58 protein-coding genes and 1 tRNA gene (2 of these 59 running past the window's edge) are annotated in these 55,092 nt (G+C 68.4%); 26 read left to right on the top strand and 33 right to left on the bottom strand.

What is annotated here, in order from left to right; translation table 11 throughout:
• The 3 genes in view from GZ67_RS0112195 to GZ67_RS0112185 are tightly spaced (each overlapping or abutting the next) and all read left to right on the top strand, a layout consistent with a single transcriptional unit that may run on beyond the window.
• Positions 1 to 313 carry the 3' portion of a DUF3099 domain-containing protein gene (locus GZ67_RS0112195; protein WP_029261771.1) on the top strand. Its footprint begins 35 nt before the window's first position, so only the last 313 of its 348 coding nucleotides appear in the window; the start codon falls outside the window, past its left edge; it ends in the stop codon at positions 311 to 313.
• Positions 310 to 504 carry a hypothetical protein gene (locus GZ67_RS0112190; RefSeq protein WP_029261770.1) on the top strand — a complete coding sequence of 65 codons (195 nt, stop codon included), beginning with the start codon at positions 310 to 312 and terminating at the stop codon, positions 502 to 504. The genes GZ67_RS0112195 and GZ67_RS0112190 overlap by 4 nt, the downstream gene beginning before the upstream one ends.
• Positions 501 to 1,313 carry an SURF1 family cytochrome oxidase biogenesis protein gene (locus GZ67_RS0112185; protein WP_029261769.1) on the top strand — a complete coding sequence of 271 codons (813 nt, stop codon included), beginning with the start codon at positions 501 to 503 and terminating at the stop codon, positions 1,311 to 1,313. The genes GZ67_RS0112190 and GZ67_RS0112185 overlap by 4 nt, the downstream gene beginning before the upstream one ends.
• Positions 1,314 to 1,328: 15 nt before the next feature.
• Here GZ67_RS0112185 and GZ67_RS21225 read toward each other — a convergent pair whose 3' ends face one another.
• From GZ67_RS21225 to abc-f, 3 genes are all read right to left on the bottom strand, one after another.
• A complete protein-coding gene (locus GZ67_RS21225; protein ID WP_231481787.1) occupies positions 1,329 to 1,544 on the bottom strand; it encodes a pyridoxine 5'-phosphate oxidase C-terminal domain-containing protein in 216 nt (71 codons plus the stop codon).
• A 203-nt stretch (positions 1,545 to 1,747) separates the two neighbouring features.
• Entirely contained in the window at positions 1,748 to 2,416 is a 669-nt protein-coding gene (locus GZ67_RS0112175; RefSeq protein WP_081859984.1) for an HAD family hydrolase, read from the bottom strand.
• 40 nt (positions 2,417 to 2,456) lie between these two features.
• Entirely contained in the window at positions 2,457 to 4,055 is a 1,599-nt protein-coding gene (abc-f, locus tag GZ67_RS0112170) for a ribosomal protection-like ABC-F family protein (protein WP_029261766.1), read from the bottom strand.
• A gap of 163 nt (positions 4,056 to 4,218) precedes the next feature.
• Here abc-f and GZ67_RS0112165 point away from each other — a divergent pair, with 163 nt between their 5' ends.
• The 4 genes from GZ67_RS0112165 to GZ67_RS0112150 all read left to right on the top strand — a co-directional run bounded on the left by GZ67_RS0112165 (position 4,219) and on the right by GZ67_RS0112150 (position 8,184).
• Entirely contained in the window at positions 4,219 to 4,836 is a 618-nt protein-coding gene (locus GZ67_RS0112165) for a DedA family protein (RefSeq protein WP_029261765.1), read from the top strand.
• Between the two features lie 5 nt (positions 4,837 to 4,841).
• Positions 4,842 to 6,107 carry a sensor histidine kinase gene (locus GZ67_RS0112160; protein WP_029261764.1) on the top strand — a complete coding sequence of 422 codons (1,266 nt, stop codon included), beginning with the start codon at positions 4,842 to 4,844 and terminating at the stop codon, positions 6,105 to 6,107.
• Positions 6,104 to 6,775, top strand: a complete 672-nt coding sequence (locus GZ67_RS0112155; protein WP_029261763.1) for a response regulator — start codon at positions 6,104 to 6,106, stop codon at positions 6,773 to 6,775. Before GZ67_RS0112160 ends, GZ67_RS0112155 begins: the two co-directional genes overlap by 4 nt.
• A 98-nt stretch (positions 6,776 to 6,873) precedes the next feature.
• Positions 6,874 to 8,184, top strand: a complete 1,311-nt coding sequence (locus tag GZ67_RS0112150) for an acyltransferase family protein (RefSeq protein ID WP_029261762.1) — start codon at positions 6,874 to 6,876, stop codon at positions 8,182 to 8,184.
• Positions 8,185 to 8,186: 2 nt separating this feature from the next.
• Here GZ67_RS0112150 and GZ67_RS0112145 read toward each other — a convergent pair whose 3' ends face one another.
• Positions 8,187 to 8,780 (bottom strand): energy-coupling factor transporter transmembrane component T family protein, encoded by a 594-nt coding sequence (locus tag GZ67_RS0112145; protein ID WP_029261761.1) that lies wholly within the window; start codon positions 8,778 to 8,780, stop codon positions 8,187 to 8,189.
• Entirely contained in the window at positions 8,777 to 9,475 is a 699-nt protein-coding gene (locus GZ67_RS0112140; protein ID WP_029261760.1) for an energy-coupling factor ABC transporter ATP-binding protein, read from the bottom strand. The genes GZ67_RS0112145 and GZ67_RS0112140 overlap by 4 nt, the downstream gene beginning before the upstream one ends.
• Positions 9,476 to 9,541: 66 nt before the next feature.
• On the opposite strand from GZ67_RS0112140, the gene GZ67_RS0112135 reads away from it, so the two are divergent.
• Positions 9,542 to 10,126, top strand: a complete 585-nt coding sequence (locus GZ67_RS0112135) for a TetR family transcriptional regulator (protein ID WP_029261759.1) — start codon at positions 9,542 to 9,544, stop codon at positions 10,124 to 10,126.
• Here GZ67_RS0112135 and GZ67_RS0112130 read toward each other — a convergent pair.
• The 7 genes from GZ67_RS0112130 to sufB all read right to left on the bottom strand — a co-directional run bounded on the left by GZ67_RS0112130 (position 10,089) and on the right by sufB (position 16,764).
• Complete coding sequence (locus GZ67_RS0112130) at positions 10,089 to 11,459, bottom strand: MFS transporter (RefSeq protein WP_029261758.1); 1,371 nt, start codon at positions 11,457 to 11,459, stop codon at positions 10,089 to 10,091. The two genes, GZ67_RS0112135 and GZ67_RS0112130, sit on opposite strands and share 38 nt — an antisense overlap.
• Positions 11,456 to 12,610 carry a MalY/PatB family protein gene (locus tag GZ67_RS0112125; RefSeq protein WP_029261757.1) on the bottom strand — a complete coding sequence of 385 codons (1,155 nt, stop codon included), beginning with the start codon at positions 12,608 to 12,610 and terminating at the stop codon, positions 11,456 to 11,458. The genes GZ67_RS0112130 and GZ67_RS0112125 overlap by 4 nt, the downstream gene beginning before the upstream one ends.
• A gap of 94 nt (positions 12,611 to 12,704) precedes the next feature.
• Positions 12,705 to 13,034, bottom strand: a complete 330-nt coding sequence (locus GZ67_RS0112120) for a metal-sulfur cluster assembly factor (protein ID WP_021200756.1) — start codon at positions 13,032 to 13,034, stop codon at positions 12,705 to 12,707.
• Positions 13,035 to 13,043: 9 nt separating this feature from the next.
• Positions 13,044 to 13,814: a Fe-S cluster assembly ATPase SufC gene (gene sufC, locus GZ67_RS0112115; protein ID WP_029261756.1), complete on the bottom strand. Its 771-nt coding sequence runs from the start codon at positions 13,812 to 13,814 to the stop codon at positions 13,044 to 13,046.
• Positions 13,815 to 13,817: 3 nt separating this feature from the next.
• Positions 13,818 to 14,144, bottom strand: coding sequence for a non-heme iron oxygenase ferredoxin subunit (locus GZ67_RS0112110; RefSeq protein ID WP_017830403.1), 327 nt, complete (start codon positions 14,142 to 14,144; stop codon positions 13,818 to 13,820).
• Positions 14,141 to 15,346 (bottom strand): Fe-S cluster assembly protein SufD, encoded by a 1,206-nt coding sequence (sufD, locus tag GZ67_RS0112105; RefSeq protein ID WP_029261755.1) that lies wholly within the window; start codon positions 15,344 to 15,346, stop codon positions 14,141 to 14,143. Before sufD ends, GZ67_RS0112110 begins: the two co-directional genes overlap by 4 nt.
• A complete protein-coding gene (gene sufB / locus GZ67_RS0112100) occupies positions 15,346 to 16,764 on the bottom strand; it encodes a Fe-S cluster assembly protein SufB (RefSeq protein ID WP_029261754.1) in 1,419 nt (472 codons plus the stop codon). Before sufB ends, sufD begins: the two co-directional genes overlap by 1 nt.
• Before the next feature lie 233 nt (positions 16,765 to 16,997).
• Between sufB and GZ67_RS0112095 the strand changes: the two genes are divergently transcribed.
• Together GZ67_RS0112095 and GZ67_RS0112090 are read left to right on the top strand one after the other, a co-directional pair.
• Positions 16,998 to 18,104 (top strand): COX15/CtaA family protein, encoded by a 1,107-nt coding sequence (locus GZ67_RS0112095; RefSeq protein ID WP_029261753.1) that lies wholly within the window; start codon positions 16,998 to 17,000, stop codon positions 18,102 to 18,104.
• Positions 18,105 to 18,170: 66 nt separating this feature from the next.
• Entirely contained in the window at positions 18,171 to 18,653 is a 483-nt protein-coding gene (locus GZ67_RS0112090; RefSeq protein ID WP_029261752.1) for a hypothetical protein, read from the top strand.
• Between the two features lie 72 nt (positions 18,654 to 18,725).
• Here the strand turns inward: GZ67_RS0112090 and GZ67_RS0112085 are convergent, their stop codons facing one another.
• Positions 18,726 to 19,631 carry a heme o synthase gene (locus tag GZ67_RS0112085; protein ID WP_029261751.1) on the bottom strand — a complete coding sequence of 302 codons (906 nt, stop codon included), beginning with the start codon at positions 19,629 to 19,631 and terminating at the stop codon, positions 18,726 to 18,728.
• Between the two features lie 251 nt (positions 19,632 to 19,882).
• On the opposite strand from GZ67_RS0112085, the gene tkt reads away from it, so the two are divergent.
• From tkt to pgl, 6 genes are read left to right on the top strand one after another with little or no spacing between them, the layout of a single operon-like run.
• A complete protein-coding gene (gene tkt, locus GZ67_RS0112080; protein WP_029261750.1) occupies positions 19,883 to 21,994 on the top strand; it encodes a transketolase in 2,112 nt (703 codons plus the stop codon).
• Positions 21,991 to 23,103, top strand: a complete 1,113-nt coding sequence (gene tal / locus GZ67_RS0112075; RefSeq protein ID WP_029261749.1) for a transaldolase — start codon at positions 21,991 to 21,993, stop codon at positions 23,101 to 23,103. The genes tkt and tal overlap by 4 nt, the downstream gene beginning before the upstream one ends.
• On the top strand, positions 23,100 to 24,707 hold the full coding sequence (locus GZ67_RS0112070) for a glucose-6-phosphate isomerase (RefSeq protein ID WP_029261748.1): 1,608 nt from the start codon (positions 23,100 to 23,102) through the stop codon (positions 24,705 to 24,707). The genes tal and GZ67_RS0112070 overlap by 4 nt, the downstream gene beginning before the upstream one ends.
• Positions 24,708 to 24,728: 21 nt before the next feature.
• Positions 24,729 to 26,279: a glucose-6-phosphate dehydrogenase gene (gene zwf / locus GZ67_RS0112065; RefSeq protein ID WP_029261747.1), complete on the top strand. Its 1,551-nt coding sequence runs from the start codon at positions 24,729 to 24,731 to the stop codon at positions 26,277 to 26,279.
• Positions 26,276 to 27,211 (top strand): glucose-6-phosphate dehydrogenase assembly protein OpcA, encoded by a 936-nt coding sequence (locus tag GZ67_RS0112060; protein WP_029261746.1) that lies wholly within the window; start codon positions 26,276 to 26,278, stop codon positions 27,209 to 27,211. Before zwf ends, GZ67_RS0112060 begins: the two co-directional genes overlap by 4 nt.
• 5 nt (positions 27,212 to 27,216) lie before the next feature.
• Positions 27,217 to 27,996: a 6-phosphogluconolactonase gene (gene pgl, locus GZ67_RS0112055; RefSeq protein WP_029261745.1), complete on the top strand. Its 780-nt coding sequence runs from the start codon at positions 27,217 to 27,219 to the stop codon at positions 27,994 to 27,996.
• 33 nt (positions 27,997 to 28,029) lie between these two features.
• Here the strand turns inward: pgl and GZ67_RS0112045 are convergent, their stop codons facing one another.
• Positions 28,030 to 29,133, bottom strand: coding sequence for a DMT family transporter (locus GZ67_RS0112045; protein ID WP_231481795.1), 1,104 nt, complete (start codon positions 29,131 to 29,133; stop codon positions 28,030 to 28,032).
• A gap of 61 nt (positions 29,134 to 29,194) precedes the next feature.
• Between GZ67_RS0112045 and def the strand changes: the two genes are divergently transcribed.
• Together def and GZ67_RS0112035 are read left to right on the top strand one after the other, a co-directional pair.
• A complete protein-coding gene (gene def / locus GZ67_RS0112040) occupies positions 29,195 to 29,761 on the top strand; it encodes a peptide deformylase (protein WP_081859982.1) in 567 nt (188 codons plus the stop codon).
• A 51-nt stretch (positions 29,762 to 29,812) separates the two neighbouring features.
• On the top strand, positions 29,813 to 30,301 hold the full coding sequence (locus tag GZ67_RS0112035) for a hypothetical protein (RefSeq protein ID WP_029261742.1): 489 nt from the start codon (positions 29,813 to 29,815) through the stop codon (positions 30,299 to 30,301).
• 19 nt (positions 30,302 to 30,320) lie between these two features.
• On the opposite strand, the gene GZ67_RS0112030 is transcribed toward GZ67_RS0112035, so the two are convergent.
• Positions 30,321 to 31,739 (bottom strand): PucR family transcriptional regulator, encoded by a 1,419-nt coding sequence (locus GZ67_RS0112030; RefSeq protein ID WP_029261741.1) that lies wholly within the window; start codon positions 31,737 to 31,739, stop codon positions 30,321 to 30,323.
• A 116-nt stretch (positions 31,740 to 31,855) separates the two neighbouring features.
• On the opposite strand from GZ67_RS0112030, the gene GZ67_RS0112025 reads away from it, so the two are divergent.
• Together GZ67_RS0112025 and GZ67_RS0112020 are read left to right on the top strand one after the other, a co-directional pair.
• A complete protein-coding gene (locus GZ67_RS0112025; RefSeq protein WP_029261740.1) occupies positions 31,856 to 32,953 on the top strand; it encodes an alcohol dehydrogenase catalytic domain-containing protein in 1,098 nt (365 codons plus the stop codon).
• Between the two features lie 48 nt (positions 32,954 to 33,001).
• Positions 33,002 to 34,438, top strand: a complete 1,437-nt coding sequence (locus tag GZ67_RS0112020; protein ID WP_029261739.1) for an APC family permease — start codon at positions 33,002 to 33,004, stop codon at positions 34,436 to 34,438.
• 122 nt (positions 34,439 to 34,560) lie between these two features.
• On the opposite strand, the gene GZ67_RS0112015 is transcribed toward GZ67_RS0112020, so the two are convergent.
• The 5 genes from GZ67_RS0112015 to dusB form a co-directional block, all read right to left on the bottom strand.
• Positions 34,561 to 34,636, bottom strand: a tRNA-Asn gene (locus GZ67_RS0112015).
• 96 nt (positions 34,637 to 34,732) lie between these two features.
• Positions 34,733 to 35,506, bottom strand: coding sequence for an ATP-binding cassette domain-containing protein (locus GZ67_RS0112010; protein ID WP_029261738.1), 774 nt, complete (start codon positions 35,504 to 35,506; stop codon positions 34,733 to 34,735).
• 36 nt (positions 35,507 to 35,542) lie between these two features.
• On the bottom strand, positions 35,543 to 37,402 hold the full coding sequence (gene dnaG, locus GZ67_RS0112005; protein WP_029261737.1) for a DNA primase: 1,860 nt from the start codon (positions 37,400 to 37,402) through the stop codon (positions 35,543 to 35,545).
• Positions 37,402 to 38,787: a deoxyguanosinetriphosphate triphosphohydrolase gene (locus tag GZ67_RS0112000; protein ID WP_029261736.1), complete on the bottom strand. Its 1,386-nt coding sequence runs from the start codon at positions 38,785 to 38,787 to the stop codon at positions 37,402 to 37,404. The genes dnaG and GZ67_RS0112000 overlap by 1 nt, the downstream gene beginning before the upstream one ends.
• Entirely contained in the window at positions 38,777 to 39,931 is a 1,155-nt protein-coding gene (gene dusB, locus GZ67_RS0111995) for a tRNA dihydrouridine synthase DusB (RefSeq protein WP_029261735.1), read from the bottom strand. The genes GZ67_RS0112000 and dusB overlap by 11 nt, the downstream gene beginning before the upstream one ends.
• Before the next feature lie 59 nt (positions 39,932 to 39,990).
• Here dusB and GZ67_RS0111990 point away from each other — a divergent pair, with 59 nt between their 5' ends.
• Positions 39,991 to 40,485, top strand: a complete 495-nt coding sequence (locus GZ67_RS0111990; protein ID WP_029261734.1) for a glutathione peroxidase — start codon at positions 39,991 to 39,993, stop codon at positions 40,483 to 40,485.
• A gap of 170 nt (positions 40,486 to 40,655) precedes the next feature.
• Complete coding sequence (locus tag GZ67_RS0111985) at positions 40,656 to 41,852, top strand: metallophosphoesterase family protein (RefSeq protein ID WP_036303294.1); 1,197 nt, start codon at positions 40,656 to 40,658, stop codon at positions 41,850 to 41,852.
• Positions 41,853 to 41,920: 68 nt separating this feature from the next.
• Here the strand turns inward: GZ67_RS0111985 and GZ67_RS0111980 are convergent, their stop codons facing one another.
• A complete protein-coding gene (locus GZ67_RS0111980) occupies positions 41,921 to 42,595 on the bottom strand; it encodes a DsbA family oxidoreductase (RefSeq protein WP_029261732.1) in 675 nt (224 codons plus the stop codon).
• Between the two features lie 70 nt (positions 42,596 to 42,665).
• Between GZ67_RS0111980 and GZ67_RS0111975 the strand changes: the two genes are divergently transcribed.
• Positions 42,666 to 43,277: an ATPase AAA gene (locus GZ67_RS0111975; protein ID WP_029261731.1), complete on the top strand. Its 612-nt coding sequence runs from the start codon at positions 42,666 to 42,668 to the stop codon at positions 43,275 to 43,277.
• Here GZ67_RS0111975 and GZ67_RS0111970 read toward each other — a convergent pair.
• Both GZ67_RS0111970 and recO read right to left on the bottom strand, forming a co-directional pair.
• Complete coding sequence (locus GZ67_RS0111970; protein WP_029261730.1) at positions 43,217 to 44,020, bottom strand: isoprenyl transferase; 804 nt, start codon at positions 44,018 to 44,020, stop codon at positions 43,217 to 43,219. The genes GZ67_RS0111975 and GZ67_RS0111970 overlap by 61 nt on opposite strands.
• Entirely contained in the window at positions 44,017 to 44,760 is a 744-nt protein-coding gene (gene recO, locus GZ67_RS0111965; RefSeq protein WP_029261729.1) for a DNA repair protein RecO, read from the bottom strand. The genes GZ67_RS0111970 and recO overlap by 4 nt, the downstream gene beginning before the upstream one ends.
• 34 nt (positions 44,761 to 44,794) lie before the next feature.
• Between recO and GZ67_RS0111960 the strand changes: the two genes are divergently transcribed.
• On the top strand, positions 44,795 to 45,493 hold the full coding sequence (locus tag GZ67_RS0111960; RefSeq protein ID WP_029261728.1) for a trimeric intracellular cation channel family protein: 699 nt from the start codon (positions 44,795 to 44,797) through the stop codon (positions 45,491 to 45,493).
• Positions 45,494 to 45,502: 9 nt separating this feature from the next.
• On the opposite strand, the gene GZ67_RS0111955 is transcribed toward GZ67_RS0111960, so the two are convergent.
• On the bottom strand, positions 45,503 to 46,237 hold the full coding sequence (locus GZ67_RS0111955; protein ID WP_029261727.1) for a TetR/AcrR family transcriptional regulator C-terminal domain-containing protein: 735 nt from the start codon (positions 46,235 to 46,237) through the stop codon (positions 45,503 to 45,505).
• Between the two features lie 67 nt (positions 46,238 to 46,304).
• Between GZ67_RS0111955 and GZ67_RS0111950 the strand changes: the two genes are divergently transcribed.
• Positions 46,305 to 46,679 (top strand): VOC family protein, encoded by a 375-nt coding sequence (locus GZ67_RS0111950; protein WP_029261726.1) that lies wholly within the window; start codon positions 46,305 to 46,307, stop codon positions 46,677 to 46,679.
• A 58-nt stretch (positions 46,680 to 46,737) separates the two neighbouring features.
• Here the strand turns inward: GZ67_RS0111950 and leuA are convergent, their stop codons facing one another.
• Positions 46,738 to 48,492, bottom strand: a complete 1,755-nt coding sequence (gene leuA / locus GZ67_RS0111945) for a 2-isopropylmalate synthase (RefSeq protein ID WP_029261725.1) — start codon at positions 48,490 to 48,492, stop codon at positions 46,738 to 46,740.
• 193 nt (positions 48,493 to 48,685) lie between these two features.
• On the opposite strand from leuA, the gene GZ67_RS0111940 reads away from it, so the two are divergent.
• On the top strand, positions 48,686 to 49,333 hold the full coding sequence (locus tag GZ67_RS0111940; RefSeq protein ID WP_029261724.1) for a hypothetical protein: 648 nt from the start codon (positions 48,686 to 48,688) through the stop codon (positions 49,331 to 49,333).
• A 1-nt stretch (position 49,334) separates the two neighbouring features.
• Here GZ67_RS0111940 and GZ67_RS0111935 read toward each other — a convergent pair whose 3' ends face one another.
• The 8 genes in view from GZ67_RS0111935 to GZ67_RS0111900 are tightly spaced (at most 54 nt apart) and all read right to left on the bottom strand, a layout consistent with a single transcriptional unit that may run on beyond the window.
• Positions 49,335 to 50,291 carry a quinone oxidoreductase family protein gene (locus GZ67_RS0111935; protein WP_029261723.1) on the bottom strand — a complete coding sequence of 319 codons (957 nt, stop codon included), beginning with the start codon at positions 50,289 to 50,291 and terminating at the stop codon, positions 49,335 to 49,337.
• 15 nt (positions 50,292 to 50,306) lie between these two features.
• Complete coding sequence (locus GZ67_RS0111930; protein WP_029261722.1) at positions 50,307 to 50,780, bottom strand: hypothetical protein; 474 nt, start codon at positions 50,778 to 50,780, stop codon at positions 50,307 to 50,309.
• Positions 50,777 to 51,757: a hypothetical protein gene (locus GZ67_RS0111925; RefSeq protein ID WP_029261721.1), complete on the bottom strand. Its 981-nt coding sequence runs from the start codon at positions 51,755 to 51,757 to the stop codon at positions 50,777 to 50,779. The genes GZ67_RS0111930 and GZ67_RS0111925 overlap by 4 nt, the downstream gene beginning before the upstream one ends.
• The gene (locus GZ67_RS0111920) at positions 51,750 to 52,277 is read right to left on the bottom strand and encodes an RNA polymerase sigma factor (RefSeq protein WP_029261720.1); all 528 of its coding nucleotides are present in this window, start codon (positions 52,275 to 52,277) and stop codon (positions 51,750 to 51,752) included. Before GZ67_RS0111920 ends, GZ67_RS0111925 begins: the two co-directional genes overlap by 8 nt.
• A 54-nt stretch (positions 52,278 to 52,331) precedes the next feature.
• Complete coding sequence (era, locus tag GZ67_RS0111915; RefSeq protein WP_029261719.1) at positions 52,332 to 53,228, bottom strand: GTPase Era; 897 nt, start codon at positions 53,226 to 53,228, stop codon at positions 52,332 to 52,334.
• A complete protein-coding gene (locus GZ67_RS0111910) occupies positions 53,221 to 54,516 on the bottom strand; it encodes a hemolysin family protein (RefSeq protein ID WP_029261718.1) in 1,296 nt (431 codons plus the stop codon). The genes era and GZ67_RS0111910 overlap by 8 nt, the downstream gene beginning before the upstream one ends.
• On the bottom strand, positions 54,513 to 54,971 hold the full coding sequence (ybeY, locus tag GZ67_RS0111905; protein ID WP_029261717.1) for an rRNA maturation RNase YbeY: 459 nt from the start codon (positions 54,969 to 54,971) through the stop codon (positions 54,513 to 54,515). The genes GZ67_RS0111910 and ybeY overlap by 4 nt, the downstream gene beginning before the upstream one ends.
• Positions 54,968 to 55,092: the 3' end of a PhoH family protein gene (locus GZ67_RS0111900; protein WP_231481794.1), read on the bottom strand. Its footprint extends 901 nt past the window's final position; 125 of the gene's 1,026 nt are visible here — the last part of the coding sequence; the start codon falls outside the window, past its right edge — the gene reads right to left on this strand; it ends in the stop codon at positions 54,968 to 54,970. The genes ybeY and GZ67_RS0111900 overlap by 4 nt, the downstream gene beginning before the upstream one ends.

Below are 55,092 nucleotides of genomic sequence, written 5' to 3'. Positions count from 1 at the left end.
ACTGCCGCAGTCTCCGCGGGATGAGGCTGATCATCGTGTGCGCCGTTATGCCTTGACGATGACCATCCGCATCGTGTGCTTCGGGCTCATGGTGCTCGTGCAGCCGTACGGCTGGTACACGTGGGTCTTCGGGATCGCGGCCGCCGTACTGCCCTACATCGCGGTCGTCTTCGCGAACGCCGGAAGCGACAGCACTGAGGCCACAGCCGAGTCTCCGGTGCGCGAGCTCGACACCCCTCGACCTGCTCCGATCGAGACCGAAGCTCCGGCCCCGCAGGTGTTCACGATCCACGAAGGCCCGAAAGACCGATGACTGACCTCGAGTGCTCGCGCGCCGGCTGCCGGAGCGCGGCGACCAGACAAGTGGTGTGGCGCAACCCCCGCATCCACGCCGCCGATCGCGAGAAGGTGTGGCTGGCGTGTGACGAGCACGTGGACTTCCTCCGCGACTACCTGGCCGCACGGGACTTCCCGGTGACCGTCCGCGACGGTGTTCCCGCATGAGTCGCCGTCTGACCAGGTGGGCGGTGTACGTGCTCATCGCAATCGGCTTCGCCATCGCGTGCGTCTTCCTGTCGAACTGGCAGTTCGAGCGCAACGAGACTCGTGCCGCCCAGATCGAACTCGTCGAGCAGAACTACGACGCGGATCCCGTGCCCCTGGCCGACGTCATCGGCGCTGACGGTGCCCTCGACCCCTCCGACGAGTGGCGCCCGGTGACGCTGCAGGGCGAGTACCTGGCCGACCAGCAGCTGCTCGTGCGCAACCGACCGCACGGCGGTACGAGCGCCTTCGAGGTGCTGGTGCCGTTCCGCGACGCTGATGGTCGCGTGTTCATCGTCGATCGCGGCTGGGTGGCGCCGGGCGAGGGTGCGGAGCCCGACTCTGTGCCGTCCCCGCCGGAGGGCGAGGCCGAGGTCACGGTGCGCCTGCGGCCCGGGGAACAGCTGCCCGCATCAGGCCGCGGCGCACCGGAAGGTCAGGTGCCGACCATTCATCTGCCCTCCATCGCCGCGCTGACCGACGGAGATGTGATCACCAGCGCCTACGGCCGCGTCGTGACCGAAGAGCCGGCCGGCGCCGGCGCGCTGGGTGGCTTCGACTCCCCCACCGACGACCCGGGCCCGCATCTCTCCTACGCGATCCAATGGATCCTGTTCGCCCTCATGGGCTTCATCTTCATCGGCTACATCATCCGGACCGAGATCGTGAAGCACCGTGAGGACGTCGAGGGCGTCCCGACACCCGTGAAGACTCCACGGCGCAAGGATCACGACGCCGACGTCGAAGACGAGCTGCTCGGCGTCCGCTGACCGACTCGTGTGGTGTCAGCCCGTCCAGGGCGTCACCGTGCGTGCCCAGCCGGCATCCGTGCGCTCGTAGACGATCCGCGTGTGATCACGGTCCGGGGATCCCTGCCAGAATTCGACCCGATTCCGGAAGGCCCATCCGCGCTCGTCGACGCCCCTGAGGATCCGTGAGCGCGCATCCGGCATGCCGTCTTCGTCCACTGTCGCCAGGGTGGCGACGTGTGGCTCGGGCATGCCTGCGGTGGCAGCCTTCCCGATCCAGTCGAGGAAGAGTGAGACCGGATCGCCAGGAAGGTCAGCGCGTACGAGAGGAGACGCCGCACCGGTGAGCGCGGGCTGAGCACGCAGCCACCGACTGACCTCTGACGAAAGGAGACCCCGCTCTGTGGACATGCTCCCGACTATGCCATGGGCTCAACGACGGCACGTCGGAAGGCTCAGGCGAGTTCCCTCAGCTCGGGATGATCGGCGATCGGGGGCAGCACGTCGAGCAGTTCGCCGAGCGTCGCGATCCGACGCGTGTCACCGGACCAGTTCTGATGCCCGCCGTCGAAATGGACGAACTCGGTGCCGAGATCGGCCGCGATCTCCCGGTCGTGATTGGTGTCACCGATGACGAGCACAGTGCTCGGCCGGAGGCCGGATCTCGACAGCCACCGCGCGATGACGTCGTGCTTCGACGCCCGATACGGGTCGTCGATCGACAGCACATCTTCGAACGCATCGACCAGATCGTGCGGGGCCATCTGCCGCGCGAGCGCATCGGGAAGGGTCGCCGAGGCGAGCACCTGACGGAGGCCGCGTTCGCGGAGCGCCGCGAGCGTCGCACGCGCATCGGGGTGGAGCTGCGCCTCTCCGACGCGCACCGCGAGCAGGTCGAGGTAGGCCGTCGCGGCGGACACGAACCTGTCGTCACCGAGCCCGACGGAGCCGTAGAAGTCTCGGATCGGGAATCGGAAGACCGATCGATACGCGTGCTCATCGACCAGCGGATCGAGCGCGTGTTCCTCGAGCACGGCGTTCATCACCTCGCGGCAGATCTCCACGTCATCGAGCAGCGTGCCGTTCCAGTCCCAGCACACGGCACGGATATGAGCGAGATCCATGCCGTCACGCTACAACGGGCCGCCGACATGCGTGCGCGCCTCAGGCGAGCTCGATGAGGTCCTGGTACTCCTGGCTCCAGATGTCTTCGACTCCGTCGGGCAGGATGAGCACGCGCTCCGGGTTGAGCGACTGCACGGCACCGGGATCGTGGGAGACGAGGACGACAGCACCCTCGTAGTGCGCGAGGGCGCCGAGGATCTCCTCGCGCGAGGCGGGGTCGAGGTTGTTGGTCGGCTCGTCGAGCAGCAGCAGGTTCGCCGAGGAGACGACGAGAGTCGCGAGCGAAAGACGCGTCTTCTCTCCACCGGAGAGGACTCCCGCGGGCTTCAGCACGTCGTCGCCGGTGAACAGGAACGAACCCAGCACCTTGCGCGCCTCGGTCTCGGTGATGTGCGGTGCGGCCGAGACCATGTTCTCGAGCACCGAACGGTTCACGTCGAGGTTCTCGTGCTCCTGCGCGTAGTAGCCGACCTTGAGGCCGTGCCCCGGCTCGAGCTGTCCGGTGTCGGGCTGGTCCACACCCGCGAGCATCCGCAGCAGCGTGGTCTTGCCCGCACCGTTGAGGCCGAGCACCACGACCTTGGAGCCGCGGTCGATGGCGAGGTCGACATCGGTGAAGATCTCGAGCGATCCGTACGATTTCGAGAGTCCGGACGCCATCATCGGCGTCTTGCCGCAGGGCGCCGGCTTCGGGAAGCGCAGCTTCGCGACCCGGTCTTCCTGGCGGACCTCGTCGAGTCCGGCGAGCAGCTTCTCGGCGCGCGCGATCATCTGGTGCGCCGCAGCCGCCTTGGATGCCTTCGCGCCAAAGCGTGCCGCCTGCAACTGCAGGGTCGTGGCCTTCTTCTCGGCGTTGGCGCGCTCCTTCTTGCGACGCTCCTCGTCGGCCACCCGCTGGCGCAGGTAGTTCTTCCAGTTCATGTTGTACGTGTCGATGATCTGGCGGTTCGCGTCGAGGTAGAACACGCGGTTGACGGTCTCGCCGACGAGCTCGACATCGTGGCTGATGACGATCAGGCCGCCCTTGTACCCCTTGAGGAACTCGCGGAGCCACACGACGCTGTCGGCGTCGAGGTGGTTGGTGGGCTCGTCGAGGATCATCGTCTGAGCATCGGAGAAGAGGATACGGGCGAGCTCGATGCGGCGACGCTGACCACCGGAGAGCGTCGACAACGGCTGATCCAGGATCCGGTCGGGAAGCGACAGGTTGTTCGCGATCGACGCCGCCTCGGCCTCCGCGGCGTAGCCGCCCTGGGCCTCGAACTGCTCGGTCAGGCGGGCGTAGCGCTTCATCGCCTTGTCGGCGACGGCGGGGTCGTCCGAGCCCATCGCGAGTGCCGCCTCGGTCATCCCGAGGTTCAGCTGCCCGAGTCCGCGGGCATCGAGGATGCGCGTGCGCGCCAGGTCTTCGGGGTTTCCGGAACGCGGGTCCTGCGGAAGGTAGCCGAGCTCGCCGGACCGTGTCACGCTGCCGCCGGAGGGCAGGACATCACCGGCGAGCACCTTGGTGAGCGTGGTCTTCCCGGCCCCGTTGCGGCCGACGAGTCCGATCTTGTCTCCGTCGGCGACGCGGAACGAGACGTTCTCCATCAGCAGGCGCGCGCCAACGCGGATCTCGAGGTCGTGCACGGCAAGCACAGCGGACGTCCGTTCTTTCAGGGAGGGTGTTCGGCCGATCGGCCAGCCTCCCAGTATAAGCGCCATGGCCGGGAGCGGCGGTCAGCAAGATCAGCCCGGAGAGTGAGGCCCGCGATACCCCAGAGGGATGACCGCCCGCGTACGCGCTGCATAGCGTGCAGGAGTGGACATCCTCAACGAGCTCATCATGCAGGCCATCGCCTCGCCCTGGCTGTACCTGGTCCTGTTCACGGTCACCGTGATCGACGGCTTCTTCCCCCCGGTGCCGAGCGAGACGGTGCTCGTGGCGGCCGCGGCCGTCGCCGCGTCCACCGGCGACGGGAATCTGCTTCTCCTCGGTGCGGTCGCCGCGATCGGCGCGGCGATCGGCGACAACATCGCCTTCGTGATCGGCCGACGGCTCGGCACCACGCGCTTCGCCTGGATGAGACGCCCCCGTGTGGCGGCGACATTCGCCTACGCGCAGCAGGCGCTCGATCGGCGCAGCGCCACCCTCATCCTCGGCGCCCGCTACATCCCGGTCGGACGCGTCGCGGTCAACATGTCCGCCGGGGCTCTCGGGTTCCCGTGGCGGCGTTTCCTGCCCCTGAGTCTGATCGCCGGTGCCAGCTGGAGCGTCTTCAGCCTGGCGATCGGCCTGCTCGCCGGCGCCTGGATCAAGGACCAGCCGCTGCTGAGCGCCGGTCTCGGCATCGTCATCGCGCTCGTGATCGGCTTCACGATCGACCGCATCGCCGCGGCCCGGCGCCGCCGCGCTCTCGCGCCGCAACTGGCAGGATGACAGTCATGGCACGCCGCCGACAGCGCACACCGCTGCGCCAACGGATCAGCCGTCGCACCTTCGCCCTCGGGGCGCTGGGTGCGGCGGTCGTGGCGTTGTACGCGATCCTCGTCCCGCTCCAGACCGTCCTGTCCGGCACGCCGCTGCCTCTGTCGTTCATCCTCGGCGCGGCGCTGTGCGTCTCGCCTGTGCTCGCGATCAGCCGCCCGGTCTGGGCGATCGGCTTGTTCACCGTGGGAGCACTCACCCTGCCACTCACGGTCGTGCCGGAACTCGCGATCCAGTCGCCGTGGCCCTGGTCCGTCCCCGCCCTCCTGACCTTCGCCCTGTTCGTCGGGGTGGTCACATTCCTCCATGGCGCACGGCTCGGTGCCTTCGCGCTGATCCTCGGCGCGATCGCATCGCTTCTGGCGCCGGTGCTCCGCCCCGACATGGTGGCCACACCGGAGTCATCCGCCAGCGCCACGGCCGACCTCATCGTCACGACAGCGGTGGCATCCGCGGTGTACCTCATCGCGGCGCTCGTCGCCGGGAGGGTCCGGGTCGCTGCCGAGCTGACGCGCGAGAAGGAGCACAGCGCGCTCGAGGAGGCCCGGCGCGCGCTCGTCGAGGAACGCACGCGGATCGCGCGCGAGCTGCACGACGTGGTCGCACACAGCATGTCCGTGATCCAGGTGCAGGCGTCGACCGCCAAATATCGCATTCCCGCGCTCAACGACGCGGCGACAGCCGAGTTCGACGACATCGCTGCGACCGCCCGCGGCTCGCTGGCCGAGATGCGGCGGATGCTCGGGGTGCTCCGCACCGAAGACCAGACCGCCGAGCTCGCTCCCCAACAGGGCATCGACGACATCCCGGCGCTGGTCGACACCATCCGCCGCGCGGGGGTCGAGGTCGGACTCGTGCTCGAGGGCGGCGAGGCCGCAGCAGCCGCGACACCCTCGGTGCAGATCGCCGCGTTCCGCATCGTCCAGGAGGCGCTCAGCAACGCCGTGCGGCATGCGCCCGGTGCCCGCATCGCCGTGCAGCTGCGTGCCGAGGCCCGCAGCATCCGCATCCGTGTGCACAACGGCGCACCGCCCCGTACGCCCGACGGCCCCGGCGGGGGCTACGGCCTGCGCGGGATGCGCGAACGCGCCGAGATCCTGGGCGGCAGCCTTTCGGCCGGCCCCTCATCCGATGGCGGCTGGGACGTGGAGGCCGTGCTCCCCCTGGATGCGGACGGTTCCGATGCGGGCGCAGCCGCTTCTCTCGACAAGGAGACCCCGTGACGATCAGCGTCCTCATCGCCGACGATCAGGCCATGGTCCGTGCGGGTTTCGCCGCTCTCCTCGATGCCCACGAGGGCATTCGGGTGTCCGGGCAGGCGGCGAACGGCGCTGAAGCCGTCGCCCTGGCGGCGCGTCTGGATCCCGACGTGATCCTGATGGACGTGCGCATGCCCGAACTCGACGGGATCGAAGCCACCCGGCGGATTCTCGGCCCGTCGTACCCCGCCGCGCATGTCCCCCGGATCCTGATGCTCACCACCTTCGACATCGACGACTACGTGTACGACGCGCTGGAGGCCGGAGCCAGCGGGTTCCTGCTGAAGGACGCACTCCCCGAGGAGCTCGTGCACGCGGTGCGCGTCGTCGCGAACGGGGATGCGCTCCTCGCGCCGAGCGTGACCCGACGAATCATCGAGCAGTTCGCCGGCCGCAGGCCCCGTGCACCTCGCTCGGCCACTGCGCTCGCCGAGCTCACCGACCGCGAGCGGGAGGTGCTGGTGCTGATCGGGAAGGGCCGCTCGAACACCGAGATCGCGGCCGACCTCTTCATCGCGGAGCAGACCGTCAAGACCCATGTCGGCAAGGTACTCGCCAAGCTGAACCTCCGCGACCGCGTGCATGCGGTGATCCTCGCCTACGACACCGGGCTGGTCGAGCCGTCCGCCTGACTCACCCCGTCGTAGGGGGTCGTAACGGCACCCGAGGGTGATGCATCCGCGGACACGGCATCCATAGTCTCCTGGGACACCGCTCCCGAGGAGGACTCATGACCACCGTCCAGGCACCCACTGCCGGCATCATCGCGCCTCCGCAACGCGCGTCCCGTGACACCGGTATCGACTTCGTCCGGGCGCTCTGCGTCCTCGGCGTGGTCCTGCTCCACTCGATCATGGTGGGCGTCACCGTCGACGCGGCCGGCCCCGTGTTCGAGAACGCCAGCGACGGTACCGGGTGGATCGCACCGCTGAGTTGGCTCCTCCAGGTGATGCCGCTGTTCTTCGTCATCGGCGGGTTCTCCGGGCTCCTCGCCTACCGTCGGCTGCGGGAGCGCGGCGGGAGCGCCCTCGGGTTCGTGGCCGGGCGACTGCATCGTCTGCTGCGACCCGCCGTCTTCACGATCGCCATCGTCGGCGTCGGGCTCGCGCTGCTCACGGTCTTCGGTGTACCCGCCGATCTGATCGCGACCGCGGGCTTCCGCTACGGTCAGCCGCTCTGGTTCCTCGGCGTCTTCCTCCTGTGCCAGGCGCTGCTTCCCGCATTGGCCGCCGCCCACGAGCGCGCCCCCTACCGCACGATCGGTGCTCTCGTCGCGGCATCCATCGCCGTCGACGTGTTGCGCGCCGCGACCGGGCTCGAGGGCCTCGGCTTCCTGAACCTCGCCTTCGTGTGGATGACGCTGCAGCAGCTGGGGTTCTTCGTCGCCGACGGACGCATCGGGCGTCTGAGTCGACGCGTCCGGGCCACCGCGGGCCTCGGTGCCCTGCTCCTGCTCGTTGCAACGTTCCTCACCGGGGTGTACTCCCCCGACCTCATCGCCAACATCAACCCGCCGACTGCGGCCCTCCTGCTCGTCGGCGTCGCACACACCAGCCTGCTCTCCCTGCACCGCGAACGCATCGAGCGGTTCAGCCGCCGACCGCGCGTGGCGGCATTCACGGCGTTCGTGACGGTGCGCACCATGACGATCTATCTCTGGCACATGCCTGTCCTGCTGGTGATGGCCGGCGCGACCGCCGTGAACGCCCTCGTCACGGGCGTCGCGCTCCCGTCGCTCGACAGCGCGGACTGGTGGGCGGCCCGACCGCTCTGGCTCGCGACCGCACTCGCGCTGACCGCCCTCGTCGCCGTGGCCTTCACCCGGTTCGAGTCGCAGCCCGCGCCACAGGCCACCGGTTCGCTACCCCGCGTCGTCGCGGGAGCACTGAGCGGCCTGGTCGGTGTCCTGATGCTCCTGGTACTCGGCACATCCGTCGCGACCGCTCTGATCGCGGTCGCCCTGATCCTCGCGGCGCTCCGACTCGCGTCTCAGACGACGCCGCTGCCGCCGGTCGGAGTGCGCACGCTCGTCCCCGCGTAGGGTCAGCCCAGGCCCCGTGCTGCCAGCGCGTCGCCGACATCGTCCGCGTGTCGGAGGGCGAGAACGAGCAGGGGCACCACGGCGCGCACGCCCAACCGCACGTCGCGGGCTCGCGACGCATCCCGCACGCGCTCCGCGAAGCCGGCGATCACGGGGATCGTCGTGATCGTGAGCGAGATCGTGAGCGCCACCGCGTCGGGATCGACTCCCCATCGCTGGAACGGGCGCAGGATGCCCTGCAGCACCTCCACGAGATCCGCCATCCGGGTCGTGAGCGTCAACAGGCTCGCGAGCAGGAGAATCGTCACGACGCGTCCCGTGCCGACCCACGCCGCGAGAGGCGAGACGAAGACCCCGAGCGCCGCGGCGAGCACGACGATGATCCAGCGCAGACGCCAGATCTCGAGCAACGGCACCCGGATGGGCATTCCCCCGATGCCGTACAGCGCGAGGACCGCCGCGAGCGAGATGGCGATGCTCACCGCGTCGTGGGGGTACAGCGACAGAACGAGTGCTCCGATCGCCAGCGCGGCGAGCTTGAGCCCGGCAGGAGCGCGATGGAGGATGCTGCTTCCGGGACGGTAGAGCGCGATCATCCGCACGCTCGACGATAGGCCGCGATCACGGTCGACGGCTCTCCGGACGCCGTGACCCGCCCGTCTTCGAACAGCATCGCGGCCTCACAGCGCGCGGCCAGTTCGAGGTCATGTGTCACCACGACGACCTGGGCCCGCTGCGCCAGGAGCAGGTCGCCGATGCGTCGGGAGTTGCGCAGGTCGAGGAGTGTCGTCGGCTCGTCCGCGACGATGAGCTGCGGTTCGGTGGCCAGCACTGCGGCCAGGGCGAGCATCTGCTTCTGGCCCCCCGACAGGCTGGATGCGGGGACATCTGCGTGGTCTGCCAGACCATGCACGGCGAGGGTGTCTCTGACGCGATCGGCGATCTCGGCCTTCGCCCGGCCGCGCAGGGACAGCGCGATGTCTTCGGCCGGGGTGGGCATGAGGATCTGCGCATCGGGGTTCGTGAACACGAATCCGAAGCGGCGGCGGAGGGCGGCGCGGTCACGCATCGTGTCGAGGCCGTGCACCCTCACCTCGCCGGCGCTCGGAGTGACGAGTCCGTTCAACAGCCGGGCGAACGTGGACTTCCCCGACCCGTTCGCACCGATCACCGCGATCGTCGGAGCCGTCAGCGAGGCGGTGACCTCTCGCAGCACGGGGCGGCCGTCGAGCACCACCGAGACCGCGTCCACGGCGATCGTCGCGACACCCGTCTCTCGTGTGCGTGTCATGCGGATCCCTCCGACGCGTTTCTCCTGAACACCGTTCACCTGAACGTCGTTCACTATAATCGGAGGATGAGCCCGGAGACGAATCAGGCACGGCACGACCGCGACAGCGTCGCCCGGAGCGCGCTCGCCCTCCTCGACGAAGTCGGGCTCGCCGACCTCTCGATGCGGCGCATCGCCGCCCGCCTGGATGTACAGCCCAGTGCCCTCTACTGGCACTTCACCAGCAAGCAGGAGCTGCTCGCCGAACTCGCCGACCGGATCACCGCATCGATCCCCCGCGGCAGCGACGGCGTGCTGGCAACCGCCCGAGGCATCCGCGACGCCCTCTTCACCCACCGCGACGGCGCCGAACTGGTCCTCAGCACCTACGCCCTGCAACTCGGCTCCTCGCACGCGCAGTCGGTGCTGACCGCGGCACTGGAGGCCCACGGGGCATCCGACGCCGCTGACCGGGGCGCGGCGATCCTGCACTTCGTCCTCGGACACGCCACCCTCGTGCAGCAGCGCATGCACGCCGACAGCCACGGTGCGCTGCCCACCGCCGGGGAGATCGACGTCACGGCCGGCCTCGACCGTGTCTTCGACCTCGGAGTGACTGCGCTCGCGGGGGTGCTCAGCGCACCGGCGACTCCGCCGCGTGCCCGAGCCTGAGTCCGGGCACGATCGCGAGAGCGACGAGTCCGACGCAGAAGGCGAACACCGCACCGAAAGCACCCGCCTCACCTCCGAGGGATGCCACCGCGAGACCGGCCAGCGCGATCGCGACGGCCGAACCGGTGGCGTCCGAGATCGACAGGGCAGAGGAGTTGAATCCCTGATTCGTCTCGTCCGAGTACGCGAGCGTCAGGACGGTCAACCGCGGGTACAGCAGCCCCATCCCGCCACCGGCGAATGCCCAGCCGAGCACCACCACCGCCGCCGAGACGTCGAAGAGCGCGGCGACGAGGACACAGAGCAGCGCCACCAGGAGCGAGCCGAGACTGATCAGCGTGATGCGGTGATTCCCCAGACGCTCACCGTATCGCCCCTGCAGCGCCGAGGCGCCGGCCCAGGCCAATGCCGCCAGCATCAGTGCGACTCCCGCCCACGTCGCACTGAAGTCGAACTTCTTCATCAGCAGGTACGGGATGTAGGCCTCAGCGGCGAAGAACGCACCCGCCACGATGCCGCGCATCAGCACCACGCTCGGCAGCCCCTGGCCCGCGCGCAACGTGCGCCGTGGCAGCAGCGGGAGCACGGCGAGGCCGATCGCGACGACGGCGCCGAGCGCGACCGGCCAGCCGACCGACGGTGCCATGTCGGCAGAGAAGCCGACCACGACGGCGAGAACGGCCACGACCACGGCGAGTGCGAGGCGCACGACGAGGGCGCGTCGATCCTGCGGCTCACCATGCCCCAAATCGACACCGCGGAGCCGCACCGCGATCATCACGAATGCGGCGCCCGTCAGCACCGCGACGCCCAGGAACGCCCATCGCCAGTCGAGGTACTCTGCGACGGCCCCGGCCAGGAATGGTCCGACCATCGACGGCACGACCCAGGCCGCGGCGAAGGCGGCGAAGATCCTGCCGTGCAGATGAGGCGGATACAGCCGCGCCACCACCACGTAGAGCGCAACGGTCTGCCCGCCGGTGCCGAGCCCCTGGACGAGTCGTCCGATCAGGAACTGATGCATCGTCACGGCGAAGCCCGAGACGAGAAGACCGACGATGAAGAGTGTGACGGCGACATACAGGGCGCCGCGCGGTCCGCGCGCGTCCGACCACGCGCCCGTGGCGACCATGCCGATCACACTCGTCGCCAGGGTGCCGGCGAAAGCCACGGCGTAGAGGGCCTCGCCGTGGAGAGCCTCGCTGACGATCGGCATGACCGTCGTCACCGCGAGTGCCTCGATGGCGGCGAGGAAGATCAGGGCGACCGCGCCGAGGGTCACCCAGATGCGTTGGCGGTCCCAGATCGTCGCGGCGTCGACCGGAGTCGTCATCGGCCCACGAGCGCCGCGATGCGCTCGATCGCCTCAGTGATGATCTCCGGGGAGGTGCCGAAGTTCAGTCGCACATGGCCCGCACCCTCGGCGCCGAAAGCCGGTCCGAAGTGCAGGGCGACCTTCGCGTCGCGCAGGATGCGTCGCGCGGGATTGTCACCCCAGTCGAGCGCGGTGAGGTCGATCCACGCGAGGTACCCGGCGTCCGGGATGCGATAGCGCGCACCCGGCAGGTGAGCCGCCAGAAGGTCCTCGAGCAGCACTCGATTCTCATCGAGGGTGCGCAGCAGCCCATCCAGCCAGGGGTCGCTCTCTTCCGAGAACGCGGCCACGGCGGCGAGCAGACCGAACTGTCCGGTACGCCACTCCACCTCGACGGGCAGGCCGCGCACGACCTCGCTCGTCGCGTCGTCGGCGGTGACCATCAGGGCACACTTCAGACCTGCGAGGTTGAACGCCTTGCTGGCGCTGACGACTGCATAGCCGACGCGCCGGGCCGCATCGCTCACGGCGAGGAACGGCGTGAACCCGGTTCCCGGTTGCGCGAGCGGCGCATGGATCTCGTCCGAGACGACGGCCGCCCCGAACTCATCCGCCAGGTCCGCGAGCGCGGCGAGGCTGTCGCGGTCATGCACCGTGCCGGTCGGGTTGTGCGGGTTGCAGAGCAGGATCGCCGTCGCTCCGTCGTCGAAGGCCGCACGGATGCCGTCGAGATCGAGTTCCCATCGGGTTCCCGTGTCACGCAGGGGGACGCGCTCCACCTCTGCGCCGGCCTCGGCGACCAGGTCGTAGAACGGCGGATACACCGGAGGGGTCACGACGACCCGCTCCCCCGGCTGCGTCACACGGCGGAGGATCTCCACGATCCCCATGCTCACGTCCGCCGTGCTCCGCATGCGCGCGGGGTCGGGCTCCCAGCCGTAGCGTCGGTTCGCGAAAGCGGCGAACGACTCGGCGAGCGGCGTCCGCGATGCGACATACCCGGTGTCACCGATCTCCACGGCGCGCCGCAGCGCATCCGAGATCGCCGGCGCCAGCGGGAAGTCGGTCTCGGCGACGAACAGCGGAAGCACATCGTCCGGGTACTCACGCCACTTCTCGCTGCTGCGCTCGCGGAGCTCCGCCAGAGGCAGTGCCTTCACCTGAAGCATTCGTTCTCCCGAGGTTCCGAAACGCGTCATCGTCGTATCGTCGGATCCGACGCGCGCGTCGTCGTGCCGCCTCGCGGCAGCGGTCCCGTGCGGATCAGATCGCGAAGCCGAGCGCGCGCATCATGTCGCGCCCGTCGTCCGTGATCCGCTCCGGACCCCACGGCGGCATCCAGACCCAGTTGATGCGGAATCGATCGACGACGCTGTCCAGAGCCTGAGCGGTCTGGTCCTCGAGCACGTCGGTGAGCGGGCAGCCCGCGCTGGTCAGCGTCATGTGGATGACGAGAGCATCGTTCTCGTCATCCCAGGCGAGGTCGTAGATGAGGCCGAGGTCGACGACGTTGATCCCGAGCTCGGGGTCCATGACGTCTTTGAGAGCCTCGGTGACCGCGTCGTACTTCTCGTCCGTGAGGGTCGCTGTCATGCGATCAGCCTACGCCTCGATGGGGGCTGCAGGGTCGAGGAAACGGTCGTATCCCTCGTTCTCCAGCCGGTCTGCGAGCTCGGGGCCGCCCTCTTCGACGATCTTGCCCGCGACGACCACGTGGACGAAGTCGGGGCGGATGTAGCGGAGGATGCGGGTGTAGTGCGTGATCAGCAGCACGCCGAGGCCGGTGGACTCCTTCGCGCGGTTGACGCCCTCGGAGACGATCTTGAGCGCGTCGACGTCGAGACCCGAGTCGGTCTCGTCGAGGACTGCGAACTTCGGCTTCAGCACCTCGAGCTGCAGGATCTCGTGGCGCTTCTTCTCGCCGCCGGAGAAGCCCTCGTTGACGTTGCGCTGCGCGAACTTGGGGTCCATGCGCAGATTCGACATGGCCGCCTTGACGTCCTTGGTCCAGCCGCGGATCGCCGGTGCTTCGCCGTCGAGCGCGGTCTTCGCCGTGCGGAGGAAGTTCGTCACCGTGACTCCCGGGATCTCGACCGGGTACTGCATGGCGAGGAAGAGCCCGGCGCGGGCGCGCTCGTCGACCGTCATCTCCAGGACGTCCTGGCCGTCGAACGTGATCGAACCGGAGGTCACCGTGTACTTCGGGTGACCGGCGATCGTGTAGGCCAGGGTCGACTTGCCCGAGCCGTTGGGGCCCATGATGGCGTGGGTCTCACCGGTGTTCATGGTGAGGTTGATTCCGTTGAGGATCGGGGTGGTCCCCGCATCGGTCTCGACCGTCACATGCAGGTCGCGGATCTCGAGAACAGACATTCTTCAAACTTCCTTAATAACAGTCGGATCGATGAGCACGTCGTCGCCGTCGATCTGGACGACGTAGACCGGGACGGGCTCATATGCGGGGAGATTCTGGGGCTTGCCGGTGAGCAGCGAGAACGCGGAGCCGTGAGCCCAGCACTCCACCGTGTCACCTTCGACGAAGCCTTCGGACAGCGAGATGTCGCCGTGGGTGCAGGTGTCGCCGATGGCGTGGATGACTCCCTCGCCGTCTTTGATCACCGTGATCGGCACGCCGCCCGGATCGACACGCAACGGCATGTCCTGCTCGAGGTCGGCGACTCCGCAGACGCGTTCGGCGGTCATGCACTCACCTCGGCCAGCTCCGTCTCGATCGCCGCCAGAAGCTCGGCCTCGAGGGCGGGGATGCCGAGGCGCTGCACGATGTCGGTGAGGAAGCCGAGCACGACGAGCCGACGTGCCTCCTCCTCGCTGATACCGCGCGCCTGCAGGTAGAACAGCTGCTCGTCGTCGAAACGACCCGTCGCACTCGCGTGTCCGGCGCCGAGGATGTCGCCGGTCTCGATCTCGAGGTTCGGGATCGAGTCGGCGCGGGCGCCCTCGGTGAGGACCAGGTTGCGGTTCGCCTCGTAGGAGTCGGTGCCCGTGGCGTCGGCTCCGATCAGCACGTCGCCGATCCAGACGCTGTGTGCGCCCTGCCCCTGCAGCGCACCCTTGTAGAGGACGTCACCCTTGGTGTGCGGTCCCTTGTGGTGCAGGTACACCTGGCTCTCCAGATGCTGCCCGGCGTCTGCATAGGACAGGCCGTAGAGGTACCCCTCGGAGCCTGCGCCTGCGAGCTCGACGTTCGGGTTGACGCGCACGACGCCGCCGCCGAAGCTCACGACGAAGTGCTTGAGCGTCGCATCCGCACCGACCCGTGCCTGGTGTGCAGACGCATGGACCGCGTCATCCGCCCACTGCTGCAGGCTGATGACCGACAGCTTCGCGCCGTCGCGGACGATGATCTCGACGTTCTGTGCGTACTGGGCGGACCCGGTGTGCTGCAGGACGACGGTCGCCGAGCTGTGCTCGAGCGCCTCGATCACGATGTGCGCATCGGCACGACGGTCGGCTCCGAGACCGGCGATGGAGACGAAGATCGGCTCTGCGACCTCTTCCTCGCGCGGGATCCGCACGTGGAGGGCCTCGACGGATCCCTGCCAGGCCACGGCCGCGGTGACGTCTTCGGCGAGGAAGACCTCGCCGCGGGGGGCGGTACCGATCGCGAGCGGCGCGGCGATGTACTGCTCCCCCGCGTTGATCGTGTAACTCACACCGTCGTTCTGCGGAGCCACCTCGAACAGCGAGGTGAGCTGCGCGACGGGTGTGTGCTTCCAGTTGACCTCGCGCCCGGTGGGGGCGCCGAAGTCGGCCGGCTCGAAAGAGTGCGGACGCTCGGAGCGGGTCTGCACCGGGACGAATCCGGCCGCGGCCACCTGGGCGGCGGGGTCGATGTGCGCGTTCGTGTGCTGCGCCTCGGCAGGCGCTGTCGTAGCGGCGGTCACTAGCCGACCGATCCTTCCATGCCCATCTCGATGAGCTTGTTCAGTTCCATCGCGTATTCCATCGGCAGTTCCCGCGCGATCGGCTCGATGAAGCCGCGCACGATCATCGCCATCGCCTCGTCCTCGGGCATGCCGCGGGACTGCAAGTAGAACAGCTGCTCCTCGCTCACCTTCGAGACCGTGGCCTCGTGGCCGAGCTGCACGTCGTCGACACGGATGTCGATCGCCGGATAGGTGTCGGAGCGGGACTTCGTGTCGACGAGCAGAGCGTCGCAGCGCACGGTGTTCGCGGAGTGGTGTGCCGCGGCGTCCACGCGCACCTCACCGCGATAGCCGGCACGTCCTCCGCCGCGGGCGATCGACTTCGAGACGATCGACGACTGCGTGTAGGGCGCCATGTGGATCATCTTCGCGCCGGCGTCCTGGTGCTGACCGGGACCGGCGAAGGCGACCGACAGGGTCTCGCCCTTGGCGTGCTCGCCCATCAGGTAGATCGACGGGTACTTCATCGTCACCTTGGAGCCGATGTTGCCGTCGACCCACTCCATGGTCGCACCCTCGTACGCCACGGCACGCTTGGTGACCAGGTTGTAGACGTTGTTCGACCAGTTCTGGATCGTCGTGTAGCGAACGCGGGCGTTCTTCTTCACGATGATCTCGACGACGGCCGAGTGCAGCGAGTCCGACTTGTAGATCGGGGCCGTGCAGCCCTCGATGTAGTGGACGTAGCTGTCCTCGTCGGCGATGATCAGGGTCCGCTCGAACTGGCCCATGTTCTCGGTGTTGATACGGAAGTACGCCTGCAGCGGGATCTCGACGTGCACGCCCTTGGGGACGTAGACGAAGGAGCCGCCCGACCACACGGCCGTGTTCAGCGCGGCGAACTTGTTGTCACCGGCGGGGATGACCGAGCCGAAGTACTCCTCGAAGAACTCGGGGTGCTCGCGCAGGGCCGTGTCGGTGTCCATGAAGATGACGCCCTGCGCCTCCAGGTCCTCGCGGATCTGGTGGTAGACGACCTCGGACTCGTACTGGGCTGCCACACCGGCCACGAGCCGCTGACGCTCGGCCTCGGGGATGCCGAGGCGCTCGTAGGTCTCGCGGATCTCGGCGGGAAGGTCTTCCCACGTCTGCGCCTGCTTCTCGGTGGAGCGGACGAAGTACTTGATGTTGTCGAAGTCGATCTCGCTGAGGTCGGCGCCCCAGGTCGGCATCGGCTTCTTCCCGAAGAGCTGGTACCCCTTGAGACGGGTCTTCAGCATCCATTCGGGTTCGCTCTTGAGTGCAGAGATTCCTCGCACGACCTCTTCCGAGATCCCGCGTTTGGCGATGGCGCCGGCGGCGTCTTCATCGTGCCAGCCGAATTCGTACACCCCCAGACCGTCAAGCTCCGGGCGGTCGATCAGTACATCCGACATCCAACACTCTCCTCACAGGTCCCAAACGGTGTCATCCGCCCCGACACACCTGATCCCCGTCGAGTCTGCGGGAGCGGGTGCCGTTGGTGGGCCCTCATCACCGGCGCTTCCATCGCGCCTAAACTGTTGTCGATGCTTCAGCGCGGTCAGCGCTCATCGCAACAATCCGATTCTACAGGTTCCGCCTGACAGACGGGCCATGCCCGCAGGTTCCAGCGCGGTCCGGAGGACTAATGCCCGAGACGACGATCCCCGCCTCCACTCCGACGCAGACGGCTCCGCCCCGTTCTGCTCCGTGGGGACGCGCGCTGACGGTCTTCGCCTGGCTCTCCTTCCTCAGCGAGACCATCATCATCGGCACCGGCGGCGCGGTGCGCCTCACCGGATCGGGCCTCGGATGCTCCGACTGGCCGCTGTGCACACCGGACTCCCTGGTCCCGATCCTCGAAGTGCAGGGCATCCACGGCATCATCGAGTTCGGCAACCGCCTGATGACGGGTGTGGTGGGGATCATCGCGCTGGCGGTCGTGCTGCTGGTCCTGCACCTCTTCAGCGGGAAGCGCGGCCTGGTCACCGCGCTCTGGTTCGCCGCCGGCGGCATCGTGGCGGCCGTCGCCGCGTTCGGCATCGCCGCCCCCCTGCACTTCCCGGCCTCCCCCATCGCGCTCGGCGTGCTCTTGATCGCCGTCATCGCGGCGGCGGTCCGCTCCATCCGCACGACGCCCTCCCGACGTGACCTGGTCCTACTGGCCTGGCTCGTGCTCATCGGCGTGGTCGCCCAGGCGCTCGTCGGCGGCATCACGGTGCTGACAGGCCTCAACCCCTTCATCGTGGGCTTCCACTACACCTCGTCCCTGCTGCTCGTCTGCATCACGGCGGCGTTCCTGGTGCGCCTGAAGACGGACGGCGGACCCCGTGAGCGCGCGGTTCCCGCGTGGTTCGCGGCTGTCACCCACGTGACCGGCCTCGCACTCGCCGTGACGATCGTCTTCGGCGTGCTGACGACCGGGTCGGGTCCCCATTCCGGCGACGCGGATGTGCTGCGGCACGGCTTCGACGCGACCGTGCTCGCCCACGTGCACTCGTGGCCCGGCTACATCCTGGCCGCCCTCGTGCTGTTCCTCACGGTCGCCGCCTGGGCGCTGCGCCTGGAGCCGCGGCGCTGGCTGCTCGTCCTTGTGCTGGCGATCCTGGTGCAGGTCGGTGTGGGGGTCTGGCAGGCACGTGAGGGACTCCCTCCGCTGCTCGTCGGCATCCACATGGTGCTCGCCTCGCTCTCGGCCGCCGCGTACACCGTGGTCGTGCTCCATCTGAAGCGCCGGGTCCCCGCCGAGGCCTGACCCCGCACAGGCGATCCACAGCTCGCACATCGCCGACTCATCAGCGTGTCCGCGATCGTGGACGACATGAACAAGTCACTCTCACGCAGCATCGGATTCTGGCTCCTCCTGGTCGTGTCCCTCGCCACGACAGCTGTCGGCGGATGGCTCATCTCCGGTCAGATCGGGACGATGACGACCACCCTGCTCGACGGCACGGCCACGGGCGTCGAGGTATACGTCGGCCAGTCTCTCGTCGTCGTGGGCGCAGGCGTCCTCGCGGCCGGAATCGTCGGCATCCTGCTCACCCTCGGGCTCGTCGCGGCACGCTCTCTCGTCCCCGCTCCCGCCCCGGCCGTCGTCGAGGCGATCGACTGGACCGCCGAGACCGCACAACCTCAGGCCGCGGCCGAGACCGCAACGTCCGAAACCACCGCATCCCTCGAGGCAGCGCCGACGTACGACACGGCGACAGTCGACGAGGTGCCCGCCGCTGACGCGCACGACACCGCTCGGGACGACGCTCCCGCCGGCGACGCGAAGCCGGACGACTCGACGATCACACGCTGATCTTCTGAGCGGAAAGAACGACGGAGCGGCGCCGAGGAATCGGCGCCGCTCCGTCGTTTCAGAAGCTTCGGGTCAGAACGGCAGCAGCGGGTCGATCGCGACCGCGACGAAGATCAGCGTCAGGTAGGTGATCGAGGCGTGGAACACGCGCATGGGCCGCGGCTCGGTGCCGTGGACGGCACGGTTGTAGAGCCGGTGCGACTCGTAGATGAACCATCCGCCGAAGACCGTGGCGGACACGGTGTACACCAGACCCATGTTGGCGATCGGGACGAGGAGCAGAGAGCACGCCACCGTCGCCCACGCGTAGAGGATGACCTGGAGGCCGACCTGCGAGGCGTTGCGGGTGACACCCAGCATCGGCACGTCGACGTCTTCGTAGTCGTCCTTGTACTTCATCGACAGCGGCCAGTAGTGCGGCGGCGTCCAGAGGAAGATCAGGAGGAAGAGGACGAACGCCGGCCAGTCGAGCGAGCCGGTGACGGCGGACCAGCCGATGAGCACGGGGAAGCACCCGGCGATGCCGCCCCAGATGATGTTCTGCTCGGTGCGGCGCTTGAGGATCATCGTGTAGATCACGACATAGAAGAAGATGGCGGTCGCGGACAGGGCTGCGGCGAGCCAGTTGGTCGTGGCGAGCAGCCAGACCGTCGAGACGATCGCGAGCGTCCAGGAGAAGATCAGCGCGCCGCGCGGGCTGATCTCGCCCGTGACCAGCGGTCGATTCTCGGTGCGATGCATGTGCGCGTCGATGTCACGATCGAGGTACATGTTGAATGCGGCGGCGGAACCGGCGCTCAACGAGCCGCCGATGACGGTCGCCAGCACCAGCCACAGGTTGGGCAGTCCGCCCTGCGCCAGGAACATCACCGGAACGGTCGAGACGAGCAGAAGCTCGAGGACACGCGGCTTGGTCAGCGTGATGTAGGCCTTCACCGTGCGACCGATGGACGACTTCCTCACGGTCTGATCAGACATCGTCGAGATCTCGATCGCCTCCTCCGCACATGTGACCGGACAACCTCTCCAGTCTATGACACCGGATGACGTCATCCGCGCCGTCCGCTCGCGTAGCACGACAGTCGTCTTCGCTATGCTGAGAGCACTCGCGCGCCCGGCGCTGCGCACACCCCTCCACCCGTCTCCGCGACGGTGCAGGATGCGCCAGGGAAGTTGCGGATGCGCCAGGGAATAAGGGCGCCCTCGAAACTGTCGGAAAGGGCATGAACGTGTCGGAATTGCAGTGGGATGAGATCGATCGACGCGCGGTGGACACCGCCCGAATCCTGGCGGCCGATGCCGTCGAGAAGGTCGGTAACGGTCACCCCGGCACGGCCATGAGCCTCGCTCCGGCCGCGTACCTCCTCTACCAGCGCGTGCTGCGCCACGACCCGACCGACGTCGACTGGCTGGGCCGCGACCGCTTCATCCTCTCTGCGGGACACTCCTCGCTCACGCAGTACGTGGAGCTCTACCTCGGTGGCTTCGGACTGGAGCTCGACGACCTCAAGGCACTGCGCACCTGGGGTTCGCTGACGCCGGGCCACCCGGAGTACGGCCACACCAAGGGCGTCGAGATCACCACCGGCCCGCTCGGCCAGGGCCTCGCCTCCGCCGTCGGCTTCGCCTACGCCGCCCGCTACGAGCGCGGCCTGTTCGATCCCGAGGCGGACGCCGGCACCAGCCCGTTCGATCACTTCGTCTACGTGGTGGCCGGCGACGGCGACCTGCAGGAGGGCGTGACCAGCGAGGCCTCCTCGCTCGCGGGCCACCAGCAGCTCGGCAACCTGATCGCCATCTACGACTCCAACCAGATCTCGATCGAGGATGACACCAACGTCGCCTTCACCGAGGACGTCGCGAAGCGCTACGAGGCCTACGGCTGGCAGGTGCAGACCGTCGACTGGAAGAAGACCGGTGAGTACGTCGAAGACGTCGCCGAACTGTTCGCCGCGATCGAGGCGGCCAAGGGCGAGACCTCGAAGCCGTCGCTCATCATCCTCAAGACGATCATCGGATGGCCGTCGCCCGGCAAGCAGAACTCCGGCAAGATCCACGGTTCCGCTCTCGGAGCCGACGAGCTCGCTGCCACGAAGAAGGTGCTCGGCTTCGACCCCGAACAGACCTTCGTGGTCGCCGACGACGTACTCGCCCACACCCGCGGTCTCGCTGCTCGTGCCGCCGAAGCCCGCGCCGCCTGGCAGGAGTCCTTCGACGCCTGGGCCGCCGCGAACCCCGAGAAGAAGGCGCTCCTCGACCGTCTCGAGGCACAGGAGCTCCCCGCCGACATCACGGCCGCGCTCCCGGTGTTCGAGTCCGGCAAGGAGGTGTCGACCCGCGCCGCATCCGGCCAGGTCATCAACGCCCTCGCCGCCGAGCTTCCGGAGCTGTGGGGCGGTTCGGCCGACCTCGCCGAGTCGAACCTCACCACGATCAAGGGGGCGCCGTCGTTCATCCCGGCCGAGTGGTCGACCCATGAGTGGTCGGGCAACCCGTACGGACGGGTGCTGCACTTCGGCATCCGCGAGCACGCCATGGGCGCGATCGTCAACGGCATCGTCCTGCACGGCAAGACGCGCGCGTTCGGCGGCACGTTCCTCATCTTCAGCGACTACATGCGTCCCTCGGTGCGTCTCGCCGCCCTCATGAACATCCCGAGCATCTTCGTCTGGACCCACGACTCCGTCGCCCTCGGTGAGGACGGACCGACGCACCAGCCGATCGAGCAGCTCGCGACGCTCCGCGCGATCCCGAACTTCACGGTCGTCCGCCCCGCCGACGCCAACGAGACCTCGGCCACCTGGCTCGAGATCCTCCGTCGCCACGAGGGACCGGCCGGCATCGCGCTGACCCGCCAGAACATCCCGGTGTTCGAGCGCGGCGAGGGTGCGGCCTCCGGCGACACGTTCGCTTCGGCGGACAACGCGGCCAAGGGCGCCTACGTCCTCGCCGAGGCGCCGAACGGCACGCCGGACGTCATCATCGTGGCCACCGGCTCGGAAGTGCAGCTCGCCGTGAACGCCCGCGAGGCGCTGGCCGCCGACGGCGTGAACGTCCGCGTGGTCTCCGCTCCGTCGCTCGAGTGGTTCGACGAGCAGGACGAGGCTTACCGCGAGAGCGTGCTTCCCGCATCCGTCACCGCTCGCGTCTCCGTGGAGGCGGGCTCCGTGCTCTCCTGGCGCGGAATCGTGGGCGACCGCGGCCGCTCGGTCGGCATCGACCACTTCGGCGCCTCCGCCGATTACAAGACCCTGTTCGAGAAGTTCGGCATCACGACCGAGGCCGTCATCGCGGCCGCACGCGAGACCATCGCCGCAAACAGCACCAAGGAGAACGCATGAGCACCCCCACCGCACAGCTCGCCGCCGCAGGTGTCAGCATCTGGCTCGACGACCTCTCCCGCACCCGCATCGACTCCGGCAACCTCGCCGAGCTGATCTCGTCGCGCAACGTCGTCGGCGTCACGACGAACCCGACGATCTTCGCGAACGCGATCACCGACAAGAGCAACACGTCGTACGACGCACAGGTCACCGAGCTCGCCGCCTCCGGCGCGAGCGCCGAGGAAGCGGTGTTCGCCGCCACGACCCAGGACGTCGGCGCCGCACTCGATGTGTTCCGCCCCGTCTGGGAGGCCTCGGGACATGTCGACGGCCGCGTCTCGATCGAGGTCTCCCCCGACCTCGCCCACGACACCGCGGGCACCGTCGCTCAGGCCAAGGAGCTGTGGTCGAAGATCGACCGCCCCAACCTCCTCGTCAAGATCCCGGCCACCAAGGCAGGGCTTCCGGCGATCACCGAGGCGATCGCGACCGGCATCAGCGTCAACGTCACGCTGATCTTCAGCCTGGAGCGCTACGCCGAGGTCATCGACGCCTACCTGACCGGTCTGGAGCGCGCACACAGCGCCGATTTCGACCTGTCGAGCATCCATTCCGTCGCCTCGTTCTTCGTGTCTCGTGTCGACACCGAGACCGACAAGCGGCTGTCGGCGATCGGCACCCCCGAGGCCGAGGCGCTCAAGAGCAAGGCCGGGCTCGCGAACGCGCGCCTCGCTTACGAGCTCTTCGAGCAGAAGTTCGCGGAGAAGCGCGCCCAAGACCTGATCAAGCTCGGCGCGAACCTGCAGCGTCCGCTGTGGGCCTCGACCGGCGTCAAGGACCCCGCGCTCCCCGACACCCTGTACGTGACCGAGCTGGTCGCCGACGGCGTGGTGAACACCATGCCCGAGAAGACCCTCGAGGCGACGTTCGATCACGGCGTCATCACCGGCGACACCATCACGGGCGGATACGCGGAGGCGCACCAGGTGTTCGATGACCTCGCCGCCGTGGGCATCGACCTCACCGACGTCACGCAGGTCCTGGAGGATGAGGGCGTCTCGAAGTTCATCGACTCCTGGCATGACCTGCTGGGTCAGGTGGCCGAGGCTCTGGAGTCCCAGCGATGACCTTCTCGATCCATACGTCCGGCGCGGCGAGAGCCGCGATCGATGAGACCGTGCCCAGCCTGGTCCACGATCTCGTCGCCTCGCGCATCACCGGCGGCGACCCCACCCTCTGGGGTGCGGCCGCCGAGGCCGAGGCCGCCGTGCGCCTCGGATGGGTGGAGGCCGTCTCGGTCTCCCGCCCGCTCGTCGCCGAGATCGTCGCCCTGCGCGCCGATCTGAACGCCAAGGGCGTCACCCGCGTCATCCTCGCCGGCATGGGCGGCTCCTCGCTCGCGCCCGAGGTCATCGCGCAGACCGCGGGTGTGCCGCTGACGATCCTCGACTCCACGGCCCCCGGCCAGGTGCTCGCCGCTCTCGACGAGGGGCTCACCGACACCGTGCTGGTCGTGTCGTCGAAGTCGGGCTCCACCGTCGAGACCGATTCGCAGCGCCGCACGTTCGAGGCCGCGTTCCGCGATCTCGGAATCGACCCCGTGGAGCGCATCGTCGTCGTGACCGACCCGGGTTCGCCGCTCGATGTCTCGGCCCGCGAAGCGGGATACCGTGTCTTCAATGCGGACCCGAACGTCGGCGGCCGCTACTCGGCACTCACCGCTTTCGGCCTGGTGCCTTCGGGCCTCGCGGGCGTCGACATCGACGAGCTGCTGAACGAAGCCGAAGCGTCTTCGCTCGAGGTCGCGGTGGACTCCGCCGAGAACCCCGCGCTCCGCCTCGGCGCAGCGATCGCCGCAACGAACCCGCGACGCGACAAGCTCGGTCTGATCACCGACGGCACACACATCAAGGGTCTGCCGGACTGGATCGAGCAGCTCATCGCCGAATCCACCGGCAAGGACGGCACCGGCATCCTCCCGGTGGTCCTGCTCCCGGTCTCTCCTGAACTCGACCCGGTGCCCGCCGACCTGCAGATCGTCCGCCTGGTCGACGACGCCAACGAGTTCCACCTGCACGAGCGCCACGAGGGCGAGATCCTCGTGAGCGGCACCCTGGGTGCGCAGCTCATCGTCTGGGAGTATGCGACCGCGATCGCCGGTCACCTGCTCCGGATCAATCCTTTCGATCAGCCTGACGTGGAGTCGGCGAAGATCGCCGCCCGCGGCCTTCTCGACGCCCGTCCGGAGCCGACTGCTCCGGCATTCGTCGAGAACGGTGTCGAGGTGCGTGTGTCCGACACCGCCCTCGCCGCCTCCGGCACCGTCGAAGGTGTGCTCGATGCGCTCTGGGCCCAGCTCCCCGCCGATGGCTACGTGTCGATCCAGGCATACGTCAACCGCCTCGAGGTTCCGCAGCTCCAGGGCCTGCGCGAGCTCGTCGCGGCGGACTCGGGTCGCCCCACCACATTCGGATGGGGCCCGCGGTTCCTTCACTCGACCGGCCAGTACCACAAGGGCGGACCGGCGCAGGGCGTGTTCCTGCAGATCCTGGAGCGCACCGAGGTCGATCTCGAGATCCCGGATCGCCCGTTCACCTTCGGGCAGCTCATCCAGGCCCAGGCCGCCGGTGACGCGGCCGTGCTCGCCGAGCACGGCCGCCCGGTCGTCACGCTGACGATCACCGAGTCCTCGGACGACGTGCTCGCCCTCTTCGAAGCCGCACAGAAGTAACAGCAGGAGAATCCCCCACCCATGTCTGTTCCCATCTCGCGCGGGCACAACCCGCTGCGTGACCCCGATGACCGTCGTCTCAACCGGATCGCGGGGCCCAGCGCGCTCGTGATCTTCGGCGTCACCGGAGACCTGTCACGCAAGAAGCTGATGCCCGCGGTCTACGATCTCGCCAACCGCGGTCTGCTCCCGCCGGGGTTCGCCCTCGTCGGGTTCGCCCGCCGCGACTGGGAGGACCAGGACTTCGCCCAGGTCGTCTACGACGCGGTCAAGGAGCACGCCCGTACGCCGTTCCGTGAGGAGACCTGGACGCAGCTGCTTCAGGGCATCCGGTTCGTGTCGGGTGAGTTCGACAACCCCGACTCGTTCCGCAAGCTCCGCGAGACCATCGAGAAGCTCGACGTGGAACGCGGCACGATGGGCAACCACGCGTTCTACCTGTCCATCCCGCCGAAGGACTTCCCTCTCGTCGCGAAGCAGCTGAAGGATTCCGGCCTCGTCGGCGAGAACAGCGATGACGACGAGCGCTGGCGTCGTGTCGTGATCGAGAAGCCGTTCGGGCACGACCTCGAGTCCGCCCGCGCGCTCAACGCGGCGCTCGAGGTCGCGTTCCCCGCGGACTCGATCTTCCGCATCGACCACTACCTCGGCAAGGAGACGGTCCAGAACATCCTGGCGCTGCGCTTCGCTAACGAGCTGTACGAGCCGATCTGGAACCGCAACTACGTCGACCACGTGCAGATCACGATGGCCGAGGACATCGGCGTCGGCGGACGCGCGGGGTACTACGACGGCATCGGCGCCGCGCGCGACGTGATCCAGAACCACCTGCTGCAGCTGCTCGCGCTCACCGCAATGGAGGAGCCCATCAGCCTCTCGGCGGAGCACCTGCGTGCCGAGAAGGAGAAGGTGCTCGCCGCGGTGCACGTGCCGGACGACCTCTCCCTCGCCACGGCTCGCGGGCAGTACGCCGGCGGGTGGCAGGGCGGCGACAAGGTCACCGGCTTCCTGGATGAGGAGGGCATGAACCCCGACTCCACCACCGAGACGTATGCGGCCATCAAGCTCGAGATCGACACCCGCCGATGGGCGGACGTGCCGTTCTACCTGCGGACCGGCAAGCGTCTCGGACGCCGCGTGACCGAGATCGCCGTGGTCTTTAAGCGCGCTCCGCAGCACCTGTTCGGGCGCGGCAATGCCTCGGAGCTCGGGCAGAACGCGCTCGTCATCCGCGTGCAGCCCGATGAGGGTGTGACGATCCGCTTCGGATCCAAGGTGCCCGGCAGCGGGAGCAACGTGCGCGACGTCACGATGGACTTCGGCTACGGCCACGCCTTCACCGAGGCGAGCCCCGAGGCCTACGAGCGTCTGATCCTCGACGTCCTCCTGGGCGACCCGCCGCTGTTCCCGCGGCACGAGGAGGTCGAGCTCTCCTGGAAGATCCTCGACCCCGTGGAGAAGTACTGGGCGGCCGTCGGCGGTCCGGTGGAGCAGTACGCTCCGGGCTCGTGGGGTCCGGCATCCGCCGACGACCTGCTGGCCCGCGACGGACGAGTCTGGAGACGCCCGTGATCATCGACCTTCCCGACACGACCGTCAGTCAGGTCGCCAAGCAGCTCGTCAAGGTACGCGAAGAAGGCGGCGCCGTCGCCCTCGGCCGTGTGCTCACCCTGGTCATCGCCGCCCGCAACGGTGTCGCCGAAGCGGCCATCGATGCGGCCAACGACGCATCGCGTGAACACCCCATGCGCGTCATCGTCATCACCACGGGCGACGGCGATTCCCGCCTCGATGCCCAGATCCGCGTGGGCGGCGACGCCGGCGCGAGCGAGGTCGTCGTGCTGCGTGCCTACGGGGACGCCGCGAGCAATGAGGAGAGCCTGATCACCGGTCTCCTCCTGCCCGACGCTCCCGTGGTCGCCTGGTGGCCGGAGGATGCTCCGACCTCGCCGTCGACGTCACCGCTCGGCCGCATCGCCCAGCGCCGCATCACCGATGCCGCCACCTCGCCCGACGTGCGCGATCGGCTCGCGCTGCTCGGACGCACCCACGCCCCCGGAGACACGGACCTCGCCTGGACGCGTCTGACGCACTGGCGGGAGCAGCTGGCCGCTGTGCTCGATCAGCCGCCGTACGAGCCCATCACGGGTGTCGAGGTGCGCGGTGGGTCGGCTTCTCCGTCGACCGCGCTGCTCGCCGCCTGGCTGCAGATGGCTCTGGGCGTTCGCGTGCGCTGGTCGTATGAGAACCCCGAGCACTGGCAGGAGGGCATCAAGTCGGTCCGTCTGACCCGCGCCTCCGGCGACATCCTGCTCGAGCGGCCCTCGCCCGGCATCGCCATCCTCACGCAGCCGGATCAGCCGAACCACGACCTCCACCTGCCGCGCCGCACGCTCCGCGAATGCCTCGCGGAGGAGCTGCGCAGGCTCGACCCCGATGTCCTGTACGGTCGAGTCATCACCGAGGGCTGGGAGAAACTGGGTCCGCCCGAGACTGGAGAGTGACGTCGATGCCGGTATCGTCCGCAGAGAAGCGGGTCGTGGTGGAATCCACCCCCGCCGCCCTCGCCGCCCGAGTAGCAGACCGTTTCCTCACGCGTGTTCGCGCGCGTACACGGAACGGTCGAGTCGCCCACATCGCCCTCACGGGAGGTTCGATGGGTGGTGCCGTGCTGCGCGCCGCGGCGGACGATCCGCGATCGGCCGCGATCGACTGGTCGCTGGTGCATTTCTGGTGGGGTGACGAGAGGTACGTGCCGCGAGACGACGCGGACAGGAACTCCCTGCAGTCGCGCCGGGCTCTCCTCGACCACATCCCCGTGCCCACCGAGAACGTGCACGAGGTGGCGGGGCCCGAGACCGGACTCACGCTCGACGAGTCGGCCGCGGCCTACGCCGCCGAGCTCGCCCGTTTCGGCACCGACGAGCACCCGTGGCCTTCCTTCGCCGTCTGTTTCCTGGGCGTCGGCCCCGACGGACACATCGCCTCGCTGTTCCCGGATCGCGAGGAGGTCACGGTCACCGACGCCGCTGTGCTCGCCGTCCGTGATTCTCCGAAGCCCCCGCCCGAGCGCGTCACGCTCACGCGCCCGGTGCTCAACTCGTCGAAGCGGGTGTGGCTCGTGCTCACCGGCGCCGACAAGGCCTCGGCCCTCGGACTCGCCCTCGCCGGTGCGAGCTACACGAGCGTGCCGGCTGCCGGCGCCAAGGGGCGCAAGCGCACCGTGTTCTTCGTGGATGAGGCCGCCGCTTCCGAGGTCTCACCCGACCTCATCGATCAGGCGTACTGACCGGCGCGTCGCTCACGGCCCTCGCTCGTGCAGCTACTGCTGCTCGGTGGGACCGGAGCGCCGCGGTGGAAGGTCGCCGTCATCCGGGCTCTCGGAGCTCTCCGGACGTTCACGTTCCGTCGCGTCGACGGCCGTCGTCCGCGAGGAGGAGGCTTCTGCGGACGCCCCCTGCCCCGTCGGCGTGCTCCCACGCTCGATTCCCAGCTCCTGGCTGTCGCTGAGCACCTGTGGGTGGTAGCGGGCGAGACCCACCACTCCCCACACGGCGATGGCTCCGGCGATCGCGAAGATCACCATGACCCACGGCGGTGCGGCCGCGGCCTCGCCGAGAACGACCATGCCGATCAGAACCGCGACGAGCGGATCGACGACCGTGAGTCCGGCGATCACCAGGTCGGGCGGACCCGAGCTGTACGCGGTCTGCACGAAGTAGCCGCCGACCGCAGCCGCGGCGAGGAGCGCGAGGACGCAGATCGCGGTGATCCACTCGAACTGACCGGCCTCGATGCGCTTGATGATGACCTTGGCGAGGGTGGCGACGAAGCCGTAGAGCACGCCGGCGCCGACCACGTAGAACAGCGCACGCATGCGGTGACGGAGTATCAGCCAGCAGGCGCCGAGGATGATGATGACCACCAGCAGGAGGGCGAGGATCACGAAGAGCTCGCGCTCGGTGACCTCCTGCTCCGTCGCGTAGATCGCGGCGAAGAAGACGAACAGGAAGATGCCGCCAACACAGCAGGCTATGGCTGTGAGCGATTGTCTCGTCGGACTGTGACCGGAGACTCTCGCGTTCAAAAGCGTCGTGATGACGAGCGCGATGGCACCGAGCGGCTGCACGACGATCAGCGGCGCCTGGACGAGGGCCGCGAGCTGACAGACCACCGCGAGGCCGAGCATGAGCGTTCCGACGAGCCAGGAGGGCCGTGTGAGCAGTCGTTTCAACTGGTCGAAACTCAGCCCCGATGCCCCATCGGCGCCGCTGAGACGCTCGACCTTCTCGACTCCCCGGTGCTGGTATTGCGCGCCGAGCGACATGAAGACCGCTCCGGCGAGGGCCAAGGGGATCCCGAGGAGGATGCCAGGGTTCTGGAAGGCTCCCACGAGCTGATCGCCGACCTGTTCGGCCCCGTTCATCCACACCCCAGCAGTCACGGTACGAGCCTACCGGGCGAGCGCCGCCGACTAGGGTTGTGACGTGGCTGTACTTCCGATTCGCATCATGGGCGACCCCGTCCTGCACTCCCCCGCATCCCCCGTCGACGAGATCACCGACGACATCCGCACGCTCGTCGCCGACATGTTCGACACGATGGACACCGCTCCGGGCGTCGGGCTGGCGGCGCCGCAGGTCGGCGTGCCCCTGCGCATCTACACCTACGCCTACGTGGACGACGACGATCAGCCCTGGCGCGGCGTGCTCATCAACCCTGAGCTGTGGATGGTGCCGCTCGAACCGGGCGACCCCGACCCCGACCTCGAATCCGAGGGCTGCCTCTCGTTCCCCGGTGAGCGTTTCCCCCTGCGTCGCTCGGAGCGGGTGCACGTGACGGCGACGGATCTGGACGGCCGACCGGTCACGATCGACGTGGACGGATGGCGTGCCCGGATCATGCAGCACGAGTTCGATCACCTCGACGGCATCCTCTATGTGGATCGTCTCTCCGACGGCGACTGGAAGACGGTGCAGAAGATCGCACGCAAGCGCGGATGGGGACGTCCGGGGGCGAGCTGGATGCCCGGTGTTGACGACCTCGAGGGCTGAGCCGCAGCACAAGCGGACATCGTGTCCCCGAAGGCACGAAGGAAGATCAAGATGAAGCTTTACCAACGACCCTCTCTGCTGTTCGCCGCGTGCGCCCTGACGCTCGCGGTCGCCCTGACCGGCTGCGGGACCTCTGAGCCCTCTCCTGAACGCAGTGCGACCGGCGACGGCGCTGGTGTCGCGAAGGTCGAGACGCCCGCGGTGACGGTCGGTGACTGTCGCCTCGAAGCCGCCAGCGGCCTGCCCGAAGACGCCGAAGTCGTCCCGTGCACAGAGCTGCATGACGAAGAGGTCTTCCACGAGATCGAGATGCCCGACGGCACCTTCTCGCAGCAGGCGGTCGAGGCAGCCTCCGCCGAGTGCGTCGGGGATGCGTTCACGGCCTTCGTCGGAGTGCAGCGGGAGGCGTCCGCGCTCGGCGTGTACCCGATCCCCCCGGCGGAAGAGACGTGGGACCAGCCCTACGGGCGCACCGTCTACTGCGTGCTGTTCGATCCGGCCGGACAGATCGAAGGAACGCTGGAGGGCGCCGCGCGCTGAGCGAACGCTCCGGTGACTCTCAGCCGTCCGACGCGCGCAGCGCGAGCCACGCGGCGACACGATCGTCCGGATCGGCCAACGACAGCCCGATCAGATCCTCGATCCGTCGGATGCGAGCGGTCAGGGTCTGCCGGTGGATCCGCAGGCGGCTGGCACTCTCGCCCCATGCACTGTTCGTGGCGAGGAAGACCCGCAGCGTCTCGATGAGTTCCGTCCCTTGATCCCCCGAACGGAGCGGATCGAGCAGTCGGCCGACCCTGCCCACCTGCTCCCGATCGAGTTGCCCGAGCACGAACGACACGGTCGGGATCGCGGTGTAGCGGACCACACGTTCGCCACCGGCACGAGCCGCTTCGCACGCCTGGCGGGACTCGTCGACGCTCCGGGCGAGTGCGTCCGTGCCGGCCGGGCGTCCGAGGCCGAGGTACAGCGTCGAGGCGAAGGCCTCCACTCGGTGCGCGATCTCTTCCACGTGCTCTTCCCGCAACAGGCCTTGGATGAGTCCGCGCTGCGATGTGAAGACGTGCTCGGCGCCGAGTTCGTCCAGCCACAGTGCGAGTAGATGCTCGACGTCGACGCCGCTCGTGCGGGACGCCAGAGCGAATCCCACGAGGGTCCGCTCGTGCACACCCCAGCGGCGGAGGAGGCGCGTCGCCCGGTCTCCGCCCTCGAGAACCGTCTCGAGCATCATCGATCGACCGAGACGCTCGAGATGGCTGCTGTCGCGCGTCCTCATGAGCAGATCGAGCAGCGCAGCGGCTTGCGAGCTGAGTTCCCGGCCCCGACCGGAGCTGTCGTTGCGCGGGGCGGTGACGAGCTGCGCTGTGACGTCCTGTCCGGGGCCCACGGGATGAACCTGCAGTGCTCGATGACGCACGCGGACGGGCCGGCCGATCGCGACCGCGATCGCGTCGTCGATGTGCAGGCTTCCCGCACCGGCGGTCGTGATCACCTCGCCGTGCCGGTCGAGGAGCACGGCCCATCCGTCGATCCGGTGTGCGAGTTCGGCGATGACGCCTGTGATCCCGCTGCGTCGAGCCGCGAGCGTGAGAACCCGCATCGCCGAGGTGATCGCTCTGCCCTCCGCGGCCTGGTCGACGGCGAGGAGGGCCGTGAGCCGGGGCATGAGCAGTTCCTGCGATGTGTGCGCCCCCACGATCGCGGTGATCCGCGCTGCGGAGAGCACCTGACGCAGCGGAGGTGTGTCGACGCTCGTGACGAGCACGATGTCGCGCAGGAGCGTGGCGCGTTCCGGATCGTCGACGAGCGCGAGGATGGGCTTCTCGTCCGTCGTCACGAGTGTCGTGAAGAGCCGGTCGGTCGGGATGCCGAACGCGTCGATCGCGACCACCGAGTTCACGTGTCGGGTGCTCGGGACCTCGCCCTGCAGGAGTTCGCCGTCGAGGTACCGCGCTACGGAGACGACGTCACGAACCATATCTCGATCATACGAAATGTCGAGCGCAGGCTTTTCCATTCACACATTTGTCGGATGCTCCGACCGGGCGCGCTCTCCTAGCATCGTGCGCATCCCCTCTCCACCCGAAGGATGTCATGAAAGCTGTTGTCTTCCGCGATCCGCAGTCACCGATCGAGTTCGTCGACGTCGACCTCGCGCCCCCGCGTGCCGGCGAGGTCCGCGTGCGAATCGCGGCCGCCGGCGTCTGCCACTCCGACCTGCACGTGAAGCGCGGCGAGTGGGATGCCGCTGCTCCCCTGGTCATGGGCCACGAAGGATCCGGCGTCGTCACCGAACTCGGTGAAGGCGTGAACACGCTCGCCGTGGGCGATCACGTCGTGCTGAGCTGGGTGCCGCCGTGCGGCGAGTGCCGCTACTGCCGCGCCGGTCACGAGGCACGGTGTCAGAAGGTCGCGACCGTGGTCGCGCCGCTCGGCGTGCTGTTCGACGGGACCTCGCGTCTCAGCCGCGACGGCGAGACGCTGCATCACTACCTCGGCGTCTCCTCGTTCGCCGAGGAGGTCGTGGTGCCCGCGTCCGGAGCCGTGAAGGTGCGCGACGATGCCCCGCTCGATGTCGTCGCCGTCGTCGGGTGCGCCGTGGCCACCGGCGTCGGAGCGGTGCTCAACACGGCCGCGGTCGAGCCCGGTTCCACCGTCGCGGTGATCGGGTGCGGCGGCGTGGGCCTCAACGTCGTCCAGGGGGCGCGACTCGCCGGTGCGGAGCGCATCGTCGCGATCGACGTGCGACCCGAGAAGACCCAGCTGGCCCTGCAGTTCGGCGCGACCGACCGCATCGACGCCTCGCAGGGCGACGCCGTCGCGCAGCTGCGGGAACTGATCTCCGACGGGGTCGACTATGCCTTCGACGCCATCGGACGCACCAGCACGACGGAGCAGTCGATCCAGATGCTCGGGCTCGGCGGCGCCGCCGTGATCGTGGGCCTCCCCCCGACGGGCGCCCGCGCGTCGTTCGAACCCCTCGTCCTCGCCGAGGCCGATCAGCGCATCCTCGGATCGAACTACGGCTCCGTCCGCCCCTCCATCGACGTTCCCGCTCTGGTGGACCGCTACATGGACGGACAGCTCAAGATCGACCCCCTGATCTCCGGGCGGCGCCCGCTGTCCGAGGCCGCGGCGGCCCTCGACGATCTCGAGACCGGTTCGGCACTGCGTACGCTCCTCATCCCCTGACCGCGCACCGCGGACCCGCACCCCTGAAACCCGAATCCAGGAGAACCCATGTCTGACACCGTCGTCGCCCCGCCCGGCGCACCCCAGGATGCCGGCCTTCGCACCGGCGTCATGAGCGGCCCCGAACTCGCCGCTCAAGCCATCGCCAACATCGCCCCCAGCGCCGTCATCGCCTTCACCGCGGCGGCGATCTTCCTCGGTGCGGGCAACGGCACCATCTACGCCTTCGCCCTGGCGACGATCGTCATCCTGTGCGTCGGCTACTGCGTCGTCGTGTTCGCTCGCAAGCACGCCTCGGCGGGTTCGCTGTACACGTACGTGTCGAAGGGCCTCGGGCCGTTCGGCGCCTTCCTCGCCGGCGTCACCCTGCTGATCGGCTGCTTCGGCATCGCGGCCGCCTCCCTCAGCGGTTCCGTCAGCTACATGGCCCAGTTCCTCCGCATGCTCGGCCTTCCGGCCCAGGGACTCGGATGGGACATCGGCCTCGCCGTCGTGCTCGGCGGGTTGGCGACGCTGTTCACCATCCGCGGCATCCGCCTGTCGGCCCGGGTCTCGCTCGTGCTCGAGCTCCTCTCCGTGGGTATCATCCTCGTGCTCCTGGTCGCGGCACTCATCTGGGCCGGACCCGCCGCGTGGGACCCCGCTCAGGTGCTCGCCACCGGATCCTCGTTCCAGGGGGTCGCGTCGGGCATGGTGCTCGGCATCCTCGGGTTCGTGGGGTTCTCCTCCGCTGACGCACTCGGCCGAGAGGCCAAGGAGCCGTACAAGGCGATCCCCCGCGCGATCATGTGGAGCGCGCTCGGCGTCGGAGTCCTGTACGTGTTCGCGGCGTATACGCAGATCACGGTGTTGGGCGACGACCTCGCCACCTCGGCCAGCCCGCTGGAGAGCATGTCGGCTCTCATCGGCATGCCGGCCTGGTTCGCCGCCGCCCTCACGATCGGTGTCTCGGCCTCGTTCTTCGCGGTCGTCGTCGCTCCGCTCAACGTGATAGGGCGCATCGTGTACGTCATGGGCAAGGAGGGCGTGGTCGCCGAGCGGTTCGGTCGCACCCACGAGCAGCACCTGACCCCGCACCGCGTGCTGATCATCGCCGGCGCGGCCGCGATCACGGTCGACATCGTGCTGCTGCTCTCGGGAGCGGCGACCGGCGACATCCTCGTCTGGGTGAACACCTGGGGCACCTACGGCTACATGGTCGCCTATGCCCTCGTCGCGATCGCCTGCGTCATCTACACGCAGCGGGCGAAGATGCGCAACGGCCTCGTGAAGGTGTGCGCGACCATCGCGGTCGTCACCATGGCGTACGTGTTCTTCGCGAACGTCTGGCCGGTGCCGGCGTTCCCGTACAACGTGATCCCGTACATCTTCCTGGCCACCGTCGCTCTCGCGCTGACCCGGTACCTCTACCTGTCGCGTCGTCGACCCGACGTGATCGCCCGCATCGGCAACACCGAGACGAGCGCCATGGAGGGCGTCGGCTGACGCCGTCCTCCCCCGCTGATGAGAAGAGCCCCTTCTACCGAAGGGGCTCTTCTCTCCATTTCAACCGCTCGATCCCGCGCCTGAACGAGAAAAGCCCCCTCCGTGGAGGGGGCTTTTCTCGTTGGCTCCCCGGCTTGGACTCGAACCAAGAACCTGCCGGTTAACAGCCGGCTGCTCTGCCAATTGAGCTACCGAGGAATGTGCCCGCTCAGCGGGCAACTCGACAAGCTTAGCAAACTCCGGAGCGACTTCAGGACACCGGGGCGCCCTTCGAGGATGCCGGGCGTGTCGTGCTCAGCGGCGAGAATCCGACTCCGCATTCGGGACCCAGAGCAGGTCACGTCCGACACCCCGGGCGACCACGTGACCGGCGCGCAGCATGAGCGTTTCGGCGTTGAGCTCGCGGATGAAGTCCGCATCGTTGGTGACGAGCAGCGCGGCCATCCCCTGCTCCTTGCGGCGTCGGGTGATGGCGTCGAACACCACCGGTCGCACCTCGAGATCGAGGTTCGCGAGGATCTCGTCGGCGATCAGCACCTTCGGCTCCAGGACGAACGATCGTGCGATCGCGACGCGCTGGCGCATCCCTGCGCTGAGCTCGTACGGGAACTTGGCCGCCGTGCCGAGCGGGAGATGCAACTCGTCCAGGAGCGTCGCCACGCGGATCGAGAGCGCCTTGGTGTTGACCTTGCGCTCGCGGACGAGGATCGGCTCGGCGATGACCTCGTTGACGGTCAGCCGCGGCGGCAGGTCGGCACCCGCCCCCTGCGGCACGAAGCCGGTGCGGTAGGTGAGGATTCTGTGCTTGCGTCCCGGCCGGCGCACGTCGACGCCGCACACCTGCGCGCTCCCCCCGACGACCTTCACCGAGGGGTCGGTGGAACCGGCGAGAGCGGCGACCAGAGTGGATTTTCCGGAACCCGTGGGGCCGGCGACGCAGATCAGTCCCCCGGGAGCGAGAGAGAAGGTGACGCCGTCAACGGCGCGGGTCGGCATCCCGTGGCCGATCCGGTCGATCACGAGATCCGAGCAATCGATCGCGTTCGTGGATTCTGGCCTGCGGGACATGTGTCCATCCTGCCTTCTTCGCGGTGCAGGGCGGGGTTACGACTCGGCGAAGCGCTGACGCTCGGCGTCGATGTCGCGCAGGCGCATCCGCAACGCACGGCCCCCATCGGAATCCGCCGGCACCCGCTGCACGGCGCCGAGAAGCTCCTGCTTGTCGCGCTCGAGCTGGCGCAGGACGAGTCGTCGGGCGAGGTCGGCCACGGTGGCGACGGCGCGCTCCTCGTCCCGCGCGGGGAAAGGCGTCATCAGCAGCTCACCCGCCAGCGAGCGGTAGGGCTCGCGGACGCTGTTGACGGCCTCCGTCACCCAGCCGGCCCTGGTGCGGTCGGGCGCCGCCGCCACGGCTTCGCGCACGGCGTCGAGACCCGGGGTGCGGAACGGCATGCCCAGCGCCCGATTCAGGAGGGCCTGATCGACCTGATGCCCGTACTGCAGGGCACCCATCAGCGCGTCCCGTTCGACCGCTACATCGGGGCTGCGCGGAAGGCTGGCGAGCGTTACCGGCGCCACGACCGATGCCCCGGTCGCGGGATCGACCTGCGGAGCCTCGCGACGCGGGTGCTGCGGCGTGGAACCGCCACGCGCCGCGCGCTCGACCTCGCTACGCACCTCGGTGGGATCCATCCCGAGTCGCCGTGCCAGGACACGCTCGTAACCCGGGCGAAGGAGCTGGTCGCGGATCTCGGCCACGATCGGCGCGGCAGCCCTCAGAGCGCCCACGCGCCCCTCGACGGTGGAGAGATCGAAACCGCCCAGCTTGCGGTCGATCGCGAACTCGAACATCGGCTGCTTGGTGTCCATCAGCCCGCGAACGGCCGCATCGCCACGCTGGAGGCGCAGATCGCACGGATCGAGCCCGTCCGGGGCGACCGCCACGAAGGTCTGCGCGTTGAACCGATCGTCCTCCGTGAAGGCTCGCAGCGCCGCCTTCTGGCCGGCCTCATCGCCGTCGAAGGTGAAGACGACCTCGCCGGAGGCGTTGTCATCACCCATCACACGCCGCAGCACTTTGATGTGGTCGGTGCCGAAGGCCGTGCCACACGTCGCGATGGCCGTGGTGAGACCGGCGAGGTGGCAGGCCATCACATCGGTGTACCCCTCGACCACGACGACACGGCGGGGCTCTCCGCGCGCGATGTCGCGCTTGGCGAGGTCCAGTCCGTAGAGGACCTGCGCCTTCTTGTAGATCGGGGTCTCCGGGGTGTTCAGGTACTTCGGGCCGTTGTCGTCGTCGAAGAGCTTGCGCGCGCCGAAGCCGATCGTCTGACCCGAGACGTCGCGGATCGGCCACACCAGGCGCCCACGGAACCGGTCGTAGACGCCGCGCTGCCCGGTGGAGACCAGTCCGGCGTTGCTGAGCTCTTCGCGCGTGAAGCCCTGTGCGGTGAGCGCCTTGAGCATGCCGTCCCAGCCGCGCGGCGCGAAGCCGACGCCGAAATGAGCCGCGGCTCCGGCGTCGAAGCCGCGCTCCCCGAGGAAGCGGCGGCCGGCCTCGGCATCCGGCGTGAGCAACTGTGCGCGGAAGAACTCCGCGGCCGCGGTGTTCGCCGCGTAGAGACGGCTGCGGCCGCTCGTCTCCGGTGCCGCTCCCCCGTCCTCATAGTGCAGCGTGTACCCGATGCGGCCGGCGAGACGCTCGACGGCCTCGGTGAAGCTGACGTGGTCCATCTCGCGAAGGAACGAGTAGACGTCGCCCGACTCGCCGCAGCCGAAGCAGTGGTAGTAGCCCACCTGCTGGCGCACATGGAAGCTCGGGCTCTTCTCGTCGTGGAAGGGGCACAGTCCCTTGAGCGAACCCACGCCCGCCGACTTCAGCGCGACACGCTCACCGACGATGTCGGCGATGTTCGTGCGCGCCTTGACCTCGTCGACGTCGGCCTGCCGGATCCGCGGCATCAGCGCGCCCCTTCGGCGATGGGCCGCCTCTCGGCGTGCGCCCGAGCCCCGGGTCGGGCGTGACGAGGAGTCCATATGCCCACCTCGGCCGGATCGATCTCTCCCACGAGCCGGTTGTGCCAGTCGATCGCGCTCTGGTCGGTGAGGCTCGCGATCTGATCCACGACGACCCTGGCGCGCTCGGCATCGTTCTCCGCCGCGATGAAATCGGCAGCGAACGCGGGCTCGAGCACGTCGGATCCGGCGGACCACAGGGCGTCTGTCGACCAGAGCGCCTCGGCGAGCCGCGTCAGAACACGCCGCTGCTCCTTGTACACGCCCTTGCGAGCCTCGATCGTGACGATGGCCTGACCCATGATGCCCTTGAGTACCGCGATCTCGACCTCGATCACCCGCGGGACGACGACATGGGCGTTGTAGCGAACCAGAGCCGTGCTCCCGTACGCCTCTTTGGTGGCGGCGACCGCGGCTTTGGCGAAGCGGCCGATCAGGTCGCTCGTCAGGTTCTTGAGCCGGGCGAGCGCCTGGCGTGAGCGGTCGAACGACGCGAGCCACATCGGCTGGGACGAGAGACGGTACAGCGCATCCGCCAGCTCGTCGCGAGTGAAGTCGTATCCCACCCACTGCTGGATGCGTCCGAGCAGCGCATCGTGCGCACGCGGATCGGCCAGCTGCGCGACGTCGACGTATCCGTTGACGATCGCGTCCTCGAAGTCGTGCACCGAGTATGCGATGTCGTCGGAGAGATCCATGATCTCGGCCTCGATGCACCGCAGGCGTCCGGGGGCTCCCTCGCGCATCCACCGGAACACAGCCTCGTCCTCGGGGTACACGCCGAACTTGAGCCGCCCACCGGGATCCGGCACCGGACTGTCGACCGTCCACGGGTACTTGCACGTCGCGTCGAGGCTGGCGCGCGTCAGGTTCAGTCCGACCGAGCGGTCATCGTCGTCGAGCACCTTGGCCTCGAGCCGCGAGAGGATGCGCAGCGACTGGGCATTGCCCTCGAAGCCGCCGATCGGCTCCGCCCATTCGTTGAGCGCCCGCTCGCCGTTGTGTCCGAACGGCGGGTGGCCCAGGTCGTGGCTCAGGCAGGCGGTGTCGACCACATCGGCTGAGACGCCGAGGGCGACCGCGAGCTCCCGCCCGACCTGCGCCACCTCGAGCGAGTGTGTCAGGCGGTTGCGGGCGAAGTCGGCCGTGCTGGCCGGGCTCAGCACCTGTGTCTTCGCGGCGAGCCGACGCAGAGCTGCGGAATGCAGCACGCGTGCGCGATCGCGCGCGAAGTCATTGCGCTCGGATCGATGGGTCTCCGCGAAGAAGCGCTCGGCGTCACGCGCGTCGTAACCGTCGGCGCGCAGGCCGACCTGGGGATCAACCGCCACTGTTCTCGATCTCCGCTCCACGCATCATCTCCGATGCCGACGAGGCGAGCTCCCGCGACTCCAGCCACTTGTCCGGCAGTGCCGTCCGCTTCGGGTGCCCGGAGCGTCCGCGCTGCCCCTCGGCATCCGCACCGGGATACGGAGCGGTGTGATCGAGTCGCCCGAGGAAGTCGTCGATCTCCGCGAGGCTGGACGCGGTGGCGAGCCCGGTGCGGATGTCACCACCGACCGGGTATCCCTTGAAATACCAGGAGACGTGCTTGCGGATGTCACGGCACCCGCGATCTTCGTCCTCGAAGAACTCGACCAGCAGCTCGGCATGCCGACGGAAGGCGTTCGCAACGAACCCGAGCGTGGCGTCGACCGTCTTGCCTTCGCCACCGAAGGCGGTGGCGAGCTCACCGAACAGCCACGGGCGTCCGAGGCAGCCGCGTCCGACCACGACACCGTCGCAGTCGGTCTGCGCCATCATGCGCACGGCATCATCGGCGGACCAGATGTCGCCGTTGCCCAGCACGGGGATGCTCGTGACGGCCTGCTTCAGCTCGCCGATCGCGTTCCAGTCGGCGTGCCCGGAGTAGAACTCGCCCGCGGTGCGCGCGTGCAGGGCCACGGCGGCTGCACCGGCATCCTCCGCCGCGCGCCCGGCGTCAAGGAACGTCAGGTGATCCTTGTCGATTCCCTTGCGCATCTTCACCGTGAGCGGCACGTCACCCGCCGCCTTGACCGCCTGGTCGACGATGTCGGCGAACAGCTTCGACTTCCACGGGAGCGCTGCTCCCCCACCGCGGCGGGTGACCTTGGGCACCGGGCATCCGAAGTTGAGATCGATGTGGTCGGCATGGTCTTCCGCGACGATGATGCGCACGGCCTCGGCGATCGTCTTCGGGTCGACACCGTACAGCTGAATGGACCTCGGCGTCTCGGACTCGTGATGCCGGATCAGCCGCATGGTCGTCTCGTTGCGCTCGACCAGCGCGCGCGAGGTGATCATCTCGCTCACGTAGAGCCCGGCGCCGTACTCGCGGCACAGGCGCCGGAAGGCGGTGTTGGTGATACCCGCCATGGGTGCGAGGACGACCGGCACGTCGAGGTCGATCGGGCCGATGCGAAGGGGGCGGGCGGGGGCGGTGGCGAGAGTCATGTCCTGTCCATTCTCCCAGACGCGGAGCCCGGAGGGATGCGGCGACCTAAGCTGTGAATATGACCGATTCCGCGCTCCGTTCGATCCCGTTCACCGATGCCAAGGGCGAGGAGAAGACGCTCGACGATCTCGGCGCCGACGTGGTGCTGGTGGTCAACGTGGCGTCCAAGTGCGGACTCACCCCCCAGTACGAGCAGCTCGAGGAGCTGCAGCGCCTGTACGGGGACCGCGGCTTCACGGTCGTCGGCTTCCCCTGCAACCAGTTCTTCGGCCAGGAGCCGGGCTCCGTCGACGACATCCTCGAGTTCTGCTCGACGACCTACGGCGTCACCTTCCCGGTCAATGACAAGGTCAAGGTGAACGGCAAGAACGCGTCGGAGCTCTACAAGGCTCTCAAGGAGACCCCGGACGAGGGCGGCAAGGCCGGCCGCGTCGAGTGGAACTTCGAGAAGTTCCTCGTGCTGCCCGACGGCGACGTCCTGCGCTTCCGTCCGAAGCAGAAGCCGGACGCCCCCGAGATCGTCAGCGCGATCGAAGCAGCACTGACCCGCTAAGTCACGTCGGATCGAGCGCGGGGTCGGTGCGGTTCACCTCCGCGTAAGCCGCGCGCTCCCCTGATCTGCGGGCGAACACGGGGCTCGTTCATCTCCTCGTCAGCCCGACGCCATCTGGCCTCCCTAGTCTCACCGCGGCGAACATCGCCCGAAGACGAAGGAGACCACGCATGCCCGACCGTCTGCCGATCAGCCGGCGCACCGTCCTCACCGCCGGAGCGCTCGGCGCTCTCGGAACCGCCCTGCCGCTCGGTACCGCCTCCGCAGCCGCGGCCTCGGACATCGCCCCGGCGGGCGCCGGAGCCGGCCGCGGTCTGCGTTTCCGCGCCGACGGGACCTTCAAGGTGGTGCAGTTCAACGACACGCAAGACGATGAACTCACCGACCGCCGCACGGTCGAACTGATGGAGAAGGTGCTCGATCAGGAGAAGCCCGATTTCGTCGTCATCAACGGCGATGTGATCACCGGTGGCTGCGAGACCCGGCTCGCCGTGAAACAGGCGATCAACAACGTCGTCACGCCGATGGAATCCCGGCGCATCCCCTGGGCGGTCACGTACGGCAACCATGACGAGGACTCGCTGCCGCAGTCGGGCGTGGACGAGGCGGGAATGCTGAAGATCTACCGCTCGTACGAGTACAACGTGAACGCCGAGAGCACACGGGGCGTGACCGGTACCAGCAACACGATCGTGTCGATCGGCTCGGCCGCCCGGAAGAACCGTGAGGCGTTCGCGCTGTGGCTGATGGACTCGGGGCGCTACGCCCCCGGCACGATCGATGGCCAGGACTTCGCCGGATACCCGACCTGGGACTGGCTGCGGATGGACCAGGTGGCGTGGTACCGCGAGCAGTCGCAGCGTCTCGAACAGCGTCGCGGGCGCAAGGTGCCGGGGCTGATGTTCCTGCACATCGCGTTGTGGGAGCACCGCTTCATGTGGTGGGGCGGCGTGGACACCCGCACGGAGGCCGATGCCGCGCGCGGCAGGGCCCGGCACGCCATCGTCGGTGAGCGCAACGAAGATGAGTGCCCCGGTCCGTTCAACTCGGGGATGTTCAACGCGATCCTCGAGCGCGGCGACGTGAAGGGCGTGTTCGTCGGCCACGACCACATCAATGACTACGTGGGCGACTACTACGGCGTCATGCTCGGCTATGCCCCCGGCACCGGTTTCGGCGCATACGGTCTCGATGGCGCAGAGCGCAACCGCATGCGCGGCGGTCGGGTGTTCGAGCTCAAGGAGGCGGGTGACGAGGTGACGATCGCCACCCGCGTCGTCTACGCGCGCGAACTCGGCATCGACCTCACGGCGAACGACCAGCCCATGGAGCCACTGCCCCTCGCCCCGCGCCAGCAGCGGGTCTGACCCTCACACACACGACGCCGGGGACCCGTTCGGGTCCCCGGCGTCGTGTGTGGAGCGTGCCGTGGCTCTCAGGCTTCGACGGGTTCGTCCCTCTTGGCCCACAGGTCGCGGATCACGTTCTCGAACGCGGCGGGCGGCTGTGCACCGCTGATGCCGTACTGGCCGTCGACGACGAAGAAGGGCACTCCCTGGATGCCGTAGGCCCGTGCCTGCGCCTGATCCTGACGCACGGCCGGGAGGTACTGCTCGCTCTCGAGCGCGGTGCGGGCGCGGTCGGCGTCGAGCCCCACCTCGGCCGCGAGGGCTACGAGGTCGTCGATACGCCCGACGTGCTTGCCTTCGGTGAAGTAGGCGGACATGAGCCGCTCCTCCATCTCGTGCTGCAGCCCTTCGGCCTTCGCGAAGTGCAGCAGCTCGTGCGCCTTCACGGTGTTGGTGTGCTGCAGGATGTCGAAACGGTACTCGAGCCCCGCGTTCGCCGCGACACCGGTCACGTTCGACAGCATCTGCTCGACCTGCTCCCGCGGCATGCCCTTGTGGCCAGCGAGGAAGTCGATCTCGTCTCCGTCGAAGTCGACCGGGGTGTCGGGCGACAGCTCGAACGAGTGGAAGGTGATGTTGACCTGCGGCGCGTCCTCGTCGGCAGCGACCGCTTCGAGACCCTTCTCGAGGTTGCGCTTGCCGATGTAGCACCAGGGGCAGGCGATGTCGGACCAGATGTCGATGGAGATGGGTTCAGTCACACTTTCATCCAACCGCATGCGCCTCCGAGCTATTCCGAGGCGGCGGGCGCGAGATCGATAGGATTCTCGGATGCTCACCGCCGCCGATCCGCTTCCCTTCCGGCCCGAGCGGGTCCTGATCGCCGGTGTCACGGGCTCCGGCAAGACGACTCTCGCGCGCCGCGTCGCCGGAGTGTGGGGGCTGCGCCACGTCGAGATCGACGGCCTGTTCCACGGGCCGGACTGGACTCCGCGGCCCGAGTTCCTCGACGACGTCCGCGCCTTCGCGTCCGAGGACCGCTGGGTCACCGAGTGGCAGTACACAAGCAAGGGCACCGACGAGATCATCACGCCTCGTGCGGACCTCGCCCTCTGGCTGGACTACCCGTACCGCGTGGTGCGCTCCCGCCTGCTACGGCGGACGCTGAGCCGCAGCATCCTGCGCACGCGGATGTGGAACGGCAACGTCGAGAAACCGATCTGGCACATGTTCCGCCGCGATCCCGATGAGAACATCCTTGCCTGGCAGACCAAGACCCTGGGGCATTGGACAGAGCGGATGCCGGACTACACCCTGCGCTTCCCGCAGCTCACGATCGTCCGGCTCCGGACTCCGAACGAGACCGAGCAGTGGCTCCGGGCTCAGGCGGGTGAGTCAGGGGTGTCGATCGCGCCGCCGAAGCGACGGTCCCGCGACAGGTAGATGCCGATCGCCCGCCAGAGCTCTTCCCGCGAGAAGTCCGGCCAGAGCGTGTCGAGGAACACCATCTCGGCGTAGGCCGACTCCCACAGCAGGAAGTTCGAGGTGCGCTGCTCCCCCGAGCTCCGGAGGAAGAGATCGACGTCGGGCATGTCCGGCACGTACAGGTTCCGGCGGATCATCTTCTCGGTGATGGCCTTGGGCTTCACGCGCCCGGCAGCGACGTCTTCCGCGATCGCCCGCATCGCGTCGACGAGCTCGACCCGTCCGCCGTAATTGACGCACATCGTGAGGGTGAGCACGTCGTTGCCGCGGGTGAGCTGTTCGGCGTGCTGCAGCTCCTTGATGACGCTGCCCCAGAGCCGCGGCTTGCGGCCCGCCCAGCGGATGCGCACCCCCCACTCGTTGAGCTGGTCGCGGCGGCGGTGCAGCACATCGCGGTTGTAGCCCATGAGGAAGCGCACCTCCTCGGGGGACCGCGCCCAGTTCTCGGTCGAGAACGCGTACACGGACAGATGCTTCACCCCGGCCTGGATTGCGCCGGCGACGACGTCGAGCAGCACCTCCTCGCCCGCCTTGTGGCCTTCGATGCGGTTGAGCCCTCGGCGGTTGGCCCAGCGGCCGTTCCCGTCCATGACGATCGCGACGTGCTCGGGCACGGCCCGGAACGCCGGCGGGTGCACACCGGTCCAATCCAGCGGACGATAGGGCACCGCGTCTTTGTGCGTGTAGGGCTTCGGGCTCATCGTGGTCCTTCCGACGAGATGTCCGACACATGGGCGAGCGAGCGGATGCCGCGCTCCAGGTGCCACTGGGCGTAAGCGGAGACGAGTCCGGACGCGGCCGCGGTGTCGGCGGGCGGTGACGCATCGATGACGTCCCACTCGCCCGAGATCAAGGCGCGGAGAAGGGTCAGTGTCTTCTCGGCGACGCGGGGGCTGCCGGCCGGCGCGCAGTTGGTGCACACCAGTCCACCCAGCTGCGCGACGAACCGCTCGTGCGGCCCCGGCGTCCCGCAGCGCGCGCACTCGTCGAGCGAGGGCGCCCACCCGGAAAGCGACATGACCCGCAGGAGGTACGAATCGAGGATGCTCCGCGCGACGTGCTCTCCGCGCGACAGTGCCCGCAGCCCGCCCACGAGGAGCAGGTACTGATCGGGGGTCGCCTCGGCATCGCTCAGACGGTCGGCCGTCTCCACCATCGCGTTCGCCGCGGTGAACCGGTCGTAGTGCGCCGCGATGTCCGTGCCGTAGGAGCCGAGCGATTCCGCCTGCTGCACGATGTCGAGCGAGCGCCCCTGATAGAGCTGCACGTCGGCGACCATGAACGGCTCGAGCCTGGCGCCGAACTTCGACGAGGTGCGGCGCACGCCCTTAGCGACCGCGCGCACCTTGCCGTGGCGGCGCGAGAGCATGGTGACGATGCGATCCGCCTCACCGAGCTTGTGAGTGCGCAGGATCACCGCTTCGTCTCGGTAGGTGGGCACCCCTCGATTATCCTCCGTACGGGAGAATGGACGGGTGACCGAACCGCTCTTCACCATTCCGCTGTGGGCGGACCTGCTCGGCGTCGGCCTCGGCGGGGTCCAGGGAGCGATGTTCGCTTCGGGGTTCCAGGGTCAGCGGCGCCTCGACTGGCTCGGCGTCGCGATCATCGGCATCATGATCGGGATGGGCGGCGGTCTGATCCGCGACATCCTGCTCGGGCAGACGCCGGCGACGCTGCAGAACCAGTGGTATCTCGTCACGGCGGCCGGGGCGGCACTCCTGGGCATGCTGCTCGCCGGTCTGTTCACCCGCCTGAACACCGCGATCGTGGTGCTCGACGCGGTGGTCATCGGGATGTTCGGTGCGTTCGGGACGAGCAAAGCTCTCGCCTTCGGCATCCCCGAGGTGCCGGCCGTGTTCATCGGCGTGTGCGCGGCCGTGGGCGGCAGCGTGCTCCGCGACATGCTCATGGGGCTGCCGACCGCGATCATGCACGTCGGGTCGCTCTACGCCGTCGCGGCCGGCGCCGGGTGCACGTTCATCGTCATCGCCGTCGCGCTCGGGATGCCCCTCACGATCGCCGCCGTCGCCGGCATCGCCGTGACGACCGTCATCCGCATCCTCGCCGTCACGTTCGACGTCTCCTTGCCCGAGCAGCGCCGGATCTACCGCCGCAAGGTGGCCGCCGAGACGGGCGCCATCGCGATCGTCAAGCCCAGCGCCGACATCTGAGCCTCGATCTCAGGATCCCGGGTGCTCGCCGATGATCGCACGGAGGCCGTCGATCACCCTCGCCAGACCGAATTCCCACGCGACTGCGGCATCGTAGGGCGTCCCCAGGGACTCGCCCGCGGCCTGACCGACCGATTGCGCGAGCGGGTAGTCCTCCCCCAGGTAGGTAGCGAGACGCGGGCCCGCCTCCGCCCAAAATGCGCCGAACTGCTCCTTCTCGGCGCTCTCCCGCATCCTCATCGCCGCGGCGTGGACGAAGTCCAGGAGGAAGGACAGTGCCGCGTCGCGTTCGATGTCGCCCAGCCCCGTGTCATCGAACGCATGCAGCTCGCGGTCGTACTTGGCGATCGTGCCGGGCCCGAGCGCGGCACGCTGGTCCGCGATGTCGAGCACCCAGGGATGCCCTCGCAGCAGGGCGAGGTTGTCCTCGGCAACCGCGCGCACTCGCGCGGGCCAGCCGACTTCCTCGACCGAGCGAACCCACATCCGAGAGTGCATCACGTCGACCATCAGGACGAGCAGGTCCGCACGGCTGTTCACGTGCGTGTAGATCGACATCGGCGGCAGCTGGAGTGACTGCGCGAGGGCGCGGATCGTCACGGCGTCCAGATCGGCGTGATCGGCGAGCTCGATCGCCCGCGAGATAACCTCCGCCGTCGAATGTCGGGCCCGAGGTCCACGACGACCGCCCGCGGCCGCCGACGATTCGTCCCGCCAGAGGAGATCCACCAGATTCTTGGCCATGTCGGAATAATCCTCTCACGGGATCTCTTAACCATGTACGTTGTACGTAGTTTAGACAGGAGACACCGTGAACATCGCTCAGACCGCCATCTCTCTCAACGTCGACGACGTCGCCGCGTCAGCCGCGTTCGCGAAAACCCACTTCGGATTCGAGGAGGCGATGTCCGCCGAGGGATTCGTCTCGCTGCAGCACCCGGACGCACCCAACCTCATCTTCCTGGAGACCGGCCTGGGAAGCTTCCGACCCCAGGAGATCGCCGGCTCCGCGGGTCAGGGCACCCTGCTCGTGTTCGTCGTGGAGGACATCGATGCGGAGTTCGCCCGCATCGACGCGGCGGGTGCGCGCGTCATCACTCCCCCGGAGACCGAGCCGTGGGGCGAGCGCTATTGCCAGTTCGCCGATCCGAACGGGATCATCTGGCAGCTCGTCCAGTGGGTGTGAACAGGGAATGACGAACGCCCCCTCGGTCGTCACCGAGGGGGCGCTCCTGCGCGGACTGTCAGACCGCCGCGAGCTCCTGCTGCCGCGTGCGGATCGAGCGGTTGACACCCGAGACGATCGCCTTGAGGGATGCCGTCGAGATGTCGCCGTCGATGCCGACGCCCCACAGTCGCTGGTCGCCGACCTGCAACTCGACGTAGGCGGCCGCCTGGGCGTCACCGCCGGCGCTGAGAGCGTGCTCGACGTAGTCGTACACCGTGATGTCGAAGCCCTGACCACGCAGCACCTCGACGAATGCCGCCACCGGGCCGTTGCCGTTGCCCGACACCGAGACCTGCTCGTCGTCGTCGCGCAGCACCACGTCGAGCACCACGTCACCGGACATGTCGCTGCGAGTCTGCGTCGCGAGCAGCTCGAACCGTCCCCACTTGGCCGCGGAGTCGTCGGCGGGCAGGTACTCGTCGTTGAAGATCGACCAGATCTGGTCGGACGTGACCTCGCCGCCCTCGGCATCCGTCTTGGCCTGCACGACGCCGGAGAATTCGATCTGGAGCTTGCGCGGCAGATCGATCGCGTGATCCGACTTCAGCAGGTACGCGACGCCGCCCTTGCCGGACTGCGAGTTCACCCGGATGACCGCCTCGTATGAGCGGCCCAGGTCCTTCGGGTCGACCGGCAGGTACGGAACCGCCCACTCGATCTCGTCGACCGTGACGCCCTCGGCGCTCGCCCGGGCCTCCATCGCTTCGAAGCCCTTCTTGATCGCATCCTGGTGCGACCCGCTGAACGCGGTGAAGACCAGGTCGCCCGCCCACGGGCTGCGCTCGGGCACGGGCAGCTGGTTGCAGTACTCGACCGTGCGCTTGACCTGGTCGATGTCGCTGAAGTCGATCTGCGGGTCGATGCCCTGCGTGAACAGGTTGATGCCCAGGGCCACGATGTCGACGTTGCCCGTGCGCTCGCCGTTGCCGAACAGGCAGCCCTCGATGCGGTCGGCTCCGGCCATGTAGCCGAGCTCGGCGGCGGCGATCGCGGTACCGCGATCGTTGTGCGGGTGCAGCGACAGGATGACGTTCTCTCGGTGGTTGAGGTTCCGGCTCATCCACTCGATCGAGTCGGCGTAGACGTTCGGTGAGGCCATCTCGACGGTGGCGGGCAGGTTGATGATCACCTTGCGGTCTGCAGTCGGCTCGAAGACCTCGATCACCTGGTTGCAGATGTCGACCGCGAACTCGAGCTCTGTGCCCGTGTAGCTCTCGGGCGAGTACTCGTAGTAGACCTTCGTGTCCGGGATCGTCTTCTCGAACTTGCGGCACAGGCGCGCACCCTCGAGCGCGATGTCGATGATGCCCTGCTTGTCGGTGCGGAACACGACCTCGCGCTGCAGCACGCTCGTGGAGTTGTACAGGTGCACGATGGCCTGCTTGGCGCCCGCGATCGACTCATACGTGCGCTCGATCAGGTGCTCGCGCGCCTGGGTCAGCACCTGGATGGTGACGTCGTCGGGGATCAGGTTCTCTTCGATGAGCTGGCGGACGAAGTCGAAGTCCGTCTGGCTCGCCGACGGGAAGCCGACCTCGATCTCCTTGTAGCCCATGCTGACGAGCAGTTCGAACATCACGCGCTTGCGCTCGGGCGACATCGGGTCGATGAGTGCCTGGTTGCCGTCGCGAAGGTCGACGGCGCACCACCGCGGCGCCTCGGTGATCCGAGCATCCGGCCAGGTACGGTCAGGCAGGTGGACGTTGATCTGCTCGTGGAACGGCCGGTACTTGTGGATCGGCATCGCGGACGGGCGCTGAGTGTTCTGCATGATGGGGCTTCTTCTCTTCGTCAAGATGAACGGGCCAACACAAGCGCCGCGACGAGGAAGGCCCTAGCTTTAGGACTCGTCGCGGCAGCTAAGAAGAAGCAGACCGCCGAAAGGCATGTGGTCATGCTAGCAGGGATGGCCCGGCGGTTTCGACGCGTGTGAGACGATCAGGCGGCCGGTGACACTCCCCGATATGAGCACATCGCAGCGTCGCCTGATCCTCGCCGTAGCATCGGCCGTCGGACTCCTCGCGTTGACCGCCTGCACCGCGGGACCGGGCGGTTCCGCGGCGCCGACGAGCACGACCGTCCCGTCGGACCAGCGCCTCGAGAACGCACATCCTGAGCCTCCGGAGGGGCGCGTCATCGGGGTGGGCACCGTGCTGGACGACGCAGGCGACGTGGCGTTGTGCATGGGGGCGATCATGGAGTCCTACCCGCCCCAGTGCAGCGGGGTGGCGCTGGACGACTGGACCTGGGACGGCGTCGACGGCAGCGAGACCAGCGGGGACGCGACCTGGGGCGCGTATGCCGTGTATGCCACGTACGACGGCGAGCGGCTCACCCGGACCGACCCGCCGATCATGCTCGCGCTGTACGACACGGTCGCTCCAGAAGATCCAACCGGCGGCGTCGAGGGCTCGACGGCCGAAGACGAGTTGACGCGGGTGCAGGACGACATCGCCGCGCGTCTCGGGACCGATGCCCTCACGGTCGGCACGGATCGAGGCTACGTCTGGCTGCAGGTCGTGTGGGATGACGGCACTCTCCAGGATGCGGTGGATGCCGAATACGGCGACGACGTGGTGGTCGTGACCTCCGCCCTGCGCGAGATCGACTGACCTAGGGGATCAGGGCGAGTTTCCCGCCAGGGTGGCCGGTCGCCAACACACGATGGGCCTGACGCGCCTCGTCGAGCGGAAAGGTCCGGGCCACGGGCACCACGAGGTCGCCGTTCTGCGCGAGGGCGATCAGCTCGCTGCGCACCTCATCGCGGAACCGGGCACTGGCGGGCATCGAGCCGGCGATCGCCTGGATCCCCTCGGCCTCGGCGCGCCCCAGGGCGGCGATGGTGACGATGCGACGGCAATCCGCGACCAGCTCGAGTGACACGTCGACGGCCTCGTCGGTGCCGACGGCATCGAGCGCTGCGGCCACCGGTCCGGCCGAGACCTCACGGACCCGGTCGGCGAGCCCCGGGCCGTATCGGACGGGCTCTCCCCCGAATCGCCGGACCTCGTCGAACCGGTCGGTGCTCGCGGTGCCGATGACACGAATGCCGCGGAGCCGAGCCTGCTGCAGGACGCTCATGCCGACCGCGCCCGAGGCGCCGTGGAGGAGGACGGTCTCCCCTGGCGCCGCCCCGGTGACCGCGAGCATCTCCGCGGCCGTGGTGCCGACGAGAAGCAGGTTCGCCGCCTCCGGATGCGTGAGCGTGGACGGCTTCGCGAAGACCTTCTCCGCGGGGACCGTGACCGCTGTCGCGTAACCGCCGCGCACCCGGAAAGCGATCACCTCGTCGCCGATCGCCGCTGCACCGGAGCCGATCCGAGTGTCCGGACCGACCGCGCTGAGCACACCGGACACCTCGTACCCGATCGGAACGGGGAACTCCAGGCCCGACCGGCCGGACGCGACATGCTTCGCGTCGGCGGGGTTCACGCCGGACGCGTGCACCCGGATGGTGACCTCACCGTGCCCGGGTGCCGCCAGTCGCTCCTCGACGAACTCCCACGAATCCGGTCCACCGGGCGCGGTCGCCACCCAGTGCTGCGCCAGCGGCCGTTCCTCGGATGACATCGACTGCGACACGGTTCAGAGGAGGCAGCGGAGGTTGGTGACCGTGCCGGAGACGTTGCTCCAGCTCCCGGCGGCCACGGTCTTCAGGACGGTCGACCCGTTGCGCACCTGGACGGAGCCGGAGCCGCGGGCGTTGGCGACGGACTTGACCGCGAAGCTCGACGGGATCGTATGCACCGCGCACGTGCCGAACGTCAGGGATGCTCCGCCGAGCGAAGTGTTGCTGTAGGCGCAGATCCTGCCGGTGGTGCAGCTCCCGACCGACCACGATGACATGCCCGAGGCTGCGGGCACGGTGAGCTCCATGTCGAGCTTGGGCCACACCGCGTGCCGCCCGTCGATGACGACACCGCCCGGCACCTCATCGAGCACCGCCGCCACCAGGGGGTCGACCTCACGGTCGTCGTCGACGGCGGCCATGGCGGGGGCCGCCCCCAGCGTCATGACGAGCCCGAGCAGAGCAGCGGCCAGAACGGTGGTGCGTTTCATCGAACGGTCTCCTCATCGAGATCCCACATCTGATACGAGATGATCGCGCCGGCGGGGAACACGTCATCGGCTTTCAGGACCGTGCGTTCGACGCCCACGATCCGCCCCGTGTCGCGCGACACCAGGACCAGGTCGCTCACGGCGCCGTCCGGGGACTGGACACGTACACCGGCCACGGCGCGCCCCAGGCGATCGGTCGTGTTGCCCAGCGCTTCGCCACCGCCGGCCTCCTCGAGCAGGACTAGGAGTTGCGCGTGCTGCGCGTCGGTCAGCGTCCACTGGTCCAGAACAGAGGTGAGCGCCAGCTCGACGTCGTACGCGGTGGGATCTGCCGGCATGCCGAACGCCTCGAGCATCGCTACCATGTCGTCCCGCGTCTCGCCGGGCACGGTCGTCCAGGGGGTCTCGAAATCCCCCGGCTCCATCACCAGATCGGTGACGACCTTCCCGCTGCTCGAGACCTCGGCGGCGTTGCTGGCCACCGCGTCAGAGGGATCGTACGGCACTCCGGCGATGATGGTCATCCGCCCGGAGCCGTCCGGTTCCCACACGAGTGCGGAGAGCTGTGGCACGACAGTCGTGGTCTTCGCGTCGACATCGACTTGGAAGCCCCAGGAGGCCGTCCTGACGGTTCGCATCGGCACCGTCGGCCCCGGTGTCTCGGCAAGAGCCGTCTCCGCGTCGTCGACGATCTGAGCGACAGTGCTCGACCCACTGAACTCGAGCGGTGCGGGAGTGCCCGCCACGGCGGCGCCCTGCGGAGAGAGCACCCCGATCACCAGGGCGGTGGAAGCGGCGACGGCCGTGATCCCACCCGCCCAGCCGAGCGTCCGCACCCGACGGCGCTTCGGTGCGACATCGCGTCGGAGGATACGGTCCCGGGTCGCGAGAGCACGGGCGTCGGGCGGTGCGTCACGTGGCGTCGGTGCAGGGTCGGCGTCGATCAGCATCCGCTCGAGCACGGCGTTGTCAGTCATCACCCGTCATCAGCCCCTCCAGGCCCAGCTCATCACGCAGACGACCCTGCGCGACGCCCAGCGTCTTCCGCACTCGGGACTCAGAAGCGCGCAGCAATTCCGCGATCTCCCCCACCGCGAGTCCATCCCAGTACGTGAGCATGATGATACGCCGTTGTACCGGAGTGAGGACACCCAAAGCTCGGATGACTACCAGGCGGGCCGTCAGCCCCGGCTGTTCGTCGGCGCCGGACACTCCGCTGTGCACGGCGTCGACGGCGCCGTTCGGCATCGACGACGGACGAGAACGAGAGCGCAGACGCCGATCGGCGGCACGGAGCAACCAGACCCGACCGGGCGGTCGAGCCGGCCTCAACCGGGACCAGGCATGCAGGAACACCTCGGAGACGATCTCGGTGACTTCCTCCTCGTCGCCGACGACGCCCTCGATGTGGTGCCGTACCGCCGCCCAGTGAGCGTCGAAGACTCGGGTGAAGACCTCGTTCCGCAGCGGATTCGGGTCATCGCTGCGGAAACTCATGTCTGCGGGGTCGGCGGCCTTCCCGCCGCCATCGACGTGTGACCGGGCCTCATCTCAGAAGCCGAGCCTGCCGAGCTGCTTCGGGTCGCGCTGCCATTCCTTCGCGACCTTGACGTGCAGGCCGAGGAACACGCGGGTGCCCACCAGCGCCTCGATGCCGACGCGGGCACGCGCGCCGACCTCGCTCAGTCGCTTGCCCTTGTGCCCGATGATGATCGCCTTCTGGCTGTCGCGCTCGACGACGATCGACGCGTGCACGTCGGTGAGGTCGGTGCCCTCGCGCGGCGCGATGTCGTCGATCACGACCGCGATCGAGTGCGGGAGCTCGTCGCGCACCCCCTCGAGGGCCGCCTCGCGGATCATTTCGGCGATGCGGTCCTCCTGCGACTCGTCAGTAGTGATGCCCTCCGGATACAGGGCCGGGCCCTTCGGCATCAGCAGCAGGATCTCGTCGGACAGGACGTCGAGCTGGTCCCTGGTGAGCGCGGACAGCGGGATCACCGCGGACCAGTCTTCACGCAGCGCGTCGACCTCCAGCAGACGCTCGGTGATCTCGTCTCGGGCCGCGACATCGGTCTTCGTCACGATCGCGATCTTCTTGGCGCGGGGATAGCCGTCGAGCGACGCGGCGATGCGGCGATCACCCGGGCCGACCTTCTCATTCGCCGGCACGCAGAACCCGATGACGTCGACGTCGCCGAGCACCTGCTCCACCAGGTCGTTCAGCCGTTCACCGAGCAGTGTCCGCGGCTTGTGGATTCCGGGGGTGTCGACGATGACGAGCTGCCCCTCCGGACGATTCACGATGCCGCGGATCGCTCGACGCGTGGTCTGCGGCTTCTCGCTGGTGATGGCGATCTTCTCGCCGACGAGTGCGTTCGTCAGCGTCGACTTGCCGACGTTGGGGCGGCCGACGAAGGTCACGAACCCGCTTCGGGTGTCGTCAGTCATCGTGTCGATCTCCTTCATCCTGCGAAGCGTCAGGGTCCCCTGCCGCACGTTCCACGAACACCGTCGCGATCCCGCGACCTCGACCACGAGAGGCTCCTCCGGTGAGGACCAGGCCCTCCACCGTCGCCGTCGCCCCGGGTTGCGGGACCTGTCCCAGCGCCTTGCCGAGCAGACCGCCGATCGAGTCCACGTCCTCGTCCTCGAGTTCGAGACCGAAGAGGTCGCCCACGTCCTCCAGGGAGAGACGGGCACTCACGCGGTAGCGTCCGTGACCGAGATCGACGAACTCTGCGGATACCTGATCGTACTCGTCGGAGATCTCCCCGACGAGTTCCTCGATCAGGTCCTCGAGGGTCACGAGGCCGGAGATGCCACCGTGCTCGTCGATCACGAGGCACACGTGCACGGCGTCGCGCTTCATCTGCTGCAGGAGCGTCTCGGCGCGCATCGACTCGGGCACGAAGGTCGCCGGTCGCGCGATCGGCCGGATGGATGCGGCGCGCCAGGCGCTGTCGTCGCGATACGCGAACTGCACGAGGTCCTTGAGGTACAGCACACCCACCACGTCGTCCGCGTCGTCGTCCACGACGGGCATCCGGGAGACGCCGCGGTTCAGGAACAGGGACATCGCCTCGTCCGTCGTGGCGGTGGCATCGACGGTCACCATCTCCGTCCGCGGCACCATGACGGCGCGGACGAACTGGTCCGTGAAGTCGAACACCGAGTGGATGAGGTCGCGGTCGTCCTCCTCGATCAGATCGTTCGAGGCGGCCTCATCGACCATGCTGAGCAGCTGGTCCTCGCTGGCGAAGGAGCTGCGGCCCGTGCCGGGTGTGACCTTGTTGCCCAGCACGACGAGCCCCTGCGCGAGCGGTCCGAGGAAGATGCGGAGCCCTCGGACGATCGAGGCGGTACCGCGGATCATTCCCTCGGCGTGCTGGCGGCCGAACGACCGCGGGCTCGCGCCGACGAGCACGAAGGTGATCGCCGTCATCAGCAGAGCGGCGGCGAGCATCGCCCACCAGTTGTTGTCGATGAGCATGGTGAACGCGACCGTCACCAGCACCGCAGCGGTCACCTCGGCGAGCACACGGATGAACGCGACCGCGTTCACGTGCGCGTCGAGATCGGCGGCGATCCGCCCCAGCGCCTTGGCCCGGCGTCCCTCGGTCGCCATGTCGGCGAGATTGGCGCGGGAGGCGACACCGTAGGCGGCGTCGATCGCCGCCATGAGGCCGCCGAACGCCACCAGCAGGACGGCGGCGATGAGAAGGAGGGCGGCCGTCATCGGCGGCGTTCAGCCGCGGCGAAGCCCTGGATCAGTTCCTTCTGCAGTCCGAACATCTCACGCTCCTCGTCGGGCTCGGCGTGATCGAATCCGAGAAGGTGCAGAAGGCCGTGGGTGGTGAGCAGGATCAGCTCGTCCATCAGGGTGTGACGCGCGGCCTGAGCCTGTGCCTCCGCCACCTGCGGGCACAGCACGATGTCGCCGAGGAGACCGGGAGCGGTGGGGCGGTCCTCCGTGCCCGGACGCAGTTCATCCATCGGGAAGCTGAGCACGTCGGTGGGACCGGGCTCATCCATCCACTGCACGTGGAGTGCCTCCATGGCGCCCTCGTCGACGAGGACGATCGCCACCTCGGCGTCCGGGCTGACGTGCAGCTGCGCCAGGTTGTAGTCCGTGAGTCGCTGCAGCACGGTCTCGTCGACGTCGATGGCCGACTCGTTGTTGATCTCGATCATGAGAGTCCTCGTTTCGGCATGCGGTCACGTGGTCCGGGGCGCTGCGCTCCCCTGCGGTCGGCGCGATTGGCGAACTCCGCCGCCTGCTCGCGCTCGAAGCGCTGCGCCGTGCGCTTCTCGT

This window comes from Microbacterium sp. Cr-K20 (assembly GCF_000708325.1).
GTDB lineage: Bacteria > Actinomycetota > Actinomycetes > Actinomycetales > Microbacteriaceae > Microbacterium.
This window is presented reverse-complemented; position numbering and strand designations above follow the sequence as displayed.

Coding starts and splice junctions, on each gene's coding strand:
- GZ67_RS0112190 (WP_029261770.1), top strand. CDS start 310: ATGACTGACCTCGAGTGCTCGCGCGCCGGCTGCCGGAGCGCGGCGACC.
- GZ67_RS0112185 (WP_029261769.1), top strand. CDS start 501: ATGAGTCGCCGTCTGACCAGGTGGGCGGTGTACGTGCTCATCGCAATC.
- GZ67_RS21225 (WP_231481787.1), bottom strand. CDS start 1,544: ATGCCCGAGCCACACGTCGCCACCCTGGCGACAGTGGACGAAGACGGC.
- GZ67_RS0112175 (WP_081859984.1), bottom strand. CDS start 2,416: ATGGATCTCGCTCATATCCGTGCCGTGTGCTGGGACTGGAACGGCACG.
- GZ67_RS0112160 (WP_029261764.1), top strand. CDS start 4,842: ATGGCACGCCGCCGACAGCGCACACCGCTGCGCCAACGGATCAGCCGT.
- GZ67_RS0112150 (WP_029261762.1), top strand. CDS start 6,874: ATGACCACCGTCCAGGCACCCACTGCCGGCATCATCGCGCCTCCGCAA.
- GZ67_RS0112145 (WP_029261761.1), bottom strand. CDS start 8,780: ATGATCGCGCTCTACCGTCCCGGAAGCAGCATCCTCCATCGCGCTCCT.
- GZ67_RS0112140 (WP_029261760.1), bottom strand. CDS start 9,475: ATGACACGCACACGAGAGACGGGTGTCGCGACGATCGCCGTGGACGCG.
- GZ67_RS0112135 (WP_029261759.1), top strand. CDS start 9,542: ATGAGCCCGGAGACGAATCAGGCACGGCACGACCGCGACAGCGTCGCC.
- GZ67_RS0112130 (WP_029261758.1), bottom strand. CDS start 11,459: ATGACGACTCCGGTCGACGCCGCGACGATCTGGGACCGCCAACGCATC.
- GZ67_RS0112125 (WP_029261757.1), bottom strand. CDS start 12,610: ATGCTTCAGGTGAAGGCACTGCCTCTGGCGGAGCTCCGCGAGCGCAGC.
- GZ67_RS0112120 (WP_021200756.1), bottom strand. CDS start 13,034: ATGACAGCGACCCTCACGGACGAGAAGTACGACGCGGTCACCGAGGCT.
- sufC (WP_029261756.1), bottom strand. CDS start 13,814: ATGTCTGTTCTCGAGATCCGCGACCTGCATGTGACGGTCGAGACCGAT.
- GZ67_RS0112110 (WP_017830403.1), bottom strand. CDS start 14,144: ATGACCGCCGAACGCGTCTGCGGAGTCGCCGACCTCGAGCAGGACATG.
- sufB (WP_029261754.1), bottom strand. CDS start 16,764: ATGTCGGATGTACTGATCGACCGCCCGGAGCTTGACGGTCTGGGGGTG.
- GZ67_RS0112095 (WP_029261753.1), top strand. CDS start 16,998: ATGCCCGAGACGACGATCCCCGCCTCCACTCCGACGCAGACGGCTCCG.
- GZ67_RS0112090 (WP_029261752.1), top strand. CDS start 18,171: ATGAACAAGTCACTCTCACGCAGCATCGGATTCTGGCTCCTCCTGGTC.
- GZ67_RS0112085 (WP_029261751.1), bottom strand. CDS start 19,631: ATGTCTGATCAGACCGTGAGGAAGTCGTCCATCGGTCGCACGGTGAAG.
- tal (WP_029261749.1), top strand. CDS start 21,991: ATGAGCACCCCCACCGCACAGCTCGCCGCCGCAGGTGTCAGCATCTGG.
- GZ67_RS0112070 (WP_029261748.1), top strand. CDS start 23,100: ATGACCTTCTCGATCCATACGTCCGGCGCGGCGAGAGCCGCGATCGAT.
- zwf (WP_029261747.1), top strand. CDS start 24,729: ATGTCTGTTCCCATCTCGCGCGGGCACAACCCGCTGCGTGACCCCGAT.
- pgl (WP_029261745.1), top strand. CDS start 27,217: ATGCCGGTATCGTCCGCAGAGAAGCGGGTCGTGGTGGAATCCACCCCC.
- GZ67_RS0112045 (WP_231481795.1), bottom strand. CDS start 29,133: ATGAACGGGGCCGAACAGGTCGGCGATCAGCTCGTGGGAGCCTTCCAG.
- GZ67_RS0112035 (WP_029261742.1), top strand. CDS start 29,813: ATGAAGCTTTACCAACGACCCTCTCTGCTGTTCGCCGCGTGCGCCCTG.
- GZ67_RS0112030 (WP_029261741.1), bottom strand. CDS start 31,739: ATGGTTCGTGACGTCGTCTCCGTAGCGCGGTACCTCGACGGCGAACTC.
- GZ67_RS0112025 (WP_029261740.1), top strand. CDS start 31,856: ATGAAAGCTGTTGTCTTCCGCGATCCGCAGTCACCGATCGAGTTCGTC.
- GZ67_RS0112020 (WP_029261739.1), top strand. CDS start 33,002: ATGTCTGACACCGTCGTCGCCCCGCCCGGCGCACCCCAGGATGCCGGC.
- GZ67_RS0112010 (WP_029261738.1), bottom strand. CDS start 35,506: ATGTCCCGCAGGCCAGAATCCACGAACGCGATCGATTGCTCGGATCTC.
- dnaG (WP_029261737.1), bottom strand. CDS start 37,402: ATGCCGCGGATCCGGCAGGCCGACGTCGACGAGGTCAAGGCGCGCACG.
- dusB (WP_029261735.1), bottom strand. CDS start 39,931: ATGACTCTCGCCACCGCCCCCGCCCGCCCCCTTCGCATCGGCCCGATC.
- GZ67_RS0111990 (WP_029261734.1), top strand. CDS start 39,991: ATGACCGATTCCGCGCTCCGTTCGATCCCGTTCACCGATGCCAAGGGC.
- GZ67_RS0111985 (WP_036303294.1), top strand. CDS start 40,656: ATGCCCGACCGTCTGCCGATCAGCCGGCGCACCGTCCTCACCGCCGGA.
- GZ67_RS0111975 (WP_029261731.1), top strand. CDS start 42,666: ATGCTCACCGCCGCCGATCCGCTTCCCTTCCGGCCCGAGCGGGTCCTG.
- GZ67_RS0111970 (WP_029261730.1), bottom strand. CDS start 44,020: ATGAGCCCGAAGCCCTACACGCACAAAGACGCGGTGCCCTATCGTCCG.
- GZ67_RS0111955 (WP_029261727.1), bottom strand. CDS start 46,237: ATGGCCAAGAATCTGGTGGATCTCCTCTGGCGGGACGAATCGTCGGCG.
- leuA (WP_029261725.1), bottom strand. CDS start 48,492: ATGCAGAACACTCAGCGCCCGTCCGCGATGCCGATCCACAAGTACCGG.
- GZ67_RS0111940 (WP_029261724.1), top strand. CDS start 48,686: ATGAGCACATCGCAGCGTCGCCTGATCCTCGCCGTAGCATCGGCCGTC.
- GZ67_RS0111935 (WP_029261723.1), bottom strand. CDS start 50,291: ATGTCATCCGAGGAACGGCCGCTGGCGCAGCACTGGGTGGCGACCGCG.
- GZ67_RS0111930 (WP_029261722.1), bottom strand. CDS start 50,780: ATGAAACGCACCACCGTTCTGGCCGCTGCTCTGCTCGGGCTCGTCATG.
- GZ67_RS0111925 (WP_029261721.1), bottom strand. CDS start 51,757: ATGACTGACAACGCCGTGCTCGAGCGGATGCTGATCGACGCCGACCCT.
- GZ67_RS0111920 (WP_029261720.1), bottom strand. CDS start 52,277: ATGAGTTTCCGCAGCGATGACCCGAATCCGCTGCGGAACGAGGTCTTC.
- era (WP_029261719.1), bottom strand. CDS start 53,228: ATGACTGACGACACCCGAAGCGGGTTCGTGACCTTCGTCGGCCGCCCC.
- GZ67_RS0111910 (WP_029261718.1), bottom strand. CDS start 54,516: ATGACGGCCGCCCTCCTTCTCATCGCCGCCGTCCTGCTGGTGGCGTTC.
- ybeY (WP_029261717.1), bottom strand. CDS start 54,971: ATGATCGAGATCAACAACGAGTCGGCCATCGACGTCGACGAGACCGTG.